The sequence below is a fragment of the Citrobacter sp. Ct235 genome (assembly GCF_030332305.1).
GTDB lineage: Bacteria > Pseudomonadota > Gammaproteobacteria > Enterobacterales > Enterobacteriaceae > Citrobacter_A > Citrobacter_A telavivensis.
The window spans coordinates 57,672-114,078 of record NZ_JAOWIC010000043.1; the positions used below are offsets into that span (position 1 = coordinate 57,672).

The 56,407-nt window shown below is 54.1% G+C and carries 57 protein-coding genes and 5 tRNA genes (2 of these 62 only partly in view); 38 read left to right on the forward strand and 24 right to left on the reverse strand.

The window, feature by feature from the left end; genetic code table 11:
* The 4 genes from OGY35_RS09395 to OGY35_RS09410 form a co-directional block, all read left to right on the forward strand.
* Window positions 1-1,087, forward strand: the end of a protein-coding gene (locus OGY35_RS09395; protein ID WP_286632130.1) for a fimbria/pilus outer membrane usher protein. The gene continues 1,502 nt to the left of window position 1, outside the view; only the last 1,087 of its 2,589 coding nucleotides appear in the window; its start codon lies beyond the left edge, outside the window; it ends in the stop codon at window positions 1,085-1,087.
* 53 nt (window positions 1,088-1,140) lie between these two features.
* On the forward strand, window positions 1,141-1,878 hold the full coding sequence (locus OGY35_RS09400; protein WP_286632131.1) for a fimbrial biogenesis chaperone: 738 nt from the start codon (window positions 1,141-1,143) through the stop codon (window positions 1,876-1,878).
* Window positions 1,875-3,176 carry a fimbrial protein gene (locus OGY35_RS09405; RefSeq protein ID WP_286632132.1) on the forward strand — a complete coding sequence of 434 codons (1,302 nt, stop codon included), beginning with the start codon at window positions 1,875-1,877 and terminating at the stop codon, window positions 3,174-3,176. Before OGY35_RS09400 ends, OGY35_RS09405 begins: the two co-directional genes overlap by 4 nt.
* A gap of 379 nt (window positions 3,177-3,555) precedes the next feature.
* A complete protein-coding gene (locus OGY35_RS09410; RefSeq protein WP_152402626.1) occupies window positions 3,556-3,747 on the forward strand; it encodes a hypothetical protein in 192 nt (63 codons plus the stop codon).
* A 10-nt stretch (window positions 3,748-3,757) separates the two neighbouring features.
* Here OGY35_RS09410 and pdeG read toward each other — a convergent pair whose 3' ends face one another.
* Complete coding sequence (gene pdeG / locus OGY35_RS09415) at window positions 3,758-5,281, reverse strand: cyclic di-3',5'-guanosine monophosphate phosphodiesterase PdeG (protein ID WP_286632133.1); 1,524 nt, start codon at window positions 5,279-5,281, stop codon at window positions 3,758-3,760.
* Between the two features lie 271 nt (window positions 5,282-5,552).
* Between pdeG and OGY35_RS09420 the strand changes: the two genes are divergently transcribed.
* Window positions 5,553-5,909, forward strand: coding sequence for a KPN_00521 family repetitive protein (locus OGY35_RS09420; RefSeq protein ID WP_042325986.1), 357 nt, complete (start codon window positions 5,553-5,555; stop codon window positions 5,907-5,909).
* Window positions 5,910-6,019: 110 nt separating this feature from the next.
* Here the strand turns inward: OGY35_RS09420 and OGY35_RS09425 are convergent, their stop codons facing one another.
* Window positions 6,020-7,507 (reverse strand): alpha/beta hydrolase, encoded by a 1,488-nt coding sequence (locus OGY35_RS09425; protein ID WP_286632322.1) that lies wholly within the window; start codon window positions 7,505-7,507, stop codon window positions 6,020-6,022.
* Between the two features lie 279 nt (window positions 7,508-7,786).
* Here OGY35_RS09425 and glaH point away from each other — a divergent pair, with 279 nt between their 5' ends.
* The 6 genes from glaH (at window position 7,787) to csiR (ending at window position 15,356) form a co-directional block, all read left to right on the forward strand.
* Complete coding sequence (glaH, locus tag OGY35_RS09430; RefSeq protein WP_152402618.1) at window positions 7,787-8,764, forward strand: glutarate dioxygenase GlaH; 978 nt, start codon at window positions 7,787-7,789, stop codon at window positions 8,762-8,764.
* Between the two features lie 18 nt (window positions 8,765-8,782).
* A complete protein-coding gene (gene lhgD / locus OGY35_RS09435; RefSeq protein WP_286632134.1) occupies window positions 8,783-10,060 on the forward strand; it encodes an L-2-hydroxyglutarate dehydrogenase in 1,278 nt (425 codons plus the stop codon).
* Between the two features lie 14 nt (window positions 10,061-10,074).
* Window positions 10,075-11,523 (forward strand): NADP-dependent succinate-semialdehyde dehydrogenase, encoded by a 1,449-nt coding sequence (gene gabD, locus OGY35_RS09440; RefSeq protein WP_286632135.1) that lies wholly within the window; start codon window positions 10,075-10,077, stop codon window positions 11,521-11,523.
* 25 nt (window positions 11,524-11,548) lie between these two features.
* Window positions 11,549-12,832 (forward strand): 4-aminobutyrate--2-oxoglutarate transaminase, encoded by a 1,284-nt coding sequence (gene gabT / locus OGY35_RS09445; RefSeq protein WP_152402611.1) that lies wholly within the window; start codon window positions 11,549-11,551, stop codon window positions 12,830-12,832.
* Window positions 12,833-13,217: 385 nt separating this feature from the next.
* A complete protein-coding gene (gabP, locus tag OGY35_RS09450) occupies window positions 13,218-14,618 on the forward strand; it encodes a GABA permease (RefSeq protein WP_286632136.1) in 1,401 nt (466 codons plus the stop codon).
* Window positions 14,619-14,663: 45 nt separating this feature from the next.
* Window positions 14,664-15,356: a DNA-binding transcriptional regulator CsiR gene (gene csiR, locus OGY35_RS09455; RefSeq protein WP_286632137.1), complete on the forward strand. Its 693-nt coding sequence runs from the start codon at window positions 14,664-14,666 to the stop codon at window positions 15,354-15,356.
* Between the two features lie 6 nt (window positions 15,357-15,362).
* On the opposite strand, the gene lysM is transcribed toward csiR, so the two are convergent.
* On the reverse strand, window positions 15,363-15,812 hold the full coding sequence (gene lysM / locus OGY35_RS09460) for a peptidoglycan-binding protein LysM (protein ID WP_152402605.1): 450 nt from the start codon (window positions 15,810-15,812) through the stop codon (window positions 15,363-15,365).
* Window positions 15,813-15,935: 123 nt separating this feature from the next.
* Window positions 15,936-16,106 carry a YqaE/Pmp3 family membrane protein gene (locus OGY35_RS09465; RefSeq protein WP_286632138.1) on the reverse strand — a complete coding sequence of 57 codons (171 nt, stop codon included), beginning with the start codon at window positions 16,104-16,106 and terminating at the stop codon, window positions 15,936-15,938.
* 181 nt (window positions 16,107-16,287) lie between these two features.
* On the opposite strand from OGY35_RS09465, the gene OGY35_RS09470 reads away from it, so the two are divergent.
* Complete coding sequence (locus OGY35_RS09470; protein WP_286632139.1) at window positions 16,288-16,587, forward strand: ArsR/SmtB family transcription factor; 300 nt, start codon at window positions 16,288-16,290, stop codon at window positions 16,585-16,587.
* Window positions 16,588-16,596: 9 nt separating this feature from the next.
* On the forward strand, window positions 16,597-17,124 hold the full coding sequence (locus OGY35_RS09475; RefSeq protein ID WP_152402601.1) for a rhodanese family protein: 528 nt from the start codon (window positions 16,597-16,599) through the stop codon (window positions 17,122-17,124).
* A 54-nt stretch (window positions 17,125-17,178) separates the two neighbouring features.
* Here the strand turns inward: OGY35_RS09475 and stpA are convergent, their stop codons facing one another.
* The gene (stpA, locus tag OGY35_RS09480; protein WP_152402599.1) at window positions 17,179-17,580 is read right to left on the reverse strand and encodes a DNA-binding protein StpA; all 402 of its coding nucleotides are present in this window, start codon (window positions 17,578-17,580) and stop codon (window positions 17,179-17,181) included.
* A gap of 490 nt (window positions 17,581-18,070) precedes the next feature.
* Here stpA and alaE point away from each other — a divergent pair, with 490 nt between their 5' ends.
* A complete protein-coding gene (gene alaE / locus OGY35_RS09485; RefSeq protein WP_286632140.1) occupies window positions 18,071-18,520 on the forward strand; it encodes an L-alanine exporter AlaE in 450 nt (149 codons plus the stop codon).
* A gap of 34 nt (window positions 18,521-18,554) precedes the next feature.
* Here alaE and OGY35_RS09490 read toward each other — a convergent pair whose 3' ends face one another.
* Window positions 18,555-18,899, reverse strand: coding sequence for a DUF2002 family protein (locus OGY35_RS09490; protein WP_152402594.1), 345 nt, complete (start codon window positions 18,897-18,899; stop codon window positions 18,555-18,557).
* A 161-nt stretch (window positions 18,900-19,060) separates the two neighbouring features.
* On the opposite strand from OGY35_RS09490, the gene OGY35_RS09495 reads away from it, so the two are divergent.
* On the forward strand, window positions 19,061-19,387 hold the full coding sequence (locus tag OGY35_RS09495) for an ElaB/YgaM/YqjD family protein (protein WP_152402592.1): 327 nt from the start codon (window positions 19,061-19,063) through the stop codon (window positions 19,385-19,387).
* A 54-nt stretch (window positions 19,388-19,441) separates the two neighbouring features.
* On the opposite strand, the gene pdxR is transcribed toward OGY35_RS09495, so the two are convergent.
* The gene (gene pdxR, locus OGY35_RS09500; protein WP_286632323.1) at window positions 19,442-20,785 is read right to left on the reverse strand and encodes a MocR-like pyridoxine biosynthesis transcription factor PdxR; all 1,344 of its coding nucleotides are present in this window, start codon (window positions 20,783-20,785) and stop codon (window positions 19,442-19,444) included.
* Between the two features lie 88 nt (window positions 20,786-20,873).
* Between pdxR and OGY35_RS09505 the strand changes: the two genes are divergently transcribed.
* From OGY35_RS09505 to emrB, 14 genes are all read left to right on the forward strand, one after another.
* Window positions 20,874-21,305: a carboxymuconolactone decarboxylase family protein gene (locus OGY35_RS09505; RefSeq protein WP_152402589.1), complete on the forward strand. Its 432-nt coding sequence runs from the start codon at window positions 20,874-20,876 to the stop codon at window positions 21,303-21,305.
* A gap of 190 nt (window positions 21,306-21,495) precedes the next feature.
* A complete protein-coding gene (gene nrdH / locus OGY35_RS09510; protein ID WP_061075053.1) occupies window positions 21,496-21,741 on the forward strand; it encodes a glutaredoxin-like protein NrdH in 246 nt (81 codons plus the stop codon).
* Window positions 21,738-22,148, forward strand: a complete 411-nt coding sequence (nrdI, locus tag OGY35_RS09515; RefSeq protein ID WP_178828555.1) for a class Ib ribonucleoside-diphosphate reductase assembly flavoprotein NrdI — start codon at window positions 21,738-21,740, stop codon at window positions 22,146-22,148. Before nrdH ends, nrdI begins: the two co-directional genes overlap by 4 nt.
* On the forward strand, window positions 22,121-24,265 hold the full coding sequence (nrdE, locus tag OGY35_RS09520) for a class 1b ribonucleoside-diphosphate reductase subunit alpha (RefSeq protein ID WP_286632141.1): 2,145 nt from the start codon (window positions 22,121-22,123) through the stop codon (window positions 24,263-24,265). The genes nrdI and nrdE overlap by 28 nt, the downstream gene beginning before the upstream one ends.
* A 10-nt stretch (window positions 24,266-24,275) precedes the next feature.
* Window positions 24,276-25,235, forward strand: a complete 960-nt coding sequence (nrdF, locus tag OGY35_RS09525; RefSeq protein ID WP_286632142.1) for a class 1b ribonucleoside-diphosphate reductase subunit beta — start codon at window positions 24,276-24,278, stop codon at window positions 25,233-25,235.
* 355 nt (window positions 25,236-25,590) lie between these two features.
* Complete coding sequence (gene proV / locus OGY35_RS09530; RefSeq protein WP_286632143.1) at window positions 25,591-26,793, forward strand: glycine betaine/L-proline ABC transporter ATP-binding protein ProV; 1,203 nt, start codon at window positions 25,591-25,593, stop codon at window positions 26,791-26,793.
* Window positions 26,786-27,850, forward strand: a complete 1,065-nt coding sequence (gene proW / locus OGY35_RS09535) for a glycine betaine/L-proline ABC transporter permease ProW (protein ID WP_286632144.1) — start codon at window positions 26,786-26,788, stop codon at window positions 27,848-27,850. The genes proV and proW overlap by 8 nt, the downstream gene beginning before the upstream one ends.
* Window positions 27,851-28,038: 188 nt before the next feature.
* A complete protein-coding gene (gene proX, locus OGY35_RS09540; RefSeq protein ID WP_286632145.1) occupies window positions 28,039-29,034 on the forward strand; it encodes a glycine betaine/L-proline ABC transporter substrate-binding protein ProX in 996 nt (331 codons plus the stop codon).
* 183 nt (window positions 29,035-29,217) lie between these two features.
* Complete coding sequence (locus OGY35_RS09545) at window positions 29,218-30,402, forward strand: MFS transporter (protein ID WP_286632146.1); 1,185 nt, start codon at window positions 29,218-29,220, stop codon at window positions 30,400-30,402.
* A gap of 124 nt (window positions 30,403-30,526) precedes the next feature.
* Window positions 30,527-31,264: an AzlC family ABC transporter permease gene (locus tag OGY35_RS09550; RefSeq protein WP_286632147.1), complete on the forward strand. Its 738-nt coding sequence runs from the start codon at window positions 30,527-30,529 to the stop codon at window positions 31,262-31,264.
* On the forward strand, window positions 31,254-31,589 hold the full coding sequence (gene ygaH / locus OGY35_RS09555; protein ID WP_286632148.1) for an L-valine transporter subunit YgaH: 336 nt from the start codon (window positions 31,254-31,256) through the stop codon (window positions 31,587-31,589). Before OGY35_RS09550 ends, ygaH begins: the two co-directional genes overlap by 11 nt.
* Window positions 31,590-31,679: 90 nt before the next feature.
* Entirely contained in the window at window positions 31,680-32,210 is a 531-nt protein-coding gene (gene mprA, locus OGY35_RS09560) for a transcriptional repressor MprA (RefSeq protein ID WP_046485576.1), read from the forward strand.
* Window positions 32,211-32,334: 124 nt separating this feature from the next.
* Window positions 32,335-33,507 carry a multidrug efflux MFS transporter periplasmic adaptor subunit EmrA gene (gene emrA, locus OGY35_RS09565; protein ID WP_042326041.1) on the forward strand — a complete coding sequence of 391 codons (1,173 nt, stop codon included), beginning with the start codon at window positions 32,335-32,337 and terminating at the stop codon, window positions 33,505-33,507.
* A 15-nt stretch (window positions 33,508-33,522) separates the two neighbouring features.
* The gene (gene emrB, locus OGY35_RS09570; RefSeq protein ID WP_152402568.1) at window positions 33,523-35,061 is read left to right on the forward strand and encodes a multidrug efflux MFS transporter permease subunit EmrB; all 1,539 of its coding nucleotides are present in this window, start codon (window positions 33,523-33,525) and stop codon (window positions 35,059-35,061) included.
* Between the two features lie 60 nt (window positions 35,062-35,121).
* Here the strand turns inward: emrB and luxS are convergent, their stop codons facing one another.
* The 15 genes from luxS to mltB form a co-directional block, all read right to left on the reverse strand.
* Window positions 35,122-35,637 carry an S-ribosylhomocysteine lyase gene (gene luxS / locus OGY35_RS09575; RefSeq protein ID WP_016154160.1) on the reverse strand — a complete coding sequence of 172 codons (516 nt, stop codon included), beginning with the start codon at window positions 35,635-35,637 and terminating at the stop codon, window positions 35,122-35,124.
* A gap of 148 nt (window positions 35,638-35,785) precedes the next feature.
* The gene (gene gshA / locus OGY35_RS09580; RefSeq protein ID WP_286632149.1) at window positions 35,786-37,342 is read right to left on the reverse strand and encodes a glutamate--cysteine ligase; all 1,557 of its coding nucleotides are present in this window, start codon (window positions 37,340-37,342) and stop codon (window positions 35,786-35,788) included.
* A 78-nt stretch (window positions 37,343-37,420) separates the two neighbouring features.
* Window positions 37,421-37,849 carry a YqaA family protein gene (locus tag OGY35_RS09585; RefSeq protein ID WP_152402564.1) on the reverse strand — a complete coding sequence of 143 codons (429 nt, stop codon included), beginning with the start codon at window positions 37,847-37,849 and terminating at the stop codon, window positions 37,421-37,423.
* A complete protein-coding gene (gene yqaB, locus OGY35_RS09590) occupies window positions 37,846-38,412 on the reverse strand; it encodes a fructose-1-phosphate/6-phosphogluconate phosphatase (protein WP_046485594.1) in 567 nt (188 codons plus the stop codon). The genes OGY35_RS09585 and yqaB overlap by 4 nt, the downstream gene beginning before the upstream one ends.
* A gap of 137 nt (window positions 38,413-38,549) precedes the next feature.
* A tRNA-Arg gene (locus tag OGY35_RS09595) sits at window positions 38,550-38,626 on the reverse strand.
* A 61-nt stretch (window positions 38,627-38,687) separates the two neighbouring features.
* Window positions 38,688-38,764, reverse strand: a tRNA-Arg gene (locus tag OGY35_RS09600).
* A gap of 61 nt (window positions 38,765-38,825) precedes the next feature.
* A tRNA-Arg gene (locus OGY35_RS09605) sits at window positions 38,826-38,902 on the reverse strand.
* Between the two features lie 62 nt (window positions 38,903-38,964).
* Window positions 38,965-39,041, reverse strand: a tRNA-Arg gene (locus OGY35_RS09610).
* Between the two features lie 3 nt (window positions 39,042-39,044).
* Window positions 39,045-39,137, reverse strand: a tRNA-Ser gene (locus OGY35_RS09615).
* A gap of 334 nt (window positions 39,138-39,471) precedes the next feature.
* Window positions 39,472-39,657, reverse strand: coding sequence for a carbon storage regulator CsrA (gene csrA, locus OGY35_RS09620; protein WP_000906486.1), 186 nt, complete (start codon window positions 39,655-39,657; stop codon window positions 39,472-39,474).
* 363 nt (window positions 39,658-40,020) lie between these two features.
* Complete coding sequence (alaS, locus tag OGY35_RS09625; RefSeq protein WP_286632150.1) at window positions 40,021-42,648, reverse strand: alanine--tRNA ligase; 2,628 nt, start codon at window positions 42,646-42,648, stop codon at window positions 40,021-40,023.
* 252 nt (window positions 42,649-42,900) lie between these two features.
* Window positions 42,901-43,401, reverse strand: coding sequence for a recombination regulator RecX (recX, locus tag OGY35_RS09630; protein ID WP_178824179.1), 501 nt, complete (start codon window positions 43,399-43,401; stop codon window positions 42,901-42,903).
* A 115-nt stretch (window positions 43,402-43,516) separates the two neighbouring features.
* The gene (gene recA / locus OGY35_RS09635) at window positions 43,517-44,578 is read right to left on the reverse strand and encodes a recombinase RecA (RefSeq protein ID WP_286632151.1); all 1,062 of its coding nucleotides are present in this window, start codon (window positions 44,576-44,578) and stop codon (window positions 43,517-43,519) included.
* A gap of 80 nt (window positions 44,579-44,658) precedes the next feature.
* Entirely contained in the window at window positions 44,659-45,156 is a 498-nt protein-coding gene (gene pncC, locus OGY35_RS09640) for a nicotinamide-nucleotide amidase (protein WP_046486367.1), read from the reverse strand.
* A 143-nt stretch (window positions 45,157-45,299) separates the two neighbouring features.
* Window positions 45,300-46,379, reverse strand: a complete 1,080-nt coding sequence (gene mltB / locus OGY35_RS09645; protein WP_046486369.1) for a lytic murein transglycosylase B — start codon at window positions 46,377-46,379, stop codon at window positions 45,300-45,302.
* Between the two features lie 269 nt (window positions 46,380-46,648).
* Here mltB and srlA point away from each other — a divergent pair, with 269 nt between their 5' ends.
* The 7 genes from srlA to gutQ all read left to right on the forward strand — a co-directional run bounded on the left by srlA (window position 46,649) and on the right by gutQ (window position 51,607).
* On the forward strand, window positions 46,649-47,212 hold the full coding sequence (gene srlA / locus OGY35_RS09650; protein ID WP_042322680.1) for a PTS glucitol/sorbitol transporter subunit IIC: 564 nt from the start codon (window positions 46,649-46,651) through the stop codon (window positions 47,210-47,212).
* Window positions 47,209-48,192, forward strand: a complete 984-nt coding sequence (gene srlE / locus OGY35_RS09655; RefSeq protein ID WP_286632152.1) for a PTS glucitol/sorbitol transporter subunit IIB — start codon at window positions 47,209-47,211, stop codon at window positions 48,190-48,192. Before srlA ends, srlE begins: the two co-directional genes overlap by 4 nt.
* Before the next feature lie 11 nt (window positions 48,193-48,203).
* Entirely contained in the window at window positions 48,204-48,566 is a 363-nt protein-coding gene (gene srlB, locus OGY35_RS09660) for a PTS glucitol/sorbitol transporter subunit IIA (RefSeq protein WP_046486374.1), read from the forward strand.
* A gap of 10 nt (window positions 48,567-48,576) precedes the next feature.
* Entirely contained in the window at window positions 48,577-49,356 is a 780-nt protein-coding gene (gene srlD, locus OGY35_RS09665) for a sorbitol-6-phosphate dehydrogenase (protein ID WP_046486376.1), read from the forward strand.
* 91 nt (window positions 49,357-49,447) lie between these two features.
* The gene (gene gutM, locus OGY35_RS09670) at window positions 49,448-49,807 is read left to right on the forward strand and encodes a transcriptional regulator GutM (RefSeq protein ID WP_152402553.1); all 360 of its coding nucleotides are present in this window, start codon (window positions 49,448-49,450) and stop codon (window positions 49,805-49,807) included.
* 68 nt (window positions 49,808-49,875) lie between these two features.
* Window positions 49,876-50,649 (forward strand): glucitol operon DNA-binding transcriptional repressor SrlR, encoded by a 774-nt coding sequence (gene srlR, locus OGY35_RS09675; RefSeq protein WP_042322672.1) that lies wholly within the window; start codon window positions 49,876-49,878, stop codon window positions 50,647-50,649.
* Window positions 50,642-51,607 carry an arabinose-5-phosphate isomerase GutQ gene (gene gutQ, locus OGY35_RS09680; protein ID WP_286632153.1) on the forward strand — a complete coding sequence of 322 codons (966 nt, stop codon included), beginning with the start codon at window positions 50,642-50,644 and terminating at the stop codon, window positions 51,605-51,607. Before srlR ends, gutQ begins: the two co-directional genes overlap by 8 nt.
* Here the strand turns inward: gutQ and norR are convergent.
* Window positions 51,604-53,121 (reverse strand): nitric oxide reductase transcriptional regulator NorR, encoded by a 1,518-nt coding sequence (gene norR, locus OGY35_RS09685; RefSeq protein ID WP_286632154.1) that lies wholly within the window; start codon window positions 53,119-53,121, stop codon window positions 51,604-51,606. The two genes, gutQ and norR, sit on opposite strands and share 4 nt — an antisense overlap.
* Before the next feature lie 189 nt (window positions 53,122-53,310).
* Between norR and norV the strand changes: the two genes are divergently transcribed.
* Window positions 53,311-54,759, forward strand: a complete 1,449-nt coding sequence (gene norV, locus OGY35_RS09690) for an anaerobic nitric oxide reductase flavorubredoxin (RefSeq protein WP_286632155.1) — start codon at window positions 53,311-53,313, stop codon at window positions 54,757-54,759.
* Window positions 54,756-55,889: an NADH:flavorubredoxin reductase NorW gene (gene norW / locus OGY35_RS09695; RefSeq protein ID WP_286632156.1), complete on the forward strand. Its 1,134-nt coding sequence runs from the start codon at window positions 54,756-54,758 to the stop codon at window positions 55,887-55,889. Before norV ends, norW begins: the two co-directional genes overlap by 4 nt.
* 155 nt (window positions 55,890-56,044) lie before the next feature.
* Here norW and hypF read toward each other — a convergent pair whose 3' ends face one another.
* Window positions 56,045-56,407, reverse strand: partial view of a carbamoyltransferase HypF gene (gene hypF, locus OGY35_RS09700; RefSeq protein ID WP_286632157.1) — the 3' portion only. Its footprint extends 1,899 nt past the window's final position; the window shows 363 of its 2,262 coding nt (coding positions 1,900-2,262); its start codon lies off the right edge, out of view — the gene reads right to left on this strand; it ends in the stop codon at window positions 56,045-56,047.

Sequence of the window (56,407 nt, forward strand, 5' to 3'; positions counted from 1 at the left end):
GTATGACGATGACAGTGATTATGAAAGAGGAGATAGCCTGTGGAATAAGCGCCGTCGCAGTCGACTTGAGGTCAATATCAACCAGGGCCTGCAAGACCATGGCAGTCTTTATCTTTCGCTGAGTCAGGATCGTTATTATGGCACGTCTGAAAAGAGCACTTCAGCGTCCGCCGGTTATGGTTTTATGCTGGGTTCCGCCAGCGTCAACCTGGCATATACCTACAGCAAAAATGGCAGCGGCGACAATGATAACTCGCTCAATCTCGGCGTCAGCATCCCCTTACGCTGGGGTGAACGCGAGAAGAACTATAACTCGGTGAGTTATAACCTGACGCGCAATAGAGATAACCGCTACAGCCAGTCAGTCGGAATTTCCGGCGGGCAGCAGGACAGCCCCCTGTCTTATGGCATTAATGTGCAACGGGATACCAGTAATAACCTCAGCGAATCAGCGTCATTATCCCATAACGCCAGTTTTGCCACCCTGAACTCGTCGGTCAGCCACAGTAATTATGCTGACCAGTTCTCAGCCGGTATTGCCGGTGGAGTGGTGGTATACCGAGGCGGTCTGCTGCTCGCTCAAAGAATGGGTGACACTATCGGCATTGTGGAAACGGATGATGCACCTGATATCGGCGTCTCTGGTAATAACAATGTCAGAACCGACCGCTGGGGGCGTGCCGTCGTGACGTATCTCAGCCCTTATCGCTATAACACCGTCAGTTTAGACACCCAAAATGCGCCGAACGTGGAACTTAAGGAATCAACGAAAAAAGTGGTACCGACCGAGGGTGCGGTGGTGCTGCTGCGTTTTGCTACACGCAACGGGCGTCGTGCAATGGTGGTGATTAAGAGTCCGCACACGATTCCGGTTGGCGCAGTGGTCACCGTTGAAGGTCAAGGTGAAGAAGCCGGCATTGTGGGTAATAACGGACTGGCTTATCTGACGGGGCTGGATGCACGCAAAGATGAACATCTGATAGTGACCTGGGGACGTGATAAACAGTGTCAGTTTACGTTACCAAAATTAAATACCGATAATCCTGAATCGCAGTGGTACCAAAAAATCACGGTGAATTGCCAGTAATAAGCAGGGCGTTGTCAGCACCTGTTCAATGAATTATCCAAGAGAGTAGAATTATGTTGTTAAAGACCATTAAACATTCACTGTTAATCAGCGCGGCATTGAGCTTTTTAATTCCGGTACACAGCTGGAGTGCCGTTCGTCCACAACTGACACGTATTGTGGCTTATGCCGACGATAAAGAAACGCCAATTGAGATCGTTAATGAAAGCCAGGAACCGTATCTGGTTCAGTCGTGGCTGGAAGATTTAAAAGGCAATGATAATAACCTGCCTTTAGTGTTAACCCCACCCGTGATGAAACTCACCGGAAAACAGGAAGGGAAATTGCGCCTGGTCGTTTTACCGGGTGAAATTCCACAAAACCGGGAGTCGGTATACTGGTTATCAATCCAGGAAATCCCGCCAAAAGCCAAAGACAGCGAGAATAACAAACTGGTCCTGGCGATTCGCAGTCGATTAAAGATATTCGTCCGCCCGAAAGGACTGGACAGCGGTAAGGCTGCGGATGCGGTGAAATCGCTGACCTGGAGCGTTGAACGCGAAGGCGGTGCGGTCTGGCTGAAAGCAACGAACCCCACTCCTTATTACATTAGCTTCGGTCAGCTGTCCCTGAAGGCAGGCGGCGTAAACGAAACCCGACTGGAAGACAAAATTGAAATGCCCGCGCCAATGAGCAGCCAGCGGTATAGCGTGCCAAAGGGGTTAATCGGTAAGTCTGTCACCCTCACCTACAGCGCAATTAATGATTTTGGCGGTGAAACCGGCGTACTGACGACTGAGGTACGGTTATGAGACACAGATTAATAAATACCGTTATTGTTTTAATTTTAGGTACTGGTGCGGGGAATACTCAGGCAATTACGATTAACCTGTCAACACCTACCTGGCCAACGAATGGAGCCCCCGCAAGTTATTGCAGCTTTAGTTACCCAACGTTACAGCCCCTGTCTCAGCAACGTACCCTGTTAGTGGATAATAGTCTAGATAACGGTAGTGTACTCTATAGCTGGGGATATAATGATTTTGCGCCTGGTTTCGTCACGGTGTGCAATTCCGCGACGCAAGTTAGTACAAGTACTTTAAGTTCCCAAGGCAGTGGTAATGGCCCGGAAGTGTCTTATGCTACATCGCTCTACTTTTTGGGAAAACAATCTCAAGATTACAGAATATATTATTGGCCTACCAATAACCCCGGAATTGGTTTGAGACTTTACGTTACGCCAATTTCAATTAATGCCCAGAACACAGGGTATGTAGGTGCACTTGCTACATCCCATGTTTACGGAGCAGGCTCTACACCACTACAAGTTGGGCAGGAAAACACCATCCTGCAGCAATCTTTTAATTGGGTACAACCCGGATTCATTTCCAAAGTATATGGATCATCGCCAAATTTCAACCATTATATGGGGTCTGACATTAATTATGTCTCATACTCTATACGTGGAGAATTAATTAAAGTTGGAAATGTTCCGCAAACAAGTAATTTATCTATAACCGGAGCACTTAGTTATTCTCATGGGAAACCACCTGGTTACACCACACAATCTTTGGATGTATCAACTATTTTCGGATCAGGTGGCATTACTATTGCCATCCCTACCTGCCGATTGCGAGGAGCAACTAATTATCAGGTAAACCTGGGAACCTGGACCGATGTGGCAGGCAGAAATACAGGGGTTTTACCTGCTTACGGCGCCATAAAGCCGATCGATCTTAATATTGAATGTTCTGGAAAAGTGAATAACGTGAAACTTAGTTTTCAGGATGCTGGCTCAGACGGATTACTGAACCGAAATATCACCGTGTATGACAGTGGCGGTCAGTTTATTGAAGGGTTAGAAATCGAGATGTCTTATAACGGTAGCCGAATTGATGTCAATACTACCATCGCACCTTATCCCAGCTTTCCTGTCAGTACGGGTAGCAAAGGACAAGTTAAAACAAATACGCAAGATCTCAGTTATAGCAGTCAGGACACGGCGCAGTTTGGTGCGCGGTTTGTCCAGCGCAGTGCCATTAAACGTAATGGTGCCAGCTATACCGGACCGGTGACGGGACAAGTTAATATGACAGTCACCTATGAGTAATGTCGTCCTGGCCCCCTCTTCTGGCAATGAGCAAATCGTCAGTTTACCGCAGTATCAACGCGACGGGCTTTCCAGGCCCGATTCCACTTTGGCCCTGGCGGGGAGTCGACGCAATCTCACGCTCTGATCGTATCCCTATGATACGAATCAGGTTCGCTATTTATTTACATCATAAATAAAAGATAAGTTATCCGAAAACGGACTTTCCGGAGTTTTTGACTTGTATTCAGTTATTCAACACGTATTATCAGAAGGAATAAAAGCATTCTATGTTTACTTATCATCATTAATATTTACTTATCACCATCAATAAAAGTACAACAACACATTATTTCTAAACTAACCAAAATATCAAACGGTGTTACGTTAAGGATAAAACATGTACGTTCTGGCATTGGTTTTTGCGCTTACCGGCAACAATACAAAAAGCGAAGTCATTGGCGCCTTTACCCATTACTCGGAATGCGAAGCGGCTTCACAGGCCTATTCATCAAAAACAAAATGCTATTTTCTTGACCCGCAAAAAGGGATGCAGGAGGTGAATGCTTCCGATACGCGTCATTCAAATTGAAATAGTCCACCTACTCCACTATTACTTTTACTTTAGGTTTTGATAAGATAATTTTTATCAGTTCGGTGAAGTTGACCGGTTTAAAGAAATAGTACCCCTGCTGGAAGGTAATATTGTTGCGGTTCAGATAGTCAACCTGCTCTTTCGTTTCCACCCCCTCGGCAACAATACTTAACGACAGTTTTCGCGCCAGGTCCAGCACACAATCCAGGATCCGCGTTGAATCTTCTTCTGTGTTAACCCGTGCAACAAAGCTTTGATCGATCTTGATATAATCAATGTGCAAATCGTGAAGATATGAAAGCCCCGAATACCCGGTACCAAAATCATCCAGTGCGATAACAAAACCATTTTCATGAAGAACATTAAGCGTTTGTACCAGGTGTTCATCAACATGCAACGGCTCGCGCTCCGTCACCTCAATGACCAGGTTCAGATCTTTTCGCCTGAAACTTTCCTTGTATTTCAGGCATTCTGCTACAAATGACGGTGAAGAGATATGGGAGGCGCTCACGTTAATTCCGACATGAAAACCTTCCGGCAGTTTACTGGCAATCGCGTTCATATTCGCGGCAACCTGGCTCATCAACCTCTGGGTGAGCGGAATAATCAGCCCCGATTTTTCTGCCACCGGGATAAAGGATGCCGGGGAAATATATCCCGCAGTGGGATGTTTCCATCTTGCCAGTACTTCTACCCCTCGCAGCGTTCCTTCTCTGCCATTCACCACCGGCTGGTAAAAAGGAACAATTTCCCCTTTATTTATGGCCCTGCGCAGCGTTTCTTCCGGGGTGGTGCTTCTGTTTAAATACCGTTCGAGAGCATACCCTGCGAGACACGATATCAGCGCAATAAAAACGATAATGCCCATTCCCTGGCTGATGAGTCTGTGCAAACTAAATAGCGAAGGTTGGTTATATCTTACCGCGAAGGGATAATGGCCAGACTTTACGTAGCCAACATTCCGCTCTGACTCACTTACCTTAACCACATCCCCCGACAATCCCAGCACCACGCTGCCGACCCTAAGCGCGTAGCTCACCCCTTTCAGCGGCGTACGCAATGTGTCACGAATATGTTGATCGCTGATGGTGACTACAATTCGCTTTTCGGCGAGCGGCGTCTGGTACAACAGAACAGGTTGTTTGTTGACGGTATTTTTTGCCGACGCGAGCAACAGTGTGCTGTCGGGAACCTGCGGAAGATGCGTAAGCAACATGCGATTACCCGGTAGCGACGAACACCATATCTCTCCCTGGCGAAAGATAAAGATAGTCCTGAGATGGGGCTGTAACGCCGCCTCCATGCCAAGCAGATACTGATTTTCCTGGTCACAGCCTTTCAAGGCGACATTGCTGGCCGTACGGGTGGCACGACTCGCTTCATCAAGAATGACATTGACATCACTCACCACATACCGCGCACCCGCAAGGCTGTCAGCTCTGGCCGAATACCAGAGCTGCGCGTTAAGAATTAAAACGCCAAAAACAAAGAGCAACACGGTAACGATAATGGGGGGAAGAATGTTACGCATTGTCAGCCCCGGACGAGAGATAAGTTATTACAATGCCATTTACCCGCTTAACGTCACGAGTCTAAAAAGCATGGTAGAAAGAACGAGAATTGACCATAGTCGCGACGATATTTATTTCTCACCGCCGGGATAATTCTGCGTGATGCGTTCCCGGCATAACGCATGGAAAAAAAATGATATTTCCTGCTTACAGTTTTTTCCTAAAGCCAGCGCCTCGTTCAGCTGTCATGCTTAATCACGCTAATAACGAATAATGTTAAGCGAGGATATTATGAAAAAGACCATGATCGCATTATCTGCACTTCTGCTGGCTTCACCTGTTTTTGCTGCAACCACACACGCAACGGATAATGATGTGGCTGCCGCGCATGAAAATGCGAATACCGCAAAAGAAAAACTGCACCAGGCACAGAATCAGGGTGAAGAGCAACGACTGAAAGCAAAACATACCGCCGAAGGTAAAAGCGATAGTTTAAGCAGTAAAGTCAGTGAAGGTTCGCAGAAAACCTGGAATAAAACCAAAGAAGGCACCGAGAAAGGCTGGAACGCCACGAAAGAAGGGACTGAAAAGGGCTGGAATAAGACCAAAGAAGGCGCCGCCGCCGTTGAGAAAAAAATCAGCGAATAATCCTGACGTTCATCAGGCAAAAAGCCGCGTAAGCGGCTTTTTGCTTGTTACCCATTTACCGGGCTGAACTTACCCGCTGTCGTTCATCCCCGGAGGGGCGATAAAACGCGTTAACGTTGCCCCCCGACCACCGCCTCAACCCGTTCCTGTAGATAGGGAAAGAACGGATTCGAGGTGACACGCATTAACGTATCCAGCCCCACCAGCAGCGTGGCGGTCTCTCCGCGCAGCGCAATCGTACCGATGCTCACCCCATAACGATTCAACGCATCCGGCTTCAACCCGTACAAAGAATCGGTCAGTGGAAACGGCACCGCCACATGCGACAGCGAATACATCTCCTGTGGCCAGGCTTCCCGTAACGGCTGAATCTGCACTTCACGCGTTCCGGCGAGCGTGTCACGCGCCACCACGGCCACGGTTTCCGCCGTGGCGTTGGTCACCACCGTCGTGCGGTAAGCACGCGGTACGGACGGCAACAGCGTTGCCGCGGCGGTATAAGACGCACTACGCAGCAGTGGTCGCAGGTTAGCAGCCTGATTGATATCAAACAGCACCAGTTCGCTGCCGTTTGGCCCCAGATAGCGATACAGCGAATCCACTACCGCCTGGGTGCTGACGGTAGAATCCATCACCGACTGGAAGGTCAGCACCGGAGGAAGATCGTGAAGTCGCGTATTCTGCGCATCCTGTACGATTTGCTGCTGTAAAGCTTTGGTCAGCAAATAAGACTGCCGCGCCGCATTAACCGGAAACGAATTGTATTTGAAGGGGTTATATTCTGGCGTGACGTTAAGCCACGCGGCTTTGGCAAAGGCGGGGAACAGCGCCGGCAGTCCCGCCAGCCCGGCAAAACGGGCAAATGACGTGACGCCAATCATCGGCGATAGCAGCACCAGCTGACGCGGGCGTCGCAACGTGTCGTCGTCCAGACTGTCCAGCGTGTATTTCAGCGCCAGCGCGCCGCCGTTAGAGTACCCCACCAGATGCAGCGGCACTTCGGTACCCGCCAGTCGCGTCGCCTCACGAACCGCCAGCCGCGTCGCGGCCAGCCACGCTTCCCAGTCGACCGCCGTTAATGCACCAGGCGCAGTACCGTGTCCGGGCAGGCGCGGCACCACGGCGATGAATCCCTGCCGCTGGTAGATCTGCGCTAAATATTTCAGGCTATAGGGCGAATCGGTCAGGCCGTGCAGCATCACGGCAACGCCGCGCGGTTTACCTTGCGGCATCAGCACGAATGAGCGGTTCCCGTTGGGGGTAAATTGCGCCGGATAAACCCGGCTGCCCGACCAGAAACGGTTGATCGGCGTCTGCTCATCCGCACTCAGCTTATCGCCCACCTGTTTTTGCAGATCGGCAAACAGCATCTCTTCCTGCGCCTGATACTGTGCAAACGTGGCATTGTCCAGCGCCGCCGCGCTCATCTCATTCCCGTGCCAGGTGTGCCAGAGATGAAGGTCCGGTCCGCTCTCTGTCTGATACACCCGCACGCCCAGGAAAACAATCAGTACCACCAGCAGCGTCAGCACCACGTGTTTGACCAGCGCCAACAGGCCGGAACTCACCCACTTCACCCGACGAAAGAGGTTTTTAATCAACATGTTTATCCCAGGCCCCGCTCATCAGACGCACCACAACCCGCGTTAGTGTAGGCTAAGCGGCGGTTTCCTCAACCTTTTCTTCCTTTTTCTCGCGGTAATCATCTCGATATCCCTGCATTTAATAATGTTAAATGCTTGTTGTTTTTGATCACAAAAAAGAAACAAAAAGTTCATTTTGTGCACGTTTATTAAAAATGTAGATATTTTTAATTTATGGCTACGAAATGAGCTTCGCCATGTTTCCCTGACCATCTACTGAGAGGATCGATTCTGATGAATGCACTGACTGCCGTTAAACCGAACGCTGAAGATCCAGGCCAGCACGACAGCAGATTTACGCTGAAACCGTCGGCCCAGTCTCCGCGTCTGCTGGAGCTGACCTTTTCTGCCCGAACGACGGAACACTTTCTCCAGCAGGTCGCGCAGTGGCCGGTGCAGGCGCTGGAATATAAGTCGTTCCTGCGCTTCAAAGTGGGCCAGATCCTCGACAGTCTGTGCGACAACCAGTTGCAACCGCTGCTGCTGAAAACGCTGCTCGATCGTGCAGAAGGCGCGTTGTTGATCAACGCGGAGGGCATCGATGACGTGGCGCAGGCTGACGAGATGGTCAAACTGGCAACCGCGGTGGCGCATCTGGTTGGGCGCTCCAACTTTGACGCCATGAGTGGTCAGTACTATGCGCGCTTCGTGGTGAAAAATGTCGATAACTCAGACAGCTATCTGCGCCAGCCGCACCGCGTCATGGAGTTGCATAACGACGGTACTTACGTCGAAGAAATCACCGATTACGTGCTGATGATGAAGATCGACGAGCAGAACATGACCGGCGGCAACTCGCTGCTGCTGCATCTCGACGACTGGGAGCATCTCGACAAGTACTTCAGCCATCCCCTGGCTCGTCGTCCAATGCGCTTCGCCGCGCCGCCCAGCAAGAACGTCAGCCATGATGTGTTCCACCCGGTGTTTGACGTAGACCAACAGGGCCGCCCGGTCATGCGCTACATCGACCAGTTCGTGCAACCAAAAGATTTTGAGGAAGGCGTCTGGCTGAGCGACCTGTCCGATGCGCTGGAAACCAGCAAAAGCATCCTGTCCGTTCCGGTATCGGTGGGCAAATTCCTGCTGATTAACAACCTGTTCTGGCTGCACGGTCGCGATCGCTTTACCTCGCACCCGGACCTGCGCCGCGAACTGATGCGCCAGCGCGGCTACTTCGCTTATTCCACCCACCACTACCAGACTCACCAGTAAGCGTGAAGGAACAAGCGGATGTATGATTTTGTGATTATTGGCGGCGGCATTATTGGCATGTCGACCGCCATGCAGTTAATTGACGTTTATCCGGACGCCCGGGTAGCGCTGCTGGAAAAAGAGTCCGGCCCGGCCTGTCACCAGACGGGCCACAACAGCGGCGTGATCCACGCCGGGGTCTATTACACCCCCGGCAGTCTGAAGGCGCAGTTTTGTCTCGCCGGCAACCGTGCAACCAAAGCCTTTTGCGATCAAAACGGCATCCGCTACGACACCTGCGGCAAGATGCTGGTCGCCACCTCTGAGCAGGAAATGGGACGGATGCGCGCCCTGTGGGATCGCACCGCGGCCAACGGCCTGGAGCGCGAGTGGCTGAATGCGCAGGAACTGCGCGAGCGCGAACCAAACATTACCGGACTCGGCGGCATTTTTGTGCCGTCCAGCGGGATTGTCAGCTACCGCGACGTGACGGAAGCAATGGCGAAAATCTTCCAGGCCAGAGGCGGCGAGATTATCTACAACGCCGACGTCAGCGCCCTGAAAGAACACGCCACGGGCGTGGTGGTACATACCCGCCAGGGGCAGGAATTTAGTGGCGCAACGCTGATTACCTGCTCCGGGCTGATGGCCGACCGGCTGGTGAAAATGCTCGGCATCGAACCGGGTTTTATCATCTGCCCGTTCCGTGGCGAATACTTCCGTCTGGCCGCGGAACACAACCAGATAGTTAACCATCTGATCTACCCGATCCCCGATCCGGCAATGCCGTTTCTTGGCGTTCATCTTACCCGCATGATCGATGGCAGCGTCACGGTCGGGCCGAACGCCGTACTGGCGTTTAAGCGCGAAGGCTATCGCAAGCAGGACTTTTCGCTCAGCGACACGCTGGAGATCCTCGGTTCTGCCGGCATTCGTCGGGTTCTGCAAAACAACCTGCGCGCAGGCCTTAGCGAAATGAAAAACTCGCTGTGCAAAAGTGGCTATCTGCGGCTGGTGCAAAAGTACTGCCCGAGCCTGACGCTAAGCGATCTGCAACCGTGGCCCGCAGGCGTCCGTGCGCAGGCGGTCTCGCCGGACGGCAAGCTGATCGATGATTTTTTGTTTGTCACCACCCCGAGATCGATCCACACCTGCAATGCCCCCTCCCCGGCGGCGACGTCGGCGATCCCCATCGGCGCACACATCGTCAGCCAGGTACAGACGCTGCTGGCAAGCCAGAGCAATCCCGGACGCACGCTGCGTGCGGCACGTAGCGTGGACACCTTACACGCCGCCTTCACCCGTTCACCTTTTTAAGACAGGAAGCCATCATGCAACTTAACGATCCGACGTTGTTCCGTCAGCAGGCCTTGATCGACGGCCAGTGGCGCGATGCCGATAGCGGCGACGTCATTACGGTAACCAACCCGGCCAACGGCGAGACGCTGGGCAGCGTACCGAAAATGGGCAGCGTGGAGACCCGCAAAGCCATTGAGGCCGCTAACCGCGCGCTACCCGCCTGGCGTGACCTCACCGCCAAAGAACGGGCAAACATTCTGCGCCGCTGGTTCAATCTGATGATGGAACATCAGGACGATCTTGCCCGCCTGATGACCCTTGAACAGGGTAAGCCGCTGGCGGAAGCCAAAGGGGAAATCAGCTATGCCGCCTCTTTTATTGAGTGGTTTGCCGAAGAGGGCAAACGTATTTATGGCGACACCATTCCCGGACACCAGGCCGACAAACGCCTGATCGTCATTAAGCAGCCCATTGGCGTTACTGCCGCCATTACGCCGTGGAACTTTCCTTCGGCGATGATCACCCGCAAAGCGGGTCCGGCACTGGCGGCAGGCTGCACGATGGTGCTTAAACCCGCCAGCCAGACGCCGTTCTCCGCGCTGGCGCTGGCGGAACTGGCAAATCGCGCCGGGATCCCGGCGGGCGTATTCAGCGTCGTCACCGGTTCGGCGGGCGCAGTTGGCAACGAACTGACCGGCAACCCACTGGTGCGCAAACTGTCGTTCACCGGCTCGACGGAGATTGGCCGCCAGTTGATGGAACAGTGCGCCAAAGACATCAAAAAGGTCTCCCTGGAGCTGGGAGGTAACGCGCCGTTTATCGTCTTTGACGATGCTGACCTGGATAAAGCAGTAGAAGGCGCGCTGGCTTCAAAGTTTCGCAACGCCGGGCAGACCTGCGTCTGCGCCAACCGTCTGTATGTACAGGACGGCGTTTACGAGCACTTCGCTGAGAAACTGCAACAGGCGGTGAACAAACTGCGCCTCGGCGACGGTCTGGCTCCTGAGGTGACCACCGGCCCACTGATTGATGAGAAAGCGGTCGCCAAAGTGCAGGAGCACATCGCCGACGCGCTGGAAAAAGGTGCCCGGGTGATTAGCGGTGGGAAGCCACACGCGCTGGGCGGCAATTTCTTCCAGCCAACCATCCTGGTGGACGTACCTGACAACGCGAAGGTCGCCAAAGAAGAGACCTTCGGCCCGCTGGCGCCACTGTTTCGCTTTAGTGATGAAGCCGACGTCATCAGGCAGGCCAACGACACCGAATTTGGTCTGGCGGCCTATTTCTATGCCCGTGATTTAAGCCGCGTCTTTCGCGTTGGCGAGGCGCTGGAGTACGGCATCGTCGGCATTAACACCGGCATTATCTCGAACGAAGTCGCGCCGTTTGGCGGGATCAAAGCCTCCGGTCTTGGCCGCGAAGGTTCCAAATACGGCATCGAAGATTACTTAGAAATCAAATATCTGTGCATCGGCCTTTAATAAAAAACCTACTGGAGAACACCTGATGAGCACCAATAACGAATTAATGCAGCGTCGCAGCAACGCCGTTCCGCGTGGCGTAGGACAGATCCACCCTATCTTTGCCGAGCGTGCGGAAAACTGTCGGGTCTGGGACGTGGAAGGCCGTGAGTTCCTGGATTTTGCCGGCGGTATCGCGGTGCTGAACACCGGACACCTGCATCCGCAGATCGTCTCGGCGGTCGAAGAACAGTTGAAAAAGCTGTCTCATACCTGCTTCCAGGTGCTGGCCTATGAGCCGTATCTACAGCTGTGCGAAATCATGAACCAGAAGGTGCCGGGCGACTTCGCCAAGAAAACCCTGCTGGTCACCACCGGTTCTGAAGCCGTGGAAAACGCGGTGAAGATAGCCCGCGCCGCCACCAAACGATCGGGAACCATCGCCTTTAGCGGCGCGTACCACGGTCGCACCCACTACACCCTGTCGCTGACCGGAAAAGTGAACCCGTACTCAGCCGGCATGGGGCTGATGCCCGGCCACGTCTATCGCGCCCTCTACCCCTGCGCCCTGCACGGCATTAGTGAAGACGACGCTATCGCCAGCATTCACCGCATCTTCAAAAATGATGCCGCGCCGGAAGATATCGCCGCCATTGTGATTGAACCGGTACAGGGCGAAGGCGGCTTTTACGCCGCCTCGCCAGCCTTTATGCAGCGCCTGCGCGCAATTTGCGACGAACACGGGATCATGCTGATTGCCGATGAAGTGCAGAGCGGCGCGGGTCGTACCGGCACGCTGTTCGCGATGGAGCAGATGGGCGTGGCGCCGGACATCACGACTTTCGCCAAGTCTATCGCCGGGGGCTTCCCGCTGGCGGGCGTGACCGGACGCGCGGAGGTGATGGACGCCATCCCGCCGGGTGGGCTGGGCGGCACCTATGCCGGCAACCCGATTGCCTGCGCCGCCGCGCTGGCGGTGCTGAATATTTTCGAGCAGGAAAATCTGCTGCAAAAAGCCAACGAGCTCGGCGAAACCCTGCGCAACGGCCTGCTGGCGATTGCCGAAACGCATCGTGAAATCGGCGATGTCCGTGGGCTGGGGGCGATGATCGCTATTGAGCTGTTTGAAGACGGCGACCACAACAAGCCGGACGCGAAACTGACGGCAGAGATCGTCGCTCGCGCCCGCGACAAAGGGCTGATCCTGCTCTCCTGCGGGCCGTACTACAACGTGCTGCGCATCCTTGTTCCGCTCACCATTGAAGATGCGCAAATCCGTCAGGGTCTGGAGATCATCGCCCAGTGCTTTGACGAGGCTAAGCAACGTTAACCCTTGCAGCCAATTGCCGGATGGCGCTTCGCTTATCCGGCCTACTCTGTAGGCATGGTTTGTAGGCCGGATAAGGCGCAGCCGCCATCCGGCTTACAGAGTCGGCGTGGTTTGTGGGCCGGATAAGGCGCAGCCGCCATCCGGCTTACAGAGTCGGCATGGTTTGTAGGCCGGATAAGGCGCAACCACCATCCGGCCTACAGAGTCGGCGTGGTTTGTAGGCCGGATAAGGCGCAGCCGCCATCCGGCTTACAGAGTCGGCGTGGTTTGTGGGCCGGATAAGGCGCAGTCACCATCCGGCTTACAGAGTCGGCATGGTTTGTAGGCCGGATAAGGCGCAGCCGCCATCCGGCAAACGGCTCAATAACAATAAAGAGGTCATAAGATGGGGCAACTGTCGCAATCACATGATTTAGGGGGCGGGCTGAAATCACGCCACGTCACCATGCTGTCTATTGCCGGGGTTATCGGCGCAAGTCTGTTTGTGGGTTCCAGCGTGGCGATAGCCCAGGCCGGACCCGCGGTCCTGCTGGCCTATCTGTTCGCCGGGCTACTGGTGGTGATGATCATGCGGATGCTGGCCGAAATGGCCGTCGCCACGCCGGACACCGGTTCCTTTTCCACCTACGCCGATAAAGCGATCGGGCGATGGGCGGGCTACACCATCGGCTGGTTGTACTGGTGGTTCTGGGTGTTGGTGATCCCGCTTGAAGCGAATATCGCCGCAATCATCCTCAACTCCTGGTTTCCCGGCGTCCCGATCTGGCTGTTCTCGCTGGTTATCACGCTGGCGTTAACCGGCAGTAATTTGCTGAGCGTCAAAAACTACGGTGAGTTTGAGTTCTGGCTGGCGCTGTGCAAAGTGATTGCCATCCTCGCCTTTATCGCCCTCGGTGCAGCGGCGATCGGCGGCGTTTACCCTTACGCTGAAGTCAGCGGTATCTCGCGCTTGTGGGATCACGGCGGCTTTATGCCAAACGGTTTTGGTGCCGTGCTGAGCGCGATGCTTATCACCATGTTTTCATTTATGGGGGCTGAGATTGTCACCATTGCCGCCGCCGAATCCGACACGCCGGATAAGCATATCGTCCGCGCCACCAACTCGGTGATCTGGCGTATTTCAATCTTCTATCTGTGCTCGATCTTTGTTGTCGTCGCCCTGATCCCGTGGAACATGCCGGGACTAAAAGAGGTCGGCTCCTATCAATCGGTGCTGGAACTGCTGCATATTCCGCATGCCAAACTGATCATGGACTGTGTGATCCTGCTGTCGGTAACCAGCTGCCTGAACTCCGCGCTGTATACCGCGTCGCGGATGCTCTACTCTCTGAGCCGCCGTGGTGACGCGCCGGCTATTATGGGCAAAATCAATCGCAGCAAAACGCCTTACGTGGCGGTGTTGCTCTCGACCGGCGCGGCATTTTTAACCGTGGTCGTGAACTATTACGCCCCGGCAAAAGTGTTTAAGTTCCTGATCGACAGCTCCGGCGCCATCGCCCTGCTGGTGTATCTGGTGATCGCCATTTCCCAGTTGCGGATGCGCAAAATCCTGCTGGCGGAAGGCGGCGAGCTCAAACTGAAAATGTGGCTCTATCCGTGGCTGACCTGGCTGGTCATTGGCTTTATCAGTTTTGTGCTGATTGTGATGCTCTTTCGCCCGGCGCAACAGCTGGAAGTCATTTCCACAGGGCTGCTGGGATTGGGAATTATTTGTACCGTGCCGATTATGTCGCGCTGGAAAAAACTGGTATTGTGGCAAAAGGCACCGCTGCAAAATACCCGTTAAATGATTTCCCGGCGCAGGCCGGGAACAGGATTCAGGAGTAAGACCATGACCGCCATTTTCCATCCGACGGCCATAGATGGATACCGCTGGCTCAAGAACGATATTATCCGCGGTGTTTATCAGCCTGATGAAAAACTGCGCATGAGCTTATTAACCTCACGCTATTCTCTTGGTGTTGGACCGCTCAGAGAGGCGCTTTCTCATCTGGTGGCGGAACGGCTGGTCACGGTCGTGAATCAGAAAGGGTATCGGGTGGCGTCTATGTCAGAGCAGGAACTGCTCGATATTTTCGACGCCCGCGCCAACATGGAAGCGATGCTGGTGAGTCTGGCGATTGAACGCGGCGGTGACGAATGGGAAGCCGAGATCCTCGCCCGCGCCCATATGCTCAGCAAGCTTGAGGCCAGCGACGCCAGTGAACACCTGCTGGATGAGTGGGATTTACGCCATCAGGCATACCACACCGCTATCGTTGCCGGATGCGGTTCGCAGTATCTGCTGCAAATGCGCGAACGACTGTTCGATCTCGCGGCACGCTATCGGTTTATCTGGCTGCGAAAAACGGTCTTGTCGGTTGAAATGCTGGAGGATAAACACGTTCAGCATCAGACGCTAACAGAGGCAATTCTGGCGCGCGATGCGGCACGCGCCAGTGAACTTATGCGTCAACATTTGCTGACGCCGATTCCTATTATCCAGCAGGCCATGACCGGTAAACCGCTGGCAGAGAAATCCTGACGACGCTTATTCTTCCGGAATACGCAGAACCTGCCCGGGATAAATTTTATCCGGACTTTTAAGCATCGGCTTATTCGCCTCAAAGATTTTATTATACAGGTTGGCATTACCGTAAACCTGTTTCGAAATAGCGCTCAGCGTATCGCCGGATTTCACCGTATAAAACTGACTCTCGGCGGCAGGCACGTCGGTTTTAACCTGATCCTCCACGCTGGCAATTCCGGAAATATTCCCGACCGCAATCAGGATCTTTTCTTTTGCTTCCTGGCTTAATCCGTCGCCTGTCACCGTTGCCTTGCCATCAGCAATTTGTACATTGACCTTGTCGGCATCCGGAATACCGGTTTTATTCAGGTGGTCCTGCACCTTTTTTGCTAAATCGTCTTTATCGTGATTGCCGGTTACGGCATCCCACAGTTTTTCCCCGGCGTCTTTTACAAAGTTGAAAAGCCCCATATCCACCTCGATCATTGACAATAAACACTCACGAAGTGTAGCAGAAAGTTTCGCTTAAAATTCTGACTGCGCGGCGACAGGCGTGGCCCGATAACGTCGCGCTATCGGGCTGTCGGATGATGGTTAAGAAAGCGTTGAAGGACGGGTTTGCACCCAGAACGCGTGAATCAGACCCGGGATATACCCCAGCAGGGTCAAAATGATATTAAGGATGAACGCCCAACCGAACCCTTTACCCAACAGGACGCCCAGCGGGGGCAGAACGATCGTAAAAAGAATTCTCCAGAAACCCATACACACTCCAAAAAGAAAAATTACTTATTGTTTAAAAAGAGATTTTATCTCTAAGCGTAGTGAGCTTAGCGGAGATCGCCAGTCTCCTCTCGCGCTTTTACCCTCTTTTACGCTCTTTACGCTGGCATGCGTTTCGTTTTTATTTTAGAATTTACTTAATTTAGCAAAACCTAAAATACATATGAGCGAACTTGAACAACTCCAGGCCAGCGCTGAACAGGCGGCGGCCCTGCTGAAAGCAATGAGCAATCCTAAGCGACTGCTGATCCTGTGTATGCTTTGCGGCTCACCGGGTACCAGCGCGGGCGATCTGGCTCGCGCCACCGGACTAAGCCCGTCGGCCACCTCACAGCATCTGGCGAAAATGCGCGAAGAAGGTCTGATTGACAGCCAGCGCGATGCCCAGCGCATCCTCTACTTCATTAAAAATGCAGCGGTGAACTCACTCATTGCCACATTGAAAAACGTCTATTGTCCATAAGGAGTGAACATGACCATTGGGACGATTTCCCCGCGCGACGCAAAGGCCCGTATCGAGCAAGGCGCCAGACTGATTGATATTCGCGATGCCGACGAATACCTGCGTGAGCATATTCCGCAGGCTCACCTCGCGCCGCTGTCTGCTCTGGAACAAGGCGGCTTTCCTGCCAGGCTGCGGGGTGAGCTCGTTATCTTCCATTGTCAGTCCGGGAAACGGACGCAAAACAACGCGGCTAAATTACAGGTGCTTGTCGCGCCAGCAGAAGCTTTGCTGCTGGAAGGGGGCATTGACGGCTGGAAAGCGGCGGGCTTGCCCACTGCGGAAGATAAATCACAGCCGCTTCCACTGATGCGTCAGGTACAAATTGCGGCAGGCGGACTGGCGTTACTGGGCGTAGTACTGGGGTACAGCGTTAGCAGTGGTTTCTTTCTGCTCAGTGGGTTCGTGGGTGCGGGACTCCTGTTTGCCGGACTGACAGGCTTTTGTGGAATGGCGCGACTGCTCGACAAAATGCCGTGGAACCGTCGTCCTCAATAAAGCGGGAAACACCGTGGGAAATAAGCGGTGAGGGCAACCTCACCGCCCGGATAATTAGATCAGAAAATCGTCCAGAGATTTACCAGCCGCCAGTGCCTGAGCAATCGCTTTAGGTGTACGTCCCTGACCGGTCCAGGTTTTGCTTTCCCCATTAAGATCGGTATAACGATATTTTGCCGGACGCGGTTGGCGTTTTTTACCCGTCCGCGTGGTCGCGACTTCACCACCGAATAACTCTTCCGGACTAATTCCGTCAGCCTTCATCATCTCCAGCAAGGTATTAATTTTCTCCTGCTGTTCAGCGCGCTGACGCTGTAACCGTTCTTCTTCTTCACGTCTTTCTTTAGTGACGACCCTGAATTTCTCCAGCATTTCTTCAAGAACGTCAATGGAGAATTCGCGAGCCATGGCGCGTAGTGAACGGATATTATTTAAGTTCTGTAACATCAAATTCATAGTAATTAAAACCCTTTAACGCTAAAAACAAAGTATTACACCGGGTAGTGTATTCTATTATTAGAGAGTTTTCCAGACCCTGTGATATAACCAGGAGAATACCGGCATCCTGCGGCAAGAATATAGTTTACTTAATCCTGAATAATATCCAGACTCATTTTTTCATTCCCCTCTAAATAACCTTCATGTCGGTTCGTTGAGCATTGAGTGGAGGTTCTTACCACACCGGGAAGTTCTCCAACCAGCGAGTAAACATAACACATTGATTTTTAATCACTTAAATTACATCAGCAACAAAAACTCTATGCAGCACAAAAATCAGGCGGTTACAGAGTATTTTATCGACAAAAAGCGTAAAAATAAAAACATTTCACTAGTTGATAGTTACAATGCAGCAATATACTCTATCATCAAGCAAAAACACCACGCTAAATCACTAAGTTAAACTCATTTAACGGCGACTTTATCCCTTTTTACAAGGAGCATTAGCATGTTCTCACCACAGTCACGCTTGCGTCATGCTGTAGCAGACACGTTCGCGATGGTTGTTTATTGTTCTGTCGTGAACATGTTGATCGAGATATTCCTCTCCGGAATGAGCTTTGAGCAATCACTTTCTTCCAGACTAGTCGCCATTCCGGTCAACATTCTGATCGCCTGGCCCTACGGAATGTATCGCGATCTCTTTATGAAAGCGTCGCGTAAAGTGGGTTCTGCGGGATGGGTGAAAAACCTGGCGGACGTGCTGGCTTATGTCACCTTCCAGTCCCCGGTTTATGTCGCAATTCTGCTAACGGTAGGCGCTGACTGGCATCAAATTACCGCCGCAGTCAGTTCTAATATTGTGATATCAATGCTGATGGGGGCGGTATATGGCTATTTCCTGGATTACTGCCGCCGCCTGTTCAGAGTGAGCCGCTACCAGCAGGTCAAAGCCTGAAATCACTCCGCGACTGGCGATGCCAGTCGCTTAATTAATTCGCTTCGCCAAACAGTCCATTCAAATAGCGCTCAAGCGCGATACGCGAACTAAAGCCGTGGGGAATACCATAGTGTTCGTGCGTTTCCCCGGCTAAATAAAGCGGAAAATGCTGATAATGGTCGCAGGTTTTAATATCAGTTGCCGGTTCTGCCAGCGATGAACTGCGCTCTTTTAATGTCGGATGGATCACCAGCGCGGTGCGTCCCATACGCGCTTCACGATTAACATAGACGTAATTCTCTCCACGTCGATAACCGTACGTTTTCTGTGTCACCACATCGACGGTAAACCCCACTTTTTCAAGTACGCGCGCCACCTCGTCAGGTCGTAAATACATATTTTTTCCTCGTTATCTTTTACTGCGGGCTTACCTTACCTGATTCAGCATTAGCAACGCTTTCAGAAAAGTCCATAAACGCGCAATAACGCCGTGAACTGCCTCAGAAGTTAAAAATATCGACTAAACTGAAAGTCACATCGAAATCACTGGAGGATCATATGTTTAACAGACCGAACCGAAACGATGTAGATGATGGCGTGCAGGATATTCACAATGACGTCAATCAATTGGCCGATAGTCTGGAAGCCGTCCTGAAGTCATGGGGCAGCGATGCGAAGGATGAAGCGGATGCCGCACGGCGTAAAGCGCAGGCGCTGCTGAAAGAGACGCGGGCAAAAATGCATGGCCGCACGCGCGTGCAGCAAGCCGCCCGGGATGCCGTAGGCTGCGCCGATACGTTTGTACGCGACAAGCCCTGGTGTAGCATCGGTACGGCAGCGGCGGTGGGGATCTTCGTCGGCGCGCTGCTGAGCCTTCGTCGCTAATTGTGAAGCGCGTGCCGGATGGCGCTCATGCTTATCCGGCACACCGATGCTCGTCTAAAGATCGGCCTGAATTGCCCGCCGTAACCGCGTTGCTACCTGACTCGCCATTTCTGCAGAAGCGATGTTTGTGAACGACAGCAGTATCCCTCCCTGCCCGGCGGATTTCACCCGCCAGCGGCTTAAGGCCTGAACCGCCAGACCCGCCTCGTTGGCTTTGCGCACCGGCGCAGTATCATCACCGTCAACCGCAATCACCAGTTGTATCCCGCCCTGTTGGGGCACAACCTGAAACCCCTGTTCGCCGAGCGCCTGTTCAATCCATTGTCTTCGCTGCGCATAGTGCTGACGCATTTTTTTCAGGTGCCGCCAGAAATGACCATCGCGGATAAAATCCGCCAGCGTTTGCTGCCAGAGTAGCGGCACGCTACAGGCCATCCGTATCGCCTGCTGACGAAGGCATCCCACCTGGTTTATCGGCACCACCAGCCACGCACAGCGCAATGCGGGGAACAACGACTTGCTGAACGTACCGGCGTAAATCACCCGCTGTGGCGCATCAAGACTTTTCAGCGGCGGCAGCGGTTTGCCGTGGTAACGAAACTCACTGTCGTAATCATCCTCAACGATCCACGCCTGAGACTGTGATGCCCACTCAAGGAGTTGATGACGCCGGGATAGCGACAGCGCGACGCCAAGCGGACTTTGATGAGCCGGAGTGAGCAGCGCAAAACGCGCATCCGGATAGTCGCGGATCCCAACCTCCACATTCAGCCCGTCGTCATCGACCGGAACCGTCAGCAGCGCGACGTTTTCCTGCTCAATGACCGGACGGATCAGCGGGAAGCCGGGATCTTCAATCCACATGCCATCGCCCGGTGTCGCCAGCGAACGCAGGATGAGGGTCATTGAAGCCGCATAGCCGGAAGTGATGAAAATCTGCTCAGGCAGACATTCAATACTGCGCGACACGCGCAGATAGTCCACGATCGCCTGGCGCAACGCGGCTTCACCGCACACGTCACCGAGCGCCAGATCAAAACGCGTCTGTGTGCGCAGTCGTCGCCCCATCACCCGCGCCCAGACGTCTCGCGGAAAGAGATCCAGCGCGGGAAGCCCCATCTGAAAAGGTTGAGGGACCGTGCTTTCCCCGGCAAATACCACCGGTTCACTAAGCGCCTGTTCTGGCTGCAGCTGTGCGCTGACAAACGTTCCCGCCTGCCCTCTCCGCTCGAGCCAGCCCTGCGCCACCAGCTCCGTATAGGCGTTTTCCACCGTCGAACGCGAAATGCCCAGCTCCTGCGACCAGGTACGGCTGGATGGCAGTCTGGCACCGGGCTTGAGTTCCCCACGTTCAATGGCGATTTTTAACTGGCGGGCAATTTGCTTATAGCGCGGCATATGGTCTGCTTTTTTCATAAAAATATGGCTCTCTTATGCAGTCCATTATAGTGCTACATTGCCGGCTATCAACACGAGGAGATGCACAATGACGACGTTACGCCAGCCCTACTATGAACTCAGCCCTGAAGTCTATAACGCCCTGGTACAGGCGAAAACGGCACTGGAAAACAGCGCGCTGGATACCACGCTAATGGAGTTGATTTACCTGCGTATTTCGCAGATCAACGGCTGCGCGTTTTGTCTGGAGATGCACAGCAAGGCGCTGCGTAAATCGGGCGTCGCGCAAAGTAAACTGGACGCGCTGGCCGGTTGGCGGGTCAGCCATCATTTCAGCGAGCAGGAGCACGCGGCGCTGGCGTGGGCGGAATCGGTGACCGACATCGCCAGAACCCATGCCGAAGATGACGTTTATCTGCCGCTGCTCGCGCATTTTAGCGCTCGCGAAATTAGCGACCTGACCTTTGCTGTCGGCCTGATGAACTGCTTTAACCGCCTGGCCGTTGGAATGCGGATGTAATCTGACGATTTATTACCATAAATTCCCGCTCCCCGCCGGGCTCATCGGTGGGGAGTAATCAATCTATAATTCCCATATCTTGTATGGTTGAAACTTTTTTCAACTACATCTAGTATTCTCTCTATCAGTACACACCCAACCCGACGCGACTTATCGCGCCGTTCTCTCATTTTAAATGGAAATACGAATCATGCGCATTACTATTTACACTCGAAATGATTGTGTTCAATGCCACGCCACCAAACGGGCGATGGAAAGCCGTGGATTTGAATTTGAGATGGTGAACGTCGATCTGGTGCCCGACGCGGCGGATACCCTGCGTGCACAAGGTTTTCGTCAGTTGCCGGTCGTCATTGCCGGTGAGACCAGTTGGTCTGGGTTTCGGCCGGATATGATCAACCGCCTGCATCCGGAATCCCGGGTGGCCAGCGCATGAACCCGCTCGTCTACTTCTCCAGCAGCTCCGAAAATACGCACCGTTTTATGCAGCGTCTGGGGCTGCCCGCCATTCGCATTCCGCTGAATGAACGCGAACGGATCCGGGTAGACGAACCTTACATTCTGGTGGTGCCCTCTTACGGGGGCGGGGGCACGGCTGGCGCGGTCCCGCGACAGGTGATTCGCTTTTTAAATGATGCCCACAACCGGGCGTTAATTCGCGGCGTTATTGCCTCTGGCAATCGTAACTTCGGCGAGGCGTACGGTCGCGCAGGAGAAGTGATCGCCCAAAAATGCGCCGTGCCCTGGCTCTATCGTTTTGAGCTGATGGGAACACCCGCCGACATCGACAACGTTCGAAAAGGAGTAAGCGAATTTTGGCAACGACAACCGCAGAACGCGTAATGCAGGAATCGCTGGATTACCATGCGCTGAACGCCATGCTGAATCTGTACGATAAAGCAGGTCGTATTCAGTTTGATAAAGACAGGCAGGCAGTTGAAGCCTTTTTTACCGCTCACGTTCACCCTCACTCCGTCACGTTTGGCAATCAGGAGGAACGCCTGCAAACGCTGGTGCGCGAAGGGTATTACGACGAAAGCGTTCTGACTCGCTACGATCGCGCTTTCGTGGTGACGCTGTTTGCCCGCGCCCACGCCAGCGGTTTTCGTTTCCAGACCTTCCTCGGTGCCTGGAAGTTTTACACCAGCTACACGCTGAAAACCTTTGACGGTAAACGCTACCTGGAACACTTTGAAGACCGGGTGGTGATGGTGGCGCTGACGCTCGCGCAGGGCGATGAAGTGTTGGCGTCACAGCTGACCGATGAGATGCTCTCGGGGCGTTTCCAGCCCGCCACCCCCACCTTCTTAAACTGCGGAAAACAGCAGCGCGGCGAACTTGTTTCCTGTTTTCTGCTGCGTATTGAAGACAACATGGAGTCGATTGGCCGGGCGGTGAACTCCGCGCTTCAGCTTTCTAAACGCGGCGGCGGCGTGGCGTTTTTACTCTCTAACCTGCGCGAAGCGGGCGCGCCTATCAAGCGCATCGAAAACCAGTCCTCCGGGGTGATCCCGGTGATGAAGATGCTGGAAGATGCCTTTTCCTATGCTAACCAACTTGGCGCGCGTCAGGGAGCGGGGGCGGTTTATTTGCACGCGCACCATCCGGATATTCTGCGCTTTCTCGATACCAAACGCGAAAACGCCGACGAAAAGATCCGCATCAAGACGCTCTCCCTGGGCGTGGTGATCCCGGACGTCACTTTCCGTCTGGCCAAAGAGAATGCGCAGATGGCGCTGTTTTCGCCCTATGACGTCGAGCGTCTTTACGGTAAACCCTTTGGCGATATCGCGATAAGCGAACGGTACGACGAACTGGTTGCCGACGAGCGGGTGCGCAAAAAATACATTAACGCCCGCGACTTCTTCCAGACACTGGCAGAAATTCAGTTCGAATCCGGTTATCCCTACATCATGTATGAAGATACGGTGAATCGCGCCAACCCCATTGCGGGTCGCATTAATATGAGTAACCTGTGTTCGGAAATTTTGCAGGTCAACAGCGCCTCCACCTACGATGAGAACCTTGACTACGCGCAGACCGGACAGGATATCTCCTGCAATCTCGGCTCGCTGAATATTGCCCACACCATGGATTCCCCGGACTTTGGCCGGACGGTGGAAACGGCGATTCGTGGGCTGACGGCGGTGTCGGACATGAGCCATATTCGCAGCGTCCCGTCGATTGCCGCCGGCAATGCCGCCTCTCACGCCATCGGGCTGGGACAAATGAATCTGCACGGCTATCTGGCGCGTGAAGGCATCGCTTATGGTTCGCCAGAAGGACTGGATTTCACCAATCTCTACTTTTACACCATTACCTGGCATGCGCTGCATACGTCGATGCGGCTGGCGCGTGAGCGTGGACAGACTTTTGACGGATTTGCACAGTCTCGCTACGCCAGCGGCGAGTTCTTCACGCAGTATCTGGAGCAGAACTGGGCACCGAAAACTGAGAAAGTCCGTGCGCTGTTTGCCCGTAGCGGTATCACACTGCCAACGCGCGAAATGTGGCTGTATCTGCGCGACGAGGTGATGCGCTATGGCATCTACAACCAGAATTTACAGGCGGTGCCGCCGACGGGTTCAATCTCTTATATCAATCATGCGACATCGAGCATTCACCCGATTGTCTCGAAAGTGGAGATTCGCAAAGAGGGCAAGACCGGGCGCGTCTATTATCCTGCCCCGTTCATGACCAATGAGAATCTGGACATGTACCAGGACGCCTACGAAATCGGCGCGGAGAAAATCATTGATACCTACGCTGAAGCCACTAAACACGTCGATCAGGGCCTGTCGCTGACGCTGTTTTTCCCCGATACCGCCACCACCCGCGATATCAACAAGGCGCAGATCTACGCCTGGCGAAAAGGCATTAAGTCGCTGTATTACATTCGGTTGCGCCAACTGGCGCTGGAAGGCACTGAAATTGAAGGCTGCGTCTCGTGCGCACTGTAAGGAGAGCGGTATGACATTATCACGCGTGAGCGCCATCAACTGGAATAAGATTCAGGATGACAAGGATCTGGAAGTATGGAACCGCCTGACCAGCAACTTCTGGCTGCCGGAAAAAGTACCGTTGTCTAACGATATTCCGGCGTGGCAAGGTCTGAGCGCCGCCGAGCAGCAGCTTACCATCCGCGTCTTTACCGGGTTGACGCTGCTCGACACCATCCAGAACATCGCCGGCGCTCCGTCGCTGATGGCGGATTCGCTGACGCCGCACGAGGAGGCGGTGCTGTCGAACATCTGTTTTATGGAAGCGGTGCACGCCCGCTCCTACAGTTCCATCTTCTCTACGCTGTGCCAGACTAAAGATGTCGACGCCGCCTACGCCTGGAGTGAGGAAAATGCGCCGTTACAGCAGAAGGCACAAATTATCCTCGCACATTACGCCAGCGACGACCCCTTAAAGAAAAAGATTGCCAGCGTGTTTCTGGAATCCTTCCTGTTTTATTCCGGTTTCTGGCTGCCGATGTATTTCTCCAGCCGTGGCAAGCTCACCAACACCGCCGATCTGATCCGGCTGATCATTCGTGACGAAGCGGTTCATGGTTATTACATTGGTTATAAATACCAGAAAGGACTGGAAAAACTGTCTCAATCCAGGCGTGATGAACTGAAGGATTTTGCTCTCGAACTGCTGATGGAGCTGTACGATAACGAAGTCCGTTATACCGAAGAACTGTATGCCAACACCGGTTGGGCTGAGGATGTTAACGCGTTCCTCTGTTACAACGCCAACAAGGCGTTAATGAACCTGGGCTATGAGGCGCTGTTCCCGGCGGAAATGGCGGAGGTGAACCCGGCGATCCTGGCTGCGCTTTCGCCCAATGCCGACGAAAACCACGACTTTTTCTCTGGCTCGGGGTCGTCATACGTGATGGGTAAAGCCGTCGAAACGGAAGACGAAGACTGGAATTTTTAACGCAAATTAATATGGGGAATATCACTACAATAATGACGTTAATATTTTAAGCAGATCACGTTTTTATCACCCAACTATTTCAGGGTGATCTACACTCAATAGCTGTTGCCATATTCGCCTGAATTTTCGAAATTCAGGCGCCTTTCCAGTGGTCCTTACAAAAAATATTCATCGGCCGTGGTTTGCTCTCAGCCCTTATATCATGGGAAGTCCCGGCAATTTGCCTTCTACCCTATTTAGCCTCATTTCACATTCAGGGTTGTCTCAGATTCTCAGTATGTTAGGGTAGGAAAAGGTGACTATTTCTATCAGGTAACATATCGATATATATAAATAACAGGGATCTTTCTATTGCATGGCAATTAAATTAGAAGTTAAGAATCTATATAAAGTATTTGGAGAGCATCCGCAGCGCGCCTTCAAATATATTGAAAAAGGACTTTCAAAAGAACAAATTCTGGAAAAAACAGGGCTATCGCTTGGCGTTAAAGACGCCAGTCTGGCCATTGAAGAAGGCGAGATATTTGTCATCATGGGATTATCCGGTTCGGGTAAATCCACAATGGTACGCCTTCTCAATCGCCTGATTGAACCCACCCGCGGACAGGTACTGATCGACGGCGTTGATATCGCAAAAATATCGGATGCCGAACTCCGCGAGGTGCGCAGAAAAAAGATTGCGATGGTTTTCCAGTCATTTGCGCTCATGCCGCACATGACCGTTCTGGACAATACGGCATTCGGCATGGAATTAGCCGGCGTATGCGCTGAGGAACGTCGCGAAAAAGCGCTGGACGCCCTGCGTCAGGTGGGACTTGAGAATTACGCCCACGGCTATCCGGATGAACTTTCCGGCGGGATGCGTCAGCGTGTCGGGCTCGCCCGTGCATTAGCCATTAACCCTGACATCTTATTAATGGATGAAGCCTTCTCCGCGCTTGATCCCTTAATTCGTACCGAGATGCAGGATGAACTGGTAAAACTGCAGGCGAAACATCAGCGAACCGTGGTCTTTATTTCCCACGATCTCGATGAAGCGATGCGTATTGGCGACCGAATTGCCATTATGCAGAATGGTGAAGTGGTTCAGGTCGGTACACCGGATGAAATTTTGAATAATCCGGCGAACGATTATGTCCGCACCTTCTTCCGTGGCGTCGATATTAGCCAGGTCTTTAGCGCGAAAGATATTGCCCGCCGTAGCCCGGTCGGACTGATTCGTAAAACGCCGGGCTTTGGCCCCCGTTCTGCCCTGAAATTATTGCAGGATGAAGACCGGGAATACGGTTACGTCATCGAACGCGGCAATAAGTTTGTTGGTGTGGTCTCCATCGACTCATTAAAGGCGGCATTAGCCCAGGCCCAGGGCATGGAAGGGGCGCTGATCGACGAGCCATTGGCCGTGGATGCGCAAACCCCGCTTAGCGAGTTGCTCTCTCATGTCGGACAGGCGCCGTGCGCGGTGCCGGTTGTCGATGAGGAACAACAGTATGTCGGCATTATTTCAAAACGCATGCTGCTACAGGCTTTAGATCGCGAGGGGACAAACAATGGCTGATCAATCCAATCCGTGGGATACCGCACCGGCGGCCGATAGCGCCGCACAATCCGCTGACGCCTGGGGCACGCCGTCAGGGACACCTGCCGATAGCGGCAGCGCAGACTGGCTGACCAGCGCGCCTGCGCCTGCACCAGAACATTTCAATATTATGGATCCGTTCCATAAAACGCTGATCCCGCTCGACAGTTGGGTTACCGAAGGAATTGACTGGGTAGTCACCCATTTTCGACCTCTCTTCCAGGGCATTCGTGTGCCGGTGGATTACATCCTTAACGGTTTCCAGCAACTGCTGCTGGGAATGCCGGCTCCGGTGGCGATTATCGTTTTCGCGCTGATCGCCTGGCAGATTTCCGGCGTCGGGATGGGCGTGGCGACGCTGATTTCCCTGATTGCGATCGGCGCTATCGGTGCCTGGTCGCAGGCGATGATTACGCTGGCACTGGTGTTGACCGCCCTGCTGTTCTGCGTGGTGATCGGTCTGCCGATGGGGATCTGGCTGGCACGCAGTCCACGGGCGGCGAAGATCGTTCGTCCGCTGCTCGACGCCATGCAGACGACACCGGCGTTCGTCTATCTGGTACCGATTGTGATGCTGTTCGGTATCGGTAACGTGCCGGGAGTGGTCGTGACGATCATCTTTGCGCTGCCGCCAATTGTGCGTCTGACGATCCTCGGGATTAACCAGGTTCCAGCCGATCTGATCGAAGCGTCACGTTCGTTCGGGGCCAGCCCGCGTCAAATGCTGTTCAAAGTTCAGCTACCGCTGGCGATGCCAACCATTATGGCGGGGGTCAACCAGACGCTCATGCTCGCCCTCTCGATGGTGGTGATCGCCTCCATGATTGCCGTCGGTGGCCTGGGCCAGATGGTATTGCGCGGTATCGGTCGTCTCGACATGGGACTGGCTACCGTCGGTGGGGTCGGCATTGTGATCCTCGCTATCATTCTGGACCGTCTGACTCAGGCCGTGGGTCGCGACTCCCGTAGTCGGGGTAATCGTCGCTGGTACACCACCGGCCCCATTGGGCTCATCACGCGCCCTTTCACTAAGTAATTCACCTGTTGCCCGGTGGCGCTGCGCTTACCGGGCCTACACTCATGAACTTACACAAAATCATTCATGTTGCATCGAGGCGGCAAACGAAGGTATCCCCAGGAACGTACACGCAGTACGTGACTGGGGTGCATGAGTGCAGCCAACAAAGAGGCAATCTGAAGGATGAAGTGTAATAAGGAACAACGATGCGACATACCGTACTTTTTGCCACAGCGTTTGCCACCCTTGTCTCTACCAGCGCTTTCGCTGCCGACCTGCCAGGCAAAGGCATTACCGTCCAACCGGTACAGAGCACCATCACCGAAGAAACCTTCCAGACGCTGCTGGTGAGCCGCGCACTGGAGAAACTGGGTTATACCGTCAACAAACCGAGCGAAGTCGATTATAACGTGGGCTACACCTCTATTGCTTCCGGCGATGCCACCTTTACCGCCGTGAACTGGCAGCCGCTGCACGATGATATGTATTCTGCGGCAGGCGGGGACAAAAAGTTCTGGCGCGAAGGCACGTTTGTCACCGGTGCCGCGCAAGGTTATCTGATCGATAAGAAAACCGCTGAGCAGTACAAAATCACCAATATCGCCCAGTTGAAAGACCCCAAAATCGCCAAAATCTTCGACACCAATGGCGACGGTAAAGCGGATATGATGGGCTGCTCGCCGGGCTGGGGTTGTGAAGCGGTGATTAACCACCAGAACAAAGCGTTTGATCTGGAAAAAACCGTCGACGTCAGCCACGGTAACTATGCAGCGATGATGGCCGATACCATCACCCGCTTTAAAGAAGGCAAACCAATCCTCTATTACACCTGGACGCCTTACTGGGTGAGCGACGTGATGAAGCCGGGCAAAGATGTGGTCTGGTTGCAGGTGCCGTTCTCCTCGCTGCCGGGCGAACAGAAAGATATCGATACCAAACTGCCGAATGGCGCGAACTATGGCTTCCCGGTAAACACCATGCACATCGTTGCCAACAAAGCCTGGGCTGAGAAAAACCCGGCGGCGGCGAAACTGTTTGCCATCATGAAACTGCCGCTGGCGGACATCAACGCGCAGAACGCGATGATGCATGACGGTAAAGCGTCGGAAGCTGACGTACAGGGTCACGTTGATGGCTGGATCAAAGCCCACCAGCAGCAGTTCGACGGTTGGGTGAACGACGCGCTGGCTGCGCAGAAGTAATCCCCTCCTGAATGCCGGATGGCGCGCGATGCGCTTATCCGGCCTACTCCCTACTCCCTACTCCCTACTCCCTACTGCCCCTTGACCGCACAATCCGGCACGCAACAAATCCCCCGCATTCATAAATGTCCGCTATGATTGATTCCCTAAGAAATCATCACCTGACTCACGATTGCGAACATAATGACAAAAACCTCTCACGGGCTGAGCCCAGCACTGATCGTTCTTATGTCTGTGGCAACCGGTCTGGCCGTCGCCAGCAACTACTATGCACAGCCGCTGCTCGATACCATCGCACGCAACTTCTCGCTTTCCGCCAGCTCGGCCGGGTTTATCGTCACCGCAGCGCAACTGGGCTACGCCGCCGGTTTGCTGTTTCTGGTTCCACTTGGCGATATGTTTGAACGCCGGACGCTGATCGTCTCCATGACGCTGCTGGCGGCGGGCGGGATGCTCATTACCGCCAGCAGTCAGTCGCTGGCGATGATGCTCCTCGGCACGGCGCTGACCGGGCTCTTTTCCGTGGTAGCACAGATACTGGTGCCGCTGGCGGCGACGCTTGCCACACCCGATAAACGCGGCAAAGTGGTAGGAACCATTATGAGCGGACTGCTGCTGGGCATTCTCCTGGCACGTACCGTGGCGGGCCTGCTGGCGAATCTCGGCGGCTGGCGTACCGTCTTTTGGGTCGCCTCCATATTGATGGCGCTGATGGCTATCGCCCTGTGGCGCGGCTTGCCAAAGGTGAAGTCCGACACCCATCTGAACTACCCGCAACTGCTGGGTTCCGTATTCAGTCTGTTTACCCGCGATAAACTGCTGCGCACACGTGCGCTACTGGGCTGCCTGACCTTCGCCAACTTCAGCATTCTCTGGACCTCAATGGCCTTTTTACTCGCCGCCCCGCCGTTTAACTATTCCGAAGGGATGATTGGCCTGTTTGGGCTGGCGGGTGCTGCTGGCGCGCTCGGCGCACGTCCGGCTGGCGGTCTTGCGGATAAAGGGCATTCTCATCTCACCACGACCTGGGGCCTGCTGCTGCTACTGCTCTCCTGGTTAGCTATCTGGTTGGGACACGCCTCGGTACTGGCGCTGATTGTCGGGATCCTGGTACTGGACCTTACCGTTCAGGGGGTCCACATCACTAACCAGACGGTGATTTATCGTCTTTATCCGCAGGCGCGAAACCGCCTGACCGCAGGGTATATGACCAGTTACTTTATCGGCGGGGCCGCAGGGTCGTTAATCTCCGCCTCGGCCTGGCAGCATGCCGGATGGCTGGGCGTTTGTCTGGCGGGGTCGACCGTTGCCGTACTGAACCTGGTGGTCTGGTGGCGAGGATTTCACCGACAAGAAGCCGCTATTTAAACGCTCAGCAAGCGTTTGCGCTCGTTTGGGCTCCTGAGGGTGTTAAGGAGCCCCCCAGTCTGTTAAGGTGATAGGGATTATTAACCCTGATAATTTTAACATTGGTGATAACGCGCAAAATTCTATGGAAAGGCCCGCTTCTCTGCCCAATACCCCTCCGGCGACCTGTGCGGAAGGATTCAAAGACAGTTTACCCATCGTCATCAGTTATATTCCTGTTGCCTTTGCATTTGGTCTCAATGCCACCCGTCTCGGGTTTAGCCCGCTTGAAAGCGTATTTTTTTCCTGCATTATTTATGCCGGTGCCAGCCAGTTCGTTATCACAACCATGCTCGCCGCAGGCAGTACATTATGGGTTGCCGCCCTGACCGTCATGGCGATGGATGTACGCCATATCTTATACGGCCCTTCCCTGCGCAGTCGTATCGCCCAAAAACTCAGTAAACCGAAAACCGCCCTATGGGCTTTTGGCCTCACTGACGAAGTCTTTGCCGCGGCCACCGCAAAGCTGGTACGGGATAACCGTCGCTGGAGCGAAAACTGGATGATCGGCATTGCATTTTGCTCCTGGGCCTCATGGGTGCTGGGAACGGTAATCGGCGCCTTTTCCGGCAGCGGTTTATTGAAAGGATTCCCGGCGGTCGAAGCGGCGCTCGGGTTTATGCTGCCCGCGCTGTTTATGAGTTTTCTGCTGGCGTCATTCCAGCGCAAACAGTCCCTGTGCGTGACCGCCGCACTCGCTGGCGCACTGGCGGGCGTGACGCTATTTTCCATCCCCGCCGCGATTCTTGCGGGGATTGTGTGCGGCTGTCTGACCGCGCTGATCCAGGCTTTCTGGCAAGGGGTTCCCGATGCGCTATGAGGTACTGCTACTCGGGTTGCTGGTCGGCTGTGTGAATTATGGGTTTCGCTATTTACCGCTGCGTCTGAAGATGGGAAATACTCGTCCGGGCAAGCGAGGCGCAACCGGCGTACTACTCGACACCATCGGCATAGCATCAATTTGCGCCCTGCTGGTTGTGTCAACCGCCCCTGAGGTAATGCACGACGCCAGTCGCTTCGTGCCGACGCTCGTGGGTTTTGCTGTACTGGGTGCAAGTTTTTATAAAACGCGCAGCATCATTGTTCCCACGCTATTAAGTGCTCTGGCCTATGGATTAGCGTGGAAAATGTTGGCGATTTTATAGGATACAAGAATCATTTTAATTTAATAATACATTTACTTTATTTGTCACTGTCGTTACTATATCGGCTGAAATTAATGAGGTCATGCCCAAATGGATAGTTCGTTTACGCCCATTGAACAAATGCTAAAATTTCGCGCCAGCCGCCACGAGGATTTTCCGTATCAGGAAATTCTGCTGACTCGTCTTTGCATGCACATGCAAGGAAAGCTGCTGGATAATCGCAATAAAATGCTGAAAGCTCAAGGGATTAACGAGACGTTGTTTATGGCGTTGATTACGCTGGAGTCTCAGGAAAACCACAGCATTCAGCCTTCTGAACTGAGCTGTGCCCTGGGGTCATCGCGTACTAACGCGACACGTATCGCTGATGAGCTGGAAAAGCGCGGTTGGATCGAGCGCCGTGAAAGCGACAACGATCGTCGTTGCCTGCATCTGCAGTTAACCGATAAAGGCCATGCTTTTTTGCGCGAGGTATTACCACCGCAGCATAACTGCCTGCATCAACTCTGGTCTGCACTGAGTACCGCAGAAAAAGACCAGCTTGAGCACATCACCCGTAAGCTTCTGACGCGTCTCGATCAGATGGACCAGGATGGTGCTATCCTTGAGGCGCTGAGCTAACGCGTCGACTCGCTCAATAATCCAGATTAAGAAAGAAAACTGACTGGCCAGCACCTGAACGTGCTGGCCTTTCTGGTAAACAGCTCGGCCTAGCCGACGAAAAAATAAGATCGTGGAGAACAACATGAGCGCAAATGCGGAGACTCAAACCCCGCAGCAACCGGTTAAGAAGAAAAGCAAACGTAAAAGTACGCTACTCCTCCTGACCTTGCTCTTTATCATTATTGCCGTGGCATACGGGATCTATTGGTTTTTGGTACTGCGTCATGTCGAAGAGACCGATGATGCGTACGTGGCAGGGAACCAGGTTCAAATCATGGCACAGGTATCCGGCAGCGTGACGAAAGTCTGGGCGGATAACACTGACTTTGTTAAACAGGGTGACGTTCTCGTCACGCTCGATCAGACGGATGCCAGACAGGCATTTGAAAAAGCGAAGACCGCGCTGGCCTCCAGCGTTCGTCAGACGCATCAGTTAATGATCAACAGCAAACAGTTGCAGGCGAACATTGAGGTGCAGAAAACTGCCCTCGCCCAGGCGCAAAGCGATTTTAACCGTCGCGTACCGCTCGGCAACGCTAACCTAATCGGCCGCGAAGAACTGCAACACGCGCGTGATGCCGTGGCCAGCGCGCAGGCACAGCTTGATGTTGCTATTCAGCAATACAACGCGAATCAGGCGATGATTCTGGACAGCAAACTCGAAGATCAACCTGCAGTCCAACAGGCCGCCACCGAAGTGCGTAACGCCTGGCTGGCGCTGGAACGAACCAAAATCGTCAGTCCAATGACCGGCTACGTTTCTCGTCGCGCCGTGCAGCCTGGCGCACAGATCAGCCCCACGACGCCGCTGATGGCCGTGGTTCCGGCCACCAATCTGTGGGTTGATGCCAACTTCAAAGAGACGCAGCTTGCCCATATGCGTATCGGCCAACCGGCCACGGTCATCAGTGATATCTACGGCGATGACGTTAAATACACCGGTAAAGTGGTGGGTCTTGATATGGGGACCGGCAGCGCCTTCTCCCTGCTGCCCGCACAGAACGCGACCGGTAACTGGATCAAAGTGGTTCAGCGACTGCCCGTGCGTATCGAACTGGACGCCCAGCAGTTGGCGCAGCATCCGCTGCGGATTGGTTTATCGACGCTCGTCACCGTCGATACTGCGAATCGCGACGGTCAGGTGCTGGCCAGCCAGGTTCGCACCACGCCGGTGTCTGAGAGTAACGCCCGTGAAATCAGCCTTGCCCCGGTCAACAAGCTGATCGAAGAGATTGTGCAGGCCAACGCAGGCTAATCTGAGGTGCGTGTGATGCAACAGCAAAAACCGCTGGAGGGCGCGCAGCTCGTCATTATGACGATTGCGCTGTCGCTGGCGACATTCATGCAGGTGCTGGACTCCACCATTGCTAACGTGGCGATCCCCACTATCGCCGGGAACCTCGGCTCATCGCTGAGCCAGGGGACGTGGGTGATCACCTCCTTCGGGGTGGCGAACGCCATCTCGATTCCCATCACCGGTTGGCTGGCAAAGCGCGTCGGGGAAGTGAAGCTGTTCATGTGGTCAACAGTGGCGTTTGCCATTGCCTCATGGGCGTGTGGCGTCTCCAACAGCCTGAACATGCTGATCTTCTTCCGTGTCGTTCAGGGGGTGGTCGCCGGGCCGCTGATCCCGCTTTCGCAAAGTCTGCTGCTCAATAACTACCCGCCCGCGAAGCGCTCCATTGCGCTGGCGCTGTGGTCAATGACGGTGATCGTCGCGCCGATTTGCGGCCCGATTCTGGGCGGCTATATCAGCGATAACTATCACTGGGGCTGGATCTTCTTTATCAACGTGCCAATCGGTATTGTGGTGGTTTTGATGACGCTGCAAACCCTGCGCGGTCGCGAAACGCGTACCGAACAGCGACGGATTGATGCCATCGGGCTGGCGCTGCTAGTGATTGGTATTGGTAGCTTGCAGATTATGCTCGACCGGGGGAAAGAGCTGGACTGGTTCGCCTCGCAGGAAATCGTCATTCTGACCGTGGTGGCGGTGGTCGCCATTAGCTTCCTGATTGTCTGGGAGCTCACCGACGACAACCCCATTGTCGATCTCTCGCTCTTTAAGTCGCGAAACTTTACCATCGGCTGTTTGTGTATCAGTCTGGCCTATATGCTGTACTTCGGGGCGATTGTTCTGCTGCCGCAGCTCTTGCAGGAGGTCTACGGCTATACCGCGACGTGGGCAGGTCTGGCATCCGCACCGGTGGGGATCATTCCGGTGATCCTGTCGCCGATTATTGGCCGCTTTGCCCATAAGCTGGATATGCGCAGGCTGGTGACGTTCAGCTTTATTATGTACGCCGTCTGCTTTTACTGGCGTGCGTGGACGTTTGAACCAGGAATGGACTTCGGCGCGTCTGCCTGGCCGCAGTTTATTCAGGGCTTCGCGGTGGCGTGCTTCTTTATGCCGCTGACGACCATCACGCTGTCTGGCTTACCGCCAGAACGCCTGGCGGCAGCATCGAGCTTGTCTAACTTTACGCGAACGCTGGCGGGGTCAATCGGGACATCGATTACGACCACCATGTGGACCAACCGGGAGTCGATGCACCACGCGCAGTTAACCGAGTCGGTGAATCCGTATAACCCGAACGCGCAGGCAATGTACGATCAGCTACAGGGACTGGGCATGACGCAGCAGCAGGCGTCAGGCTGGATAGCCCAGCAGATCACCAATCAGGGGCTGATTATTTCGGCTAACGAGATCTTCTGGATGTCGGCGGGGATCTTCCTCGTACTGCTCGGTCTGGTCTGGTTCGCTAAACCCCCGTTTGGTGCGGGCGGTGGCGGCGGTGGTGCGCACTAGGTAATAGTGATAAAAAAGCCCGTTCAGTTGAACGGGCTTTTTTTGTCAGTCATCACACAACTAAATGTGCAGTTCCTGCAACTTCTCTTTCGGCAGCGCCAGCTCTTCATTGCTGTTGACGCGAACGTCGTGTTCCAGGATATGACGCGCAATGTCCTGTGCTTCGCTCAGTGAGTGCATCTGATACGTGCCGCACTGGTAGACGTTCAGTTCCGGGATCTGATTCTGGTCCTGAACTTTTAGCACGTCAGCCATCGCCGCTTTCCAGGCATCGGCTACACGCTGCTCGTCAGGCGTCCCAATCAGGCTCATATAGAAACCGGTACGGCAGCCCATTGGGGAGATATCGATAATCTCGACACCATTGCCGTTGAGGTGATTACGCATAAAGCCTGCGAACAGATGCTCCAGCGTGTGAATCCCTTTTTCCGGCATCACTTCTTTGTTTGGAATGCAGAAACGCAGATCAAACACGGTAATGGCGTCGCCATGCGGGGTGTTCATCGTTTTCGCCACGCGCACTGCAGGTGCTTCCATCCGGGTATGATCGACAGTGAAGCTATCTAACAACGGCATTTAGCCACCTCCGATAATTTTTTTAAAATAAACTGAACTCTTCGTTCCGGTGCGAGTCTGAGTATATGAAAGACGCGCATTTGTTATCATCATCCCTGTTTTCAGAGATGAAATTTTGGCCACTCACGAGTGGCCTTTTTCTTTTCTGTCAGGCCTGTTTTTCCAGCCAGCGGTCAAACGGCTCGGTATCTGCCGCTTCAACCTCACGCTGGCGACGTTTTGAAGCGTCACGTTCAGCCACAAAGTCTTCTTCCTGCAATATTTCCAGCGGCTCTTCACGCAACAGATTGCGATAAGCTTCGCCCAGCGCCTTGCCCGTACCGCCAATGCCTGTATCAAGCATAGACCGCAGAATACGTGCAGAGAACGTCAATTCCGGATTATCAAAACAGGCGACCAGTTCGTCGCAGACTTTCTGATAATCCTCTCCCCCGTGGATGCTGTCCAGCGTTTGCGCCACGCGTTTCAGATCGCGGAACAAATCTTTGCCCACTTCAGGCAACGGGAACTGCGCGGTTTCACAACCGATGCCTAACGTCAGACCCGGCTTACGCCCTTCCAGAATCACTCGATTCCAGTTGGTACGCGTACACAATAGCTCGCTGCTGCTCATTTCCGGCGCATCGGCCAGCACGCACCAGACCATAAACAGGTCAAGGAAGCGCACCTGCTGCTCGTCCACGCCGATTGGCGAGAACGGGTTGATATCCAGCGAGCGGACTTCGATGTACTCGATACCGCCGCGCAGAAGCGCATCTGAAGGCGACTCACCGCTACGCGTAACGCGTTTCGGACGAATTGGCGCGTACAGCTCATTTTCAATCTGCAGCACGTTGCTGTTGATTTGCAAACGCTTACCGTCTTTTTCCAGCCCAACCGCCGCATACTCTTCAGAAGGCGTTTTAATCGCCCGCTTCAATCCTGCCACATATTCGTAGAGATCGTTAAACGTAATACCGAGATTGCTTTGCGACTTATTGGTATAACCCAGATCGCTCAGACGCAACGAGGTCGCGTACGGCAGGTAGTACATCCCACAGTCGGTTTTCTCAAATGGCAGCGTGGTCGGTTTACCCTGCAGGAAGGAAGAGCAAATCGCCGGGGACGCGCCAAACAAATAAGGAATGACCCAACCGAAGCGGTAATAGTTGCGGATCAGGCGGAAATAGCCGGCAGAGATTTTCTCTTTTGCCTCTTCGCCTTCCACAATGCCGCACTTCGCCTGCCAGAATGCCATCGGCAGAGAGAAGTTATAGTGTACGCCGGAGATGGTTTGCATCAGCGCACCGTAACGGTTTTTCAACCCTTCACGGTACAGCGTTTTCATGCGACCAATATTCGAGGTGCCGTATTGCGCCAGTTCAATGTCCTGACCTTCAGCAATATAGCAAGGCATACTCAGCGGCCACATACGTTCATCGCCCATATTTCTGGCAGTATAACGATGCAGGTCACGCATGAAGGTCAACATATGCTGGATATCGCCGTCTACTGGCGTAATAAACTCCAGCAGCGCTTCAGCGAAATCCGTGGTTATCCATTTATGCGTCAGCGCTGAGCCTAACGCTTCAGGATGCCCCGTTGTCGCCAACGTGCCATCCGCATTCACGCGCAATGTTTCGCGCTCCAGCCCGCGCTGAATCCCCTGTAATGCCTGAGGATGCTTTTCCAGCCAGGCCAGTGCCTGTGATACGTCCGGGATCAAATCGACCTCCCGCCTGTCAAAATCGTATTAATTAGCATAATTGTAGTGGTTACCCTAAAGGCTAATCCCCAGGCACAATTAGTGCCACCAGGTAATGCCCTGAACGGTAGCCGCCGCGACAACAATATAGCGCAGCGCTTTACCAAGGCATAAAAAAAAGAGTACCGGCCCCCACGAGAGGCGCATCCATCCCGCTAACAGGCACAGTAAATCACCCACAACCGGCATCCAGCTTAATAATAGTGTGACCGCACCATAGCGTTTAAGCCAGCCTGCGGCTTTCTCCTGCCAGCGCGATGTCTTGCGCAGCGGAAAGAAACGCCCAAGGATAACGTTAGTTAACCCTCCAAGGCTATTACCCATTGTTGCTGTTAAGACTAAGACCCAGGGATGACTGAGCCCGGCCAGTAACATGGCAACCAAAACGATTTCCGAGTTGCCGGGCAACAGCGTAGCGCTGAGAAAACTGCTGGCGAACAATGAAAGGAGCGACAGTCCGTCACTCACAAGTGTCGAACGTCCACCGCATCCATTCCGGCGGCGCGTGCGGCCTGGATACCAAAATCAGCATCTTCGAATACCACACACTGCGCCGGGGGCACGCCCATACGTTCTGCACAGAGCAGGAAAGTATCTGGCGCAGGTTTATGGTGCTGAACATGATCGGCGGCAACGACGGCATCAAAATAGCGACGTAGCCCCAGATGGGCCAGCAGCGCCTCTGCGATCGCGCTTTCGCTGCCGGTTCCGACGGACATCGGGCGACGACCATGCCACGCTTTCACCACCTCAATCAGCGGCAGCGGCTCGACGCTGTCGAGGAGCATGATTTTTACCGCATCGGTTTTTTCACGGGCTAACGCGTGGGGATCGAGATCCGCATGATTCAGCTCAATGATGGACTGCGCAATCCGCCATGTGGCTGAGCCGTTAAGGGCAATCATCGCCTGAAGATCAAAGTGCATACCGTAACGACCTAATACTTCAACCCACGCCTTACGGTGCGTCGGTTCAGTATCCAGAAGGGTACCATCCATATCGAAAATCAGACCCGCATAACGTTCGTACATAGCACTCTCACCCGGCAAATGAACAGACGTTACTTTATCGTAATTGCTGGATTTTGTCGCTGACGACGATGCTGAGGATTGTTCAGGGTGTTAATGCAGAGGGGATAAAGAGAGAAGATGGTGTATCTAAGAGAAAATGGTGCATCCGGGAGGATTCGAACCTCCGACCGCTCGGTTCGTAGCCGAGTACTCTATCCAGCTGAGCTACGGATGCATCGGGAAATGTATTTTACTGCCGATGTTGATACTGCATAAAAGCGGTACCAAGTAAGAGATGGTGCATCCGGGAGGATTCGAACCTCCGACCGCTCGGTTCGTAGCCGAGTACTCTATCCAGCTGAGCTACGGATGCATCGGAAAACGTATTTTACTGCCGATATTGATACTGCATAAAAGCGGTACCAAGTAAGAGATGGTGCATCCGGGAGGATTCGAACCTCCGACCGCTCGGTTCGTAGCCGAGTACTCTATCCAGCTGAGCTACGGATGCATCGGGAAACTTACTTTACTGCAGATTTTGATACCGCGACTAAAGCCGTATCAAGTAAGAGATGGTGCATCCGGGAGGATTCGAACCTCCGACCGCTCGGTTCGTAGCCGAGTACTCTATCCAGCTGAGCTACGGATGCAAATGGCGGTGAGGCGGGGATTCGAACCCCGGATGCAGCTTTTGACCGCATACTCCCTTAGCAGGGGAGCGCCTTCAGCCTCTCGGCCACCTCACCACACGCCTCTTACGAGTGCTTCGAAGAACTTGTTTCTGCTCATCGTCGCTGCGTGGCGCACATATTACTTTCTGGGACTTATAAGTCAAACAATTTTTCCTGAGCTTTTATCGTTTGCACACTTCACGTTCAATTAGTCTGCAAAAACGGCAAAAAGAGTGTTTTATCAACAGATAAATTGGTCTCTGGGGCTACTGACTACCACAATGAAAAAGCCCTACGGCTGCAGGAGAGTGACGCGGAACGGGAAAAAGAGTCACAACATAACGAAAAGGAAAGGGATTTACGAAGACGTCAGGTTGCGCCTCACCCGGTCAGGTGAGACGCGGAAACCTTAGTAACTGGACTGCTGGGATTTTTCAGCCTGGATACGCTGGTAGATCTCTTCACGATGGACAGAAACTTCTTTCGGGGCGTTTACGCCGATGCGTACCTGGTTGCCCTTCACCCCTAAAACTGTCACGGTGACCTCATCTCCAATCATGAGGGTCTCACCAACTCGACGAGTCAGAATCAGCATTCTTTGCTCCTTGAAAGATTAAAAGAGTCGGGTCTCTCTGTATCCCGGCATTATCCATCATATAACGCCAAAAAGTAAGCGATGACAAACACATTACATGTAAGCAGTCACGGCATCACATTCTGTTAAACCTAAGTTTAGCCGATATACACAACTTCAACCTGACTTTATCGTTGTCGACAACGTTGATGCAAACGCCGCGGAATGCTTATCCACGGCATCGGCTAACGCTTACACACTTCATCTTTCAGGCTGTCTCAGCATTGGCTACGCACATTCCCCCGGTCACGAACTACCTGTTCACTTCCGGGGGCTTATTCGCTTTCCGCCCTGACGCAGCTTGAAGGATTTTGTGTAACTATTTTATAGTTTTGCGCTGACCCAGGCTTGCACACTGGCTAACGCCGCAGGCAGAGCAGACGCATCCGTACCACCGGCTTGCGCCATGTCCGGACGACCACCACCCTTACCGCCCACCTGCTGAGCGACCATACCGACCAGTTCCCCTGCTTTGACACGATCGGTCACGTCCTTAGACACGCCCGCAATCAGAGAAACCTTACCTTCAGTTGCCGTTGCCAGCACGATAATTGTCGACCCCAGTTGATTTTTCAGATCATCAACCATGGTACGTAACATTTTCGGCTCAACACCTGCAAGCTCACTCACCAACAGCTTAACACCATTGATATCAACCGCTTTGCTGGAAAGATTTGCACTTTCCTGCGCGGCAGCCTGTTCTTTCAACTGCTGAAGCTCTTTCTCGAGCTGACGAGTACGTTCCAGTACTGAACGTACTTTGTCGCCCAGGTTCTGGCTATCGCCCTTCAACAGCTGTGCGATATCGGTTAAGCGATCGCTTTCTGCATGCACAGTCGCAATAGCGCCCTCACCCGTTACCGCTTCAATACGACGAACCCCTGCCGCCGTCCCGGACTCGGAGATGATACGGAACAGACCGATATCCCCCGTACGGCTGGCGTGAGTCCCGCCACACAGTTCGGTAGAGAAATCACCCATGCTCAGTACGCGAACGCGTTCGTCATATTTCTCGCCGAACAGCGCCATTGCGCCTTTTGCTTTCGCCGCTTCCAGATCCATCACGTTGGTTTCAACCGGCAGGTTGCGACGAATTTGCGCATTTACCAGGTCTTCAACCGCACGGATTTCCGCAGGTTTCATCGCTTCATTATGTGAGAAGTCGAAACGCAGTACTTTGTCGTTGACCAGCGAGCCTTTCTGCGCCACGTGCGTGCCCAGAATCTGGCGCAGCGCCGCATGCATCAGGTGCGTGGCGGAGTGGTTCAGACGAATACGCGCACGACGCGCTTCATCTACGTCAGCCTGAACCGCGTCGCCCACTTTCAGAGAGCCCGCAGACAGTTTGCCGAGGTGACCAATCGCCTGGCCATATTTTTGCGTATCGCTTACGGCAAAGGTAAAGCCCGCGCCTTTCAGTTCACCTTTATCGCCAACCTGACCACCGGATTCCGCATAGAATGGGGTCTGATCCAGTACGACAACGGCTTCCTGACCGGCACTAATGGCATCCACCGCTTTACCATCGACGAACAGCGCGGTCACTTTGCCATTCAGTTCCAGATGGTCGTAACCTTTAAATTCAGAGGCGCTATCAACGCGGATCATCGCGTTATAGTCCGCGCCAAAACCGCTGGCTTCACGGGCGCGACGGCGCTGCTCTTCCATGGCGGCTTCAAAGCCGGCTTCATCCACTTTGATGTTGCGCTCGCGGCAAACGTCCGCCGTCAGGTCAACCGGGAAACCGTAGGTATCGTACAGACGGAATGCCGTTTCGCCGTCCAGCGTATCACCTGACAGTTTCGCCAGTTCTTCATCCAGCAGCGCCAGGCCACGCTCCAGCGTACGGGCAAACTGCTCTTCTTCAGTTTTCAGTACTTGCTCAACCTGAGCCTGCTGACGCTTCAGTTCTTCGCCCGCCGCTCCCATGACGTCAACCAGTGGCCCCACCAGTTTGTAGAAGAAGGTCTCTTTCGCGCCCAGCATGTTGCCATGACGTACCGCGCGACGAATGATGCGACGCAGGACATAGCCCCGGTTTTCGTTCGACGGAACCACGCCATCGGCAATCAGGAACGCACAGGAACGAATGTGGTCCGCAATCACACGCAGCGACTTGTTGCTCAGATCGGTCGCACCGGTCACTTTCGCTACCGCTTCAATCAGCGTACGGAACAGGTCAATTTCGTAGTTGGAGTTGACGTGTTGCAGCACAGCCGCAATACGCTCCAGCCCCATACCGGTATCGACGGAAGGCTTCGGCAGCGGCTCCATCGTACCGTCAGCCTGACGGTTGAACTGCATAAAGACGATGTTCCAGATCTCAATGTAGCGATCGCCGTCTTCTTCCGGGCTTCCCGGAGGACCACCCCAGATGTGATCGCCATGATCGTAGAAAATCTCGGTGCACGGACCGCATGGACCGGTATCTCCCATCTGCCAGAAGTTGTCCGACGCATAGGCCGCACCTTTGTTATCGCCGATGCGGATAATGCGCTCGCGAGGGATACCTACTTCTTTTTCCCAGATTTCATAGGCTTCATCGTCTGTTTCATAGACGGTCACCCACAGACGCTCTTTCGGCAGGGCAAACCAGTTCTCACCGGTCAGCAGTTCCCACGCGTATTGAATGGCGTCATGTTTGAAATAGTCGCCGAAGCTGAAGTTGCCCAGCATTTCGAAGAAGGTATGGTGACGTGCAGTGTAACCAACATTTTCCAGATCGTTGTGCTTACCACCCGCGCGCACGCAGCGCTGTGACGTGGTTGCGCGGGAATAATTACGCTTGTCGAGCCCAAGGAAAACGTCCTTGAACTGGTTCATCCCGGCGTTGGTAAACAACAAAGTGGGGTCATTGTTCGGAACCAGGGAGCTGCTGGCAACTACCTGATGTCCCTTACTATGGAAAAAGTCGAGAAACGCCTGACGGATCTCAGCGGTGCTCTTGCTCATAATTATCCTGAAATCAAGCTACACTTCATCTTTCAAACCGCCTCTGCGTTGGCTGCGATCGTTCCCCAGTCGCTGACTCCAGTAAGCGCCAGGGGATTCACTCACTTACCGCCTTGATGCAGCTTGAATGATTTTGTGTATTTAAGGAATATTCGTTACAGACGCAGGTCGTCATATGACAACCATCACCCGAACGGAAAAAGTGGGAATAAGATAAGTTTTCTTTACGGGGAAGTAAAATCCCGTATGCGCTCAATCGTCAAAATTTCGCCATATTTCCTGAATATCCTCCATCAGATACCCGCGATAAAGCAAAAACCGCTGTATCTTAACCTTTTCCGAAAATGCGCCTGGCAGCGGTTCACCGTATTTGCGAGTCGCCTGGTCACGCGCGAGGGCGCACCAGTCAACGTCACATTCCCGCATCGCTTTTTCAGTCGATTCACGGGCAATCCCCTTTTGATTCAACTCCTGTCGGATGCGCGCCGGACCATACCCCTTACGGCTGCGACTGGCGATAAAACGGGAGATAAATCTGTCATCATCAAGATAATGATGCTCGTAGCACCAGGCGATCACCCGGTCATAATCTTCTGCCGTGGCATCAATCTCTTCCGGCCCGTTTTTCCCCATCACCGGGGCGGCAAGCTTACGTCGTAACTCTTGTTCGCTGTGATCGCGAACCGCGAGGATACGTACTGCGCGATCTAACAGCCGGGAATACGCAGGTCGGCGCGGTGTGGGTTCACTCATAACAACCTTCGAAATCAGAAATGCAAAAAGGGCCGCATCAATGCAGCCCTTGAGTGTAATTCAACTTTTTGCCGGATGGCAGTTTTGCGTTATCCGCACGGGGGACACCTGACGATTAAAAATCTTCGTTGGTTTCCGCAACGCCTTCACCATCATCAACGGTGAAAGCGGGTTTGTCATCCGGGTTATTGAGCAGCATTTCACGAACTTTCTTCTCAATTTCCTTCGCGGTAGCCGGGTTGTCTTTCAGCCAGGCTGTTGCATTCGCTTTACCCTGACCAATTTTCTCACCGTTGTAGCTGTACCATGCGCCCGCTTTCTCGATCAGCTTCTCTTTCACGCCCAGGTCAACCAGTTCGCCATAGAAGTTGATACCTTCACCGTAAAGGATCTGGAATTCAGCCTGTTTAAACGGTGCTGCGATTTTGTTTTTCACCACCTTCACGCGGGTTTCGCTGCCCACCACGTTATCGCCCTCTTTCACCGCGCCGATACGGCGGATGTCCAGACGAACAGACGCGTAAAATTTCAGTGCGTTACCACCGGTAGTGGTTTCCGGGTTACCGAACATCACACCAATTTTCATACGGATCTGGTTGATGAAGATCAGCAGCGTGTTGGACTGCTTCAGGTTACCGGCCAGTTTACGCATCGCCTGGCTCATCATACGTGCTGCGAGCCCCATGTGAGAGTCACCGATTTCGCCTTCGATTTCCGCTTTCGGCGTCAACGCCGCCACGGAGTCGACAACGATAACGTCAACAGCACCAGAACGTGCCAGCGCGTCACAGATTTCCAGCGCCTGTTCACCGGTGTCCGGCTGAGAACAGAGCAGATTGTCGATATCAACGCCCAGCTTACGCGCATAGATAGGATCCAGCGCATGTTCTGCATCGATAAACGCACAGGTTTTACCTTCGCGCTGCGCAGCGGCAATCACCTGCAGCGTCAGCGTAGTTTTACCGGAAGACTCCGGCCCGTAGATTTCGACGATACGGCCCATCGGCAGACCGCCTGCGCCCAGCGCAATATCCAGTGAAAGCGAACCGGTGGAGATGGTTTCCACGTCCATAGAACGGTCTTCACCCAGGCGCATGATGGAGCCTTTACCGAATTGCTTTTCGATCTGGCCCAGCGCTGCCGCCAACGCTTTCTGTTTGTTTTCGTCGATAGCCATTAATTACTCCTGTCATGCCAGCTGAAGCCGGATAGTGATTCTGTACTGTTGTCGCAATTATACTGTATGGTCATACAGTATCAAGTGTTTTGTAGAAATTGTTGCCACAGGGTTTGCAACGCATAAACCGTGGCTTGTCGACGCACCGCATCACGGTCGCCGCTAAAGCATTCCCGACGGGTAATCCCTTCTCCGCGCACGCTCGCGAAGGCGAACCAGACCGTGCCGACCGGTTTCTCTTCGCTGCCGCCATCCGGCCCGGCAATCCCGCTGATGGAAACAGCAAAATCAGCGCGTGCCGCTTTCAGTGCGCCAATCGCCATCTCAACCACTACCGGCTCACTGACCGCGCCATGCTGTGCCAGCGTCTCTTCACGCACGCCTATCATCTGCGATTTCGCTTCGTTACTGTACGTGACAAAACCGCGCTCGAACCAGGCGGAGCTGCCGGCAATGTCGGTAATGGCTTTCGCCACCCAACCGCCGGTGCAGGACTCTGCGGTGGTCACGGTCGCACCGCGCGCTTTCAGCGCCAGCCCAACCTGTTCACTTAACTGCATCAGTTCACTGTCAGTCATATCAGCCTCTGTCAGTTAAAAAATATGCCGGACAAGATAGCACTTTCCCGACAGAGATGGGGATGAGGTGACAATTTTACGAGGGGGATTCCGAAAAAACGTGTGAGGCCCAGGGAAGCCGAAACTCCCCTGGGTAAAAACCGTTACTGCACGCGCGCCAGCGCCACCGCCTGACCCAGCTGCCACACCGCCATCGCATAATGGGTGCTGTGGTTGTAGCGGGTAATGGCATAGAAGTTCGGCAGGCCGTACCAGTACTGGTAACCGGTGCCGATATCCAGGCGCAACAGGCTCACCTGCTGATGGTTGCCCAGCGGTTGTTGCGGCGTTAATCCGGCTGCCGCCAGTTGAGAAGGGCTGTACTGTGTTTTAAAACCATTCGCCAGTCCCGGTGCCTGACCGTTCGCCATCACCGCCACCGTGTCGCCCTTCACCCAACCGTGTGCTTTGAAGTAATTCGCCACGCTGCCGATGGCATCGACCGGATCCCACAGGTTGATGTGACCGTCGCCGTTGAAATCCACCGCGTACTCTTTATAGGACGACGGCATGAACTGTCCGTACCCCATCGCGCCAGCAAAAGAACCTTTCAGATCTAACGGATCGTCCTGTTCGTTACGCGCCATCAGCAGGAACGTCTCCAGTTCGCCAGAGAAGTACTCCGCACGACGTGGATAGTTAAACGACAGCGTCGCCAGCGCATCCAGAATGCGCGTTTTTCCCATCACGCGACCCCAGCGGGTTTCCACGCCAATAATGCCCACGACGATCTCCGGCGGAACGCCATAAACCTGCCAGGCGCGGTTCAGCGCGTCTTCATACTGATTCCAGAACGCCACGCCGTTTTGCACGTTATCTGGCGTGATGAACTGTTTGCGGTAGCGCAGCCATGCGCCGTTAGGCCCCGCTGGCGGCTGCGTGGTGGGCGCCTGCCTGTCCATCAGACGTAAAACGTAATCCAGACGCTTCGCCTGCGACAAAATCTCCTGCAACTGCTGACGATTAAAACCGTGCTTGTTCACCATCTTATCGATGAACTGCTGCGCATTTGGGTTGTTGGCAAAATCACCGCCCATCTGCATAACGTTGTGCTGAGGCTCAAGCAGGAAACCGCCGGAAGGCGTCCCCGTTGTCGTTTGAGGTTCTTGAGGTTTCGGTTTGCTACTACAGGCAGCAAGTAACACAAACAGGGGGAGTAATGCTACGTAACGACGCTTGAACATGAGACATCCATTAAACAGATTCAGCCAGAGAGAAGTATGGTAAAGCATCCCCCGCCATACAAGGAAGCGCCAGACGCGCTCCGTCACACAATTTACGTATCGCTCTCCATGACCTGATCGTCAGCACATTCTTTCTTTCCCGTAAAAACTTTCAATTTAAAATATTTTACTTTCATTTTGAGATCAAAATAACACTTTTATTGCTTTCAATCTGATTAAAATAAGTCACCCATTCGCAAGATAACTAAAAATCCCTACAGGAGAGAACAATGATCGAAACCATTACACATGGAGCAGAGTGGTTCATCGGGCTGTTCCAGAAAGGTGGAGAGGTGTTTACCGGGATGGTCACCGGTATTCTTCCACTGCTGATCAGCCTGCTGGTCATCATGAATGCGCTCATCAACTTTATCGGCCAACAGCGGATCGAACGCTTCGCCCAGCGCTGTGCCGGGAACCCATTATCCCGTTACCTGATTCTGCCCTTTATTGGCACGTTTGTGTTTTGTAACCCCATGACCCTGAGTCTGGGCCGCTTTATGCCAGAGAAATATAAGCCCAGCTACTACGCGGCAGCCTCTTACAGCTGTCACTCGATGAACGGCCTGTTCCCACATATCAACCCCGGCGAACTGTTCGTTTATCTCGGTATTGCCAGCGGCCTGACCACGTTAGGTCTGCCACTCGGCCCGCTGGCAGTGAGCTACCTGCTGGTCGGTCTGGTCACCAACTTCTTTCGTGGCTGGGTTACGGACCTCACGACCTCCATCTTTGAGAAAAAGATGGGTATCCAACTTGAGCAGAAAGTCCACCTTGCAGGAGCAGCATCATGACGCGTATTCGTATTGAAAAAGGGACTGGCGGCTGGGGTGGCCCGCTGGAGCTGGACGTGATCGCCGGCAAGAAAATTGTCTATATCACCGCAGGCACGCGCCCGGCGATTGTCGACAAACTGGCGCAGTTAACCGGCTGGCAGGCTGTCGATGGCTTTAAAGAGGGCGAACCGCCGGAAGACGAAATTGGCGTCGCCATCATCGACTGTGGCGGGACGCTGCGCTGCGGGATCTATCCCAAACGCCGTATCCCGACCGTGAACATTCACTCAACCGGGAAATCCGGACCGCTTGCCCAGTACATCGTCGAAGACATCTATGTCTCTGGCGTCAGGGAAGACAACATTACCGTGGTGGGCGACGCGTCTGCCACAGCACAGCCGCAACAGCAACCAGCAAGTACCACCGCCGGACGCGATTACGATGCCAGCAAAAAGATCACGGAACAAAGCGATGGCCTGCTGGCGAAAGTCGGAATGGGAATGGGGTCGGCGGTGGCCGTGCTGTTCCAGTCGGGTCGCGACACCATTGATACAGTACTGAAAACCATTCTCCCCTTCATGGCATTCGTCTCGGCGCTTATCGGCATCATCATGGCCTCGGGTCTTGGCGACTGGATCGCCCACGGCCTGGCGCCGCTTGCCAGCCATCCGCTGGGCCTGGTGACGCTGGCGCTGATTTGTTCGTTCCCGCTGCTGTCGCCGTTCCTCGGCCCTGGCGCGGTCATTGCGCAGGTTATCGGCGTCCTGATCGGCGTGCAAATTGGTCTGGGCAACATCCCGCCACACCTGGCGCTGCCCGCGCTGTTTGCCATCAACGCCCAGGCGGCCTGTGACTTTATCCCGGTCGGTCTTTCACTGGCAGAAGCGCGTCAGGACACGGTTCGCGTCGGCGTACCGTCGGTACTGGTGAGCCGTTTCCTGACCGGTGCGCCTACCGTTCTCATCGCCTGGTTTGTTTCCGGCTTTATTTATCAATAAGAGGTTCAGACATGACCGTTATTTATCAGACCACCATCACCCGTATCGGACAGAGCGCACCGGATGCCCTCTGTGACCAGATGCTGATTACCTTTCGTGAAGGCGCGCCTGCGGATATCGAGGAGTTTTGCTTTATCCATTGTCATGGCGAACTGAACGGCCCGTTGCAACCCGGTGCGCAGTTCGAACTGGGTCAGCATCATTATCCGGTCACCGCTGTCGGCAGCGTGGCCGAACAGAATTTACGTGAACTGGGGCATATCACCCTGCGCTTCGATGGACAGAGCGAAGCGGAATTTCCCGGCACCGTGCACGTTGCGGGGCCTGTACCGGACGACATCGCGCCGGGCTGTATTTTGAAGTTTGTCGCTTAAGGAGAGAAAAATGAATCAGGTTGCCGTTGTCATTGGTGGAGGACAGACCCTGGGGGCGTTCCTTTGCCGTGGGCTTGCAGCAGAAGGGTATCGCGTTGCGGTTGTAGATATTCAGAGCGATAAAGCCGCGAACGTCGCACAGGAGATTAACGCAGAATTTGGCGAAGGCATGGCCTACGGTTTTGGTGCCGACGCCACCAGCGAACAGAGCGTACTCGCACTCTCTCGCGGCGTAGATGAAATTTTTGGCCGCGTGGATCTGCTGGTTTACAGCGCGGGTATCGCCAAAGCGGCATTTATCAGTGACTTCCAGCTCGGCGATTTTGACCGCTCGCTGCAGGTGAATCTGGTGGGCTACTTCCTCTGCGCGCGTGAATTCTCCCGTCTGATGATCCGCGATGGTATTCAGGGACGCATTATTCAGATCAACTCCAAATCCGGTAAAGTGGGCAGCAAACACAACTCCGGCTACAGCGCAGCGAAGTTTGGCGGCGTGGGGTTAACGCAGTCGCTGGCGTTGGATCTGGCGGAATATGGCATCACCGTGCATTCGCTGATGCTTGGCAACCTGCTGAAATCACCGATGTTCCAGTCGCTGCTGCCGCAGTACGCCACCAAGTTGGGTATTGAACCTGACGAAGTGGAGCAGTATTACATTGATAAGGTTCCGCTGAAGCGTGGCTGCGACTATCAGGATGTGCTGAACATGTTGTTATTCTATGCCAGCCAGAAAGCGTCGTACTGCACCGGACAGTCAATCAATGTGACTGGCGGTCAGGTGATGTTCTAATGGGTGTCGCCCGGTGACGCTATGCTTGCCGGGCTTACCCGTAGGCCGGATAAGGTGAAACCGCCATCCGGCAAAATAAAAGGAGCACAACATGGTATCCGCACTCGTTACCGTCGCCGTCATTGCCTGGTGCGCGCAACTGGCGCTGGGGTACTGGCAAATATCGCGCTTTAACAAAGCGTTTGACCAGCTTTGCCTACAAGGACATGTCGGCGTGGGGCGTTCGGGAGGACGTTTTAAACCGCGCGTCGTTGTCGCCGTCGCACTCGATGACGATCGGCGGGTCACCGATACGTTGTTTATGAAAGGTCTCACCGTATTCGCCAGACCTGGCAAAATCGACGCCATTCAGGGCAAACATCTTAATGAATTACAGCCTGATGTGATCTTTCCCCATGATCCGTTGTCGCAGAATGCACTATCATTGGCGCTTAGTTTGAAACATGGGTAATTTCGTTGTGAATGCTTATAGCTTGCGAAATTATCATTTCGCAAATTTAATTCAGGGTAATTACACCAATGAAACCTCGTCAGCGTCAGGCCGCTATTCTTGAGCATCTGCAAAAGCAGGGGAAATGCTCAGTAGAAGAACTGGCCCAGTACTTTGACACCACGGGCACAACCATTCGCAAAGACCTTGTCGTTCTGGAAAATGCCGAAACCGTCATTCGTACCTATGGCGGCGTGATGTTAAATAAAGAGGAGTCCGATCCGCCTATCGATCACAAAACGCTGATCAATACGCTCAAGAAAGAACGTATTGCTGAAGCAGCCGTCCGCTTTATCCACGATGGCGACTCCATCATTCTGGATGCCGGGAGCACCGTACTACAAATGGTACCGATGCTTACCCGCTTTAGTAATATCACCGTCATGACCAACAGCCTGCATATTGTCAACGCGCTATCCGAGTTAGACAACGAACAAACCATCCTGATGCCCGGCGGCACGTTCCGTAAAAAATCGGCCTCATTTCACGGACAGCTCGCGGAAAACGCCTTTGAGCAGTTCAGTTTTGATAAACTCTTCATGGGCACCGACGGCATTGATCTCAGTGCTGGCGTGACCACTTTTAATGAGGTCTACACCGTCAGCAAAGCGATGTGCAACGCCGCTCGCGAAGTGATCCTGATGGCGGACTCATCCAAGTTTGGTCGCAAGAGTCCGAATGTTGTGTGCAGTCTGGAAAGCGTCGACAAACTGATTACCGACGCGGGTATTGATCCCGCATTTCGTCAGGCGCTGGAAGAGAAAGGGATTGAAGTGATCATAACCGGAGAAACCAATGAGTGATGCACTACTGAACGCGGGCCGTCAGACGTTAATGCTGGAATTACAGGAAGCAAGCCGTTTGCCGGAACGTCTGGGCGATGATTTTATCCGTGCCGCCAATATCATTATCCATTGCGAAGGCAAAGTGATTGTCTCGGGTATCGGCAAGTCGGGTCATATTGGTAAGAAAATCGCCGCGACGCTCGCCAGTACCGGCACTCCGGCCTTTTTTGTTCATCCTGCCGAAGCGCTGCATGGCGATCTGGGGATGATCGAAAGCCGCGACGTGATGTTGTTCATCTCCTATTCCGGTGGCGCAAAAGAACTGGATCTCATCATTCCTCGCCTGGAAGACAAGTCCATCGCCCTGCTGGCCATGACCGGCAAACCCAATTCACCACTGGGTCTGGCGGCGAAGGCCGTGCTGGATATTTCCGTCGAGCGCGAAGCCTGCCCGATGCACCTGGCACCGACGTCCAGCACCGTCAATACCCTGATGATGGGCGACGCGCTGGCGATGGCGGTCATGCAGGCGCGCGGTTTCAATGAAGAAGATTTTGCCCGCTCGCATCCGGCCGGTGCGCTGGGCGCGCGTTTACTCAATAAAGTGCATCACCTGATGCGCCGCGACGATGCCGTCCCGCAGGTTCAACTCGCCACCAGCGTGATGGACGCGATGCTGGAGTTAAGCCGTACCGGTCTGGGTCTGGTCGCCGTTTGCGACGAGCAGATGCTGGTGAAAGGCGTCTTTACCGACGGTGACCTGCGTCGCTGGCTGGTTGGCGGCGGCGCGCTCACCACGCCGGTCAGTGAAGCCATGACCCACAACGGCATCACCTTACAGTCAGAAAGCCGGGCGATTGATGCCAAAGAGATCCTGATGAAGCGCAAAATCACCGCCGCACCGGTGGTGGATGAAACCGGTAAACTCACCGGCGCCATCAACCTACAGGATTTCTACCAGGCCGGGATTATCTAATCCTTCAGCCCAAGACGCTTCGCCAGCCGGTGCAGGTTGGCGACGTCCGTTTCAAGCGCCCGCGCGCTGGCCGCCCAGTTGTGATTGTTTTGCGCCAGCGCCTGGCGAATCATCTCCCGCTGGAAAGCCTCCGTCGCGTCACGCAAATTGTGATTGCGCGGGATATCCGCCGCCACTTCCGGCTGCGACACCATCGCCTCCTCCTGTAACGCGAAATGCGACACGTCCAGTACGATGTCGTCTCTGGCCCGGGTCGCCCGCGCCAGCACCACCGCCCGATGAATGGCATGTTCCAGCTCACGTACATTACCCGGCCAGCCGTAATTCAACAGATGGCTGCGCGCGCCCGAACTGAGCACTACGCGGGAAAGCCCCAGCCGTAGTCGGCACTGCTCGCAAAAATAGCCCGCCAGCAGCACCACATCCTCACCGCGTTCTCGTAGCGGAGGAACGGAAAGCGGGAACACGCTCAGGCGATGAAACAGATCGGCACGAAAACGTCCCGCCAGCACCTCTTCACGCAGACTGCGGTTGGTCGCCGCCAGCACGCGCACATCCACGCGCAAACTGCGGTCGTCGCCGACACGCTGAATATCGCCGTACTGCAACACGCGCAGCAGTTTCGCCTGCAGCGCCAGCGACAGCTCCCCAATTTCGTCAAGAAACAGCGTGCCGTTATCGGCCATTTCAAACTTGCCGCTGCGGTTGCTGATGGCCCCGGTAAACGCCCCTTTCACATGACCAAACAGTTCACTCTCCGCCACACTTTCCGGCAGCGCGGCACAGTTCAGATAGACCAGCGGATTGACCGCACGAGGTGAACCTTCGTGAATCGCCTTCGCCACCAGCTCTTTCCCGGTGCCGGTTTCGCCGCTGATTAACACATTGAGATCGGAGCCTGCCACAATCTCGATCTCTTTTTTCAGCTGCATCATGTTCGGCGAGAGGCCAATCATCTGCGTCTCTTTTACCTGTTCGAAATCGATACCCGAACCTGGCAGCATATTCTGGCGTTCCAGTTGTTCAATCAGCAGCGCATTGTTGAGCGCACCGGCGGCCAGCGCGGCGATCAGTCGTAACTCTTCATCACTGAAAACATCAAACTGGTCTGGCGCCATACCGTCGAGCGTCAGCGCACCAATCAGGTTCTGCCCGGCAAAAAGCGGCAGCCCAATGCAGGCGTGCACTTTCAGGCTCTCCTGCCCCGGGATCAGCCCGTCATAGGGATCGGGCAGGGAACTGTCCGCTGGAAAGCGCACCACGTCGCCGGCGCGGGCGATGGCCTCCAGCCGGGGATGCCCTTCCAGCGTAAAACGCCTGCCGAGCACATCGCGAGCAAGACCGTCAATCGCCAGCGGGATAAACTGGCGCGCCTCATAGCGCAGTAGCGCTGAGGCGTCGCATTCCAGCACCTGACGCAGCGTGGTAATCAGACGTTGAAACCGGTCCTGATGACCCACTCCGCGCTGTAATTCAATGGCGATACCCGCCAGCACATCAACGGAAAAACTCATGGTGTCCTCACTGTCATTTTGACAATTCATGGTGTCATATTGACTGTGTCATGGATAGTCTTTTTGACTACCATTTAAAGAGTATAGAAACAACATTTTATTGAAAATCAACAAATTAAAAAGTTGGCACGTAGCCTGCAATATGCAAAGCAACTTACTTTGAACAACGCTGAATTAATTGAGGTTGCTATGTCTATTCTGGTTAAAAATAACATTCATTGGGTTGGCCAACGTGACTGGGAAGTGCGTGATTTCCACGGAACTGAATACAAAACGCTGCGCGGCAGCAGCTACAACAGCTATCTCATCCATGAAGAAAAAAATGTTCTGATCGATACCGTCGATCATAAATTCAGCCGCGAATTTGTGCAGAACCTGCGTAATGAAATTGACCTCGCAGATATCGATTACATCATTATCAACCATGCGGAAGAAGATCACGCCGGAGCGCTGACCGAACTGATGATGCAGATCCCGGATACGCCCATCTACTGCACCGCCAACGCCATTGACTCGATTACCGGTCACCACCACCATCCGGAGTGGAACTTTAACGTCGTGAAAACCGGCGACACGCTGGATATCGGCAACGGCAAGCAGCTGATCTTCGTGGAAACCCCGATGCTGCACTGGCCGGACAGCATGATGACCTACATGACCGGCGATGCCGTCCTGTTCAGTAACGACGCTTTCGGTCAGCACTACTGTGACGAACGTCTGTTTAACGATGAAGTGGATCAAACCGAACTGTTCGAGCAGTGCCAGCGCTATTACGCCAACATCCTGACCCCGTTCAGCCGACTGGTGACGCCAAAAATTAGCGAAATCCTCGGCTTCAACCTGCCGGTGGATATGATTGCCACCTCTCACGGTGTGGTATGGCGCGATAATCCAACCCAGATTGTTGAGTTATATCTGAAATGGGCGGCGGACTATCAGGAAGACAGGATCACTATTTTCTACGACACCATGTCCAATAACACCCGCATGATGGCGGATGCGATTGCCCAGGGGATTAACGAAGTCGACCCGAACGTGGCGGTGAAAATTTTTAATGTCGCCCGCAGCGATAAAAATGAAATCCTGACCAACGTCTTCCGCTCGAAAGGCGTGCTGGTCGGCACCTCCACGATGAACAACGTGATGATGCCGAAAATCGCCGGTCTGGTGGAAGAGATGACCGGACTGCGTTTTCGTAACAAACGCGCCAGCGCCTTTGGATCCCACGGCTGGAGCGGCGGTGCGGTTGACCGCTTATCCACCCGTTTACAGGATGCCGGTTTTGAAATGTCCCTGAGCCTGAAGGCTAAATGGCGCCCGGATCTGGATGCGCTGGAGTTGTGCCGTCAGCACGGTCGCGACATCGCGCGTCAGTGGGCGCTCGCGCCGCTGCCGGAAGTGACAGTGAAAGCGACGGCGAAAGACGAAGCGTGCGCCTGCGCCGCCGCAGCGGCAGCCGACCTCGGTCCGTGCATGCAGTGCAGCGTGTGCCAGTGGATTTACGATCCGGTAAAAGGTGAACCGTTGCAGGACGTTGCGCCGGGTACGCCGTGGAGCGACGTACCAGACAACTTCCTGTGCCCGGAATGTTCATTAGGCAAAGACGTCTTCGACGTGCTGGCAACGGAGGCAAAATGAGCCGGGGAATCGTCATCATTGGTTCGGGCTTCGCCGCCCGCCAGTTAGTTAAAAACATTCGCAAGCAGGACGCGGATGTCCCGTTAACCCTGATTGCGGCTGACAGCATGGATGAGTACAACAAACCCGATCTCAGCCATGTGATAAGCCAGGCACAGCACGCCGACGATCTCACCCGCCAGTCGGCGGGAGAATTTGCCGAACAATTCAGTCTGCGTCTCTTTCCGCACACCTGGGTCACCGACCTTGATTCCGATGCCCACGTGGTGAAAAGCCAGGATAAGCAGTGGCAATATGACAAACTGGTGCTGGCCACGGGCGCTGCGGCCGTTGTTCCCCCGATAGCAGGACGTGAGTTAATGCTCACATTGAACAGTCAGCAGGAGTTCCGCGCCGGTGAAACACAGTTGCGCGACGCCCAACGGGTGCTCATTGTCGGCGGCGGATTGATTGGTACAGAGCTGGCGATGGATTTCTGTCGCGCGGGTAAAGCGGTCACGTTGATTGATAATGCCGCCAGCCTTCTCGCCTCGCTGATGCCACCAGAAGTGAGCAGTCGCTTACAGCATCGCCTTACCGATATGGGCGTGCATCTGCTGCTGAAATCATCGTTGCAGGGGCTGGAGAAAACCGCATCCGGCATTCGCGCAACGTTCGATAGTCAGCGCAGCATTGACGTCGATGCGGTGATTGCCGCCACCGGCCTGCGTCCGGAAACGGCGCTGGCGCGTCGCGCCGGTTTAACGCTCAATCGCGGCGTTTGTGTCGACAGCTACCTGCAAACCAGCAACCCGGATATTTATGCTCTCGGCGACTGCGCGGAGATTAACGGCCAGGTACTGCCGTTCCTGCAGCCGATTCAGCTCAGCGCCATGTACCTGGCGAAAAACCTGCTCGGCGGCAACGCGCCGCTGAAGTTGCCCGCCATGTTAGTCAAAATCAAAACGCCGGAACTGCCGCTGCACCTGGCAGGGGAAACCCAGCGTCGCGATCTGAACTGGCACATTGCCGCAGAACCTGACGGGATGGTAGCCAAAGGGGTGAACGCTGAAGGACAACTCTGCGCCTTCGTGGTGAGCGAAGACAGGATGAAGGAGGCTTTCGCCCTGTTGAAAACGCTGCCCGTGTAAATGACGTGGCGCCGGATGGCGGCTACGCCTTATCCGGCCTACGGGATGTTACGCGTTGTAACGCTATTCGTCGCCATCCGTCCTGCCACTGTCAGCGTATAAGTGACGTGGTGTCCGGCCTACGGCATGTGCCGCATTGTAGGCCGGATAAGACGCTACGCGTCGCCATCCGGCATATCACGATGGTTCAGCCAGCGCGCTGCGGCAATCACCCCCTGCCCCAGCGACAGTCCGCCGTCACCGGCCGGTAACTGCTGCGGGAACAACAGCGTGAAATCCGCCAGATAATAAGCCAGCCGAGCCGACAGTAACCGGTTGTGCATCACCCCACCGCCGAACACCAGCGTGTCGATACCACGCGCGGTGGCCTGTTCACGCATCATCGCCGCAAACCCTTGCGCCAGCGCATCGTGGAAGGCCCATGCGCGTTCGGCCGGCGTTGCCTGCCAGTTCAGCCACTGCGACCAGAAGGTCGCCAGATCCAGTTGATTACCCGACAGCGGCAACGTCACCGGGTG

What these genes read in the sequence shown, in the direction of transcription:
- OGY35_RS09400 (WP_286632131.1), top strand. Translation starts at nt 1,141, where the DNA reads ATGTTGTTAAAGACCATTAAACATTCACTGTTAATCAGCGCGGCATTG.
- OGY35_RS09405 (WP_286632132.1), top strand. Translation starts at nt 1,875, where the DNA reads ATGAGACACAGATTAATAAATACCGTTATTGTTTTAATTTTAGGTACT.
- OGY35_RS09410 (WP_152402626.1), top strand. Translation starts at nt 3,556, where the DNA reads ATGTACGTTCTGGCATTGGTTTTTGCGCTTACCGGCAACAATACAAAA.
- pdeG (WP_286632133.1), bottom strand. Translation starts at nt 5,281, where the DNA reads ATGCGTAACATTCTTCCCCCCATTATCGTTACCGTGTTGCTCTTTGTT.
- OGY35_RS09420 (WP_042325986.1), top strand. Translation starts at nt 5,553, where the DNA reads ATGAAAAAGACCATGATCGCATTATCTGCACTTCTGCTGGCTTCACCT.
- glaH (WP_152402618.1), top strand. Translation starts at nt 7,787, where the DNA reads ATGAATGCACTGACTGCCGTTAAACCGAACGCTGAAGATCCAGGCCAG.
- lhgD (WP_286632134.1), top strand. Translation starts at nt 8,783, where the DNA reads ATGTATGATTTTGTGATTATTGGCGGCGGCATTATTGGCATGTCGACC.
- gabD (WP_286632135.1), top strand. Translation starts at nt 10,075, where the DNA reads ATGCAACTTAACGATCCGACGTTGTTCCGTCAGCAGGCCTTGATCGAC.
- gabT (WP_152402611.1), top strand. Translation starts at nt 11,549, where the DNA reads ATGAGCACCAATAACGAATTAATGCAGCGTCGCAGCAACGCCGTTCCG.
- gabP (WP_286632136.1), top strand. Translation starts at nt 13,218, where the DNA reads ATGGGGCAACTGTCGCAATCACATGATTTAGGGGGCGGGCTGAAATCA.
- csiR (WP_286632137.1), top strand. Translation starts at nt 14,664, where the DNA reads ATGACCGCCATTTTCCATCCGACGGCCATAGATGGATACCGCTGGCTC.
- lysM (WP_152402605.1), bottom strand. Translation starts at nt 15,812, where the DNA reads ATGGGGCTTTTCAACTTTGTAAAAGACGCCGGGGAAAAACTGTGGGAT.
- OGY35_RS09465 (WP_286632138.1), bottom strand. Translation starts at nt 16,106, where the DNA reads ATGGGTTTCTGGAGAATTCTTTTTACGATCGTTCTGCCCCCGCTGGGC.
- OGY35_RS09470 (WP_286632139.1), top strand. Translation starts at nt 16,288, where the DNA reads ATGAGCGAACTTGAACAACTCCAGGCCAGCGCTGAACAGGCGGCGGCC.
- OGY35_RS09475 (WP_152402601.1), top strand. Translation starts at nt 16,597, where the DNA reads ATGACCATTGGGACGATTTCCCCGCGCGACGCAAAGGCCCGTATCGAG.
- stpA (WP_152402599.1), bottom strand. Translation starts at nt 17,580, where the DNA reads ATGAATTTGATGTTACAGAACTTAAATAATATCCGTTCACTACGCGCC.
- alaE (WP_286632140.1), top strand. Translation starts at nt 18,071, where the DNA reads ATGTTCTCACCACAGTCACGCTTGCGTCATGCTGTAGCAGACACGTTC.
- OGY35_RS09490 (WP_152402594.1), bottom strand. Translation starts at nt 18,899, where the DNA reads ATGTATTTACGACCTGACGAGGTGGCGCGCGTACTTGAAAAAGTGGGG.
- OGY35_RS09495 (WP_152402592.1), top strand. Translation starts at nt 19,061, where the DNA reads ATGTTTAACAGACCGAACCGAAACGATGTAGATGATGGCGTGCAGGAT.
- pdxR (WP_286632323.1), bottom strand. Translation starts at nt 20,785, where the DNA reads ATGCCGCGCTATAAGCAAATTGCCCGCCAGTTAAAAATCGCCATTGAA.
- OGY35_RS09505 (WP_152402589.1), top strand. Translation starts at nt 20,874, where the DNA reads ATGACGACGTTACGCCAGCCCTACTATGAACTCAGCCCTGAAGTCTAT.
- nrdH (WP_061075053.1), top strand. Translation starts at nt 21,496, where the DNA reads ATGCGCATTACTATTTACACTCGAAATGATTGTGTTCAATGCCACGCC.
- nrdI (WP_178828555.1), top strand. Translation starts at nt 21,738, where the DNA reads ATGAACCCGCTCGTCTACTTCTCCAGCAGCTCCGAAAATACGCACCGT.
- nrdF (WP_286632142.1), top strand. Translation starts at nt 24,276, where the DNA reads ATGACATTATCACGCGTGAGCGCCATCAACTGGAATAAGATTCAGGAT.
- proV (WP_286632143.1), top strand. Translation starts at nt 25,591, where the DNA reads ATGGCAATTAAATTAGAAGTTAAGAATCTATATAAAGTATTTGGAGAG.
- proW (WP_286632144.1), top strand. Translation starts at nt 26,786, where the DNA reads ATGGCTGATCAATCCAATCCGTGGGATACCGCACCGGCGGCCGATAGC.
- proX (WP_286632145.1), top strand. Translation starts at nt 28,039, where the DNA reads ATGCGACATACCGTACTTTTTGCCACAGCGTTTGCCACCCTTGTCTCT.
- OGY35_RS09545 (WP_286632146.1), top strand. Translation starts at nt 29,218, where the DNA reads ATGACAAAAACCTCTCACGGGCTGAGCCCAGCACTGATCGTTCTTATG.
- OGY35_RS09550 (WP_286632147.1), top strand. Translation starts at nt 30,527, where the DNA reads ATGGAAAGGCCCGCTTCTCTGCCCAATACCCCTCCGGCGACCTGTGCG.
- ygaH (WP_286632148.1), top strand. Translation starts at nt 31,254, where the DNA reads ATGCGCTATGAGGTACTGCTACTCGGGTTGCTGGTCGGCTGTGTGAAT.
- mprA (WP_046485576.1), top strand. Translation starts at nt 31,680, where the DNA reads ATGGATAGTTCGTTTACGCCCATTGAACAAATGCTAAAATTTCGCGCC.
- emrA (WP_042326041.1), top strand. Translation starts at nt 32,335, where the DNA reads ATGAGCGCAAATGCGGAGACTCAAACCCCGCAGCAACCGGTTAAGAAG.
- emrB (WP_152402568.1), top strand. Translation starts at nt 33,523, where the DNA reads ATGCAACAGCAAAAACCGCTGGAGGGCGCGCAGCTCGTCATTATGACG.
- luxS (WP_016154160.1), bottom strand. Translation starts at nt 35,637, where the DNA reads ATGCCGTTGTTAGATAGCTTCACTGTCGATCATACCCGGATGGAAGCA.
- yqaB (WP_046485594.1), bottom strand. Translation starts at nt 38,412, where the DNA reads ATGTACGAACGTTATGCGGGTCTGATTTTCGATATGGATGGTACCCTT.
- csrA (WP_000906486.1), bottom strand. Translation starts at nt 39,657, where the DNA reads ATGCTGATTCTGACTCGTCGAGTTGGTGAGACCCTCATGATTGGAGAT.
- alaS (WP_286632150.1), bottom strand. Translation starts at nt 42,648, where the DNA reads ATGAGCAAGAGCACCGCTGAGATCCGTCAGGCGTTTCTCGACTTTTTC.
- recX (WP_178824179.1), bottom strand. Translation starts at nt 43,401, where the DNA reads ATGAGTGAACCCACACCGCGCCGACCTGCGTATTCCCGGCTGTTAGAT.
- recA (WP_286632151.1), bottom strand. Translation starts at nt 44,578, where the DNA reads ATGGCTATCGACGAAAACAAACAGAAAGCGTTGGCGGCAGCGCTGGGC.
- pncC (WP_046486367.1), bottom strand. Translation starts at nt 45,156, where the DNA reads ATGACTGACAGTGAACTGATGCAGTTAAGTGAACAGGTTGGGCTGGCG.
- mltB (WP_046486369.1), bottom strand. Translation starts at nt 46,379, where the DNA reads ATGTTCAAGCGTCGTTACGTAGCATTACTCCCCCTGTTTGTGTTACTT.
- srlA (WP_042322680.1), top strand. Translation starts at nt 46,649, where the DNA reads ATGATCGAAACCATTACACATGGAGCAGAGTGGTTCATCGGGCTGTTC.
- srlE (WP_286632152.1), top strand. Translation starts at nt 47,209, where the DNA reads ATGACGCGTATTCGTATTGAAAAAGGGACTGGCGGCTGGGGTGGCCCG.
- srlB (WP_046486374.1), top strand. Translation starts at nt 48,204, where the DNA reads ATGACCGTTATTTATCAGACCACCATCACCCGTATCGGACAGAGCGCA.
- srlD (WP_046486376.1), top strand. Translation starts at nt 48,577, where the DNA reads ATGAATCAGGTTGCCGTTGTCATTGGTGGAGGACAGACCCTGGGGGCG.
- gutM (WP_152402553.1), top strand. Translation starts at nt 49,448, where the DNA reads ATGGTATCCGCACTCGTTACCGTCGCCGTCATTGCCTGGTGCGCGCAA.
- srlR (WP_042322672.1), top strand. Translation starts at nt 49,876, where the DNA reads ATGAAACCTCGTCAGCGTCAGGCCGCTATTCTTGAGCATCTGCAAAAG.
- gutQ (WP_286632153.1), top strand. Translation starts at nt 50,642, where the DNA reads ATGAGTGATGCACTACTGAACGCGGGCCGTCAGACGTTAATGCTGGAA.
- norR (WP_286632154.1), bottom strand. Translation starts at nt 53,121, where the DNA reads ATGAGTTTTTCCGTTGATGTGCTGGCGGGTATCGCCATTGAATTACAG.
- norV (WP_286632155.1), top strand. Translation starts at nt 53,311, where the DNA reads ATGTCTATTCTGGTTAAAAATAACATTCATTGGGTTGGCCAACGTGAC.
- norW (WP_286632156.1), top strand. Translation starts at nt 54,756, where the DNA reads ATGAGCCGGGGAATCGTCATCATTGGTTCGGGCTTCGCCGCCCGCCAG.